This is a genomic window from Methylocystis rosea (genome assembly GCF_003855495.1).
In the GTDB taxonomy this organism is placed as follows: Bacteria; Pseudomonadota; Alphaproteobacteria; order Rhizobiales; family Beijerinckiaceae; genus Methylocystis; species Methylocystis rosea_A.
In genome coordinates this window covers 1,126,422-1,179,792 of record NZ_CP034086.1, presented here as the reverse complement: position 1 = coordinate 1,179,792, position 53,371 = coordinate 1,126,422, and the positions used below count along the sequence as shown (strand labels likewise).

Genomic DNA, 53,371 nt, shown 5'->3' with positions numbered 1-53,371 from the left:
GCCGCTCTCCGGTCCGCTCGCGCTTTACGACGCGATGAACTCGATCGGCCGCAAGGGCCTGACGATCCAGCGCTACAAGGGTCTCGGCGAGATGAACGCCGAACAGCTCTGGGAGACGACTCTCGACCGCGACGCGCGTTCGCTCCTGCAGGTGAAGGTGAAGGAAGCCGTGGAGGCGGACGACATTTTCGTCAAGCTGATGGGCGACGTCGTGGAGCCGAGACGCGAATTCATTCAAGAGAATGCGCTGAACGTCGCCAATTTGGATGTGTAAGGAAATGCGAAGCGTTGACGACGCACCCTGATATGCCTTTCGGTGCCAATTATTCGCCGGGAATCAGTCGCGAAATTCTCACTCCATTTCCGGCTCGTCCAAATCTTGATCTTCGAAAATCGCGCCAAGGTCTCTTCGATTGTGCAAAATGCGGATGATTGTGAACACGTCGTTCCGCACGACATAATAAACGCGAATCTGATCGAATCCTTCAATTCTCCACATGCGTAGGCCGGCGAGCGCAGGATTTGCAAAATGCCTTGGCGAACCTGCAAGTGGAGCGCCAGCGATCTTGTCGACGGCTTGATTCATAGCGACAAGAAAGCGATCTGCGAGATCGGGAGACTCGACTTCGAGAAAATACAAATAGTGCTGGATAATGTCGTCGCGCGCCGACCGCTGAATGAACGCCTTCATGCTTTCTTCTTTTGGATCGCGCGCGCCTTGGCCGAAGCGACGGCATCGTTCCGAAGTCGCGCCCAGAACTCTTTCGACAAAGGGACGCCCTCGCCGCTCGCCAATCCTTCAAGCAACAGCGTCTCAAGCCGCGCGTCGCGTTCCTTTGCCTGCGCCTCGCGCAGCAGGCTGCGAAAATATTCGCTTACGTTTCCATAGCCCTTGTCGGCCAGTTGATCTTCGACGAATTTCTTGAGCGACTCTGGAAGCGAAATCGTCACCGTCGCCATCGCATTCTCCCATCTTTCGGATAAAGTCTTATCTATTAATAATAGATCATAACTAGGCGCGCCGCCAGCGCCGGCCGACTCCCCCACCCCCTCCCTCGGGCGGACCCTGCGACGCGCCCCAACAGGCCCGAATACGGGGTCTAGCGTCGATCGATTTTCCCCCAGCGCGATGATAAGGGAAGGAATCCGTTGGAGATCGAGAGTGCTTTGTCTGCGATTGCGATCCTACACGATCACTATTTTACCGCCGGCCTCTCCGCCGATCCTGAACTCGCCTCGGCGATCGCCGGCGAGTTGCGGCGCCAGCAAGACGGCATCGAACTGATTGCTTCCGAAAACATCGTCTCACGGCTCGTGCTCGAAGCGCAGGGCTCGATCCTCACCAACAAGACCGTCGAGGGCCTGCCCTTTGCGCGCTATTACGGCGGAGCCGAATTCGCCGACGCCATCGAAGCGCTCGCCATCGAACGCGCGAGGAAACTGTTCAACTGTCGCTTCGCCAATGTGCAGCCGCATTCGGGCTCCAACGCCAACGCCGGCGTGTTTCTTGGCCTTCTGAAACTCGGCGATGCGATCCTGTCGATGAATGTCGCCGCCGGCGGCCATATCAGCCACGGCCATCCGGCGACGCTGACCGGGCGCGACTACAAAATCGTCTCCTATGGCGTCAGCCGCGAGTCCGAACGCATCGATCTCGACGAGGTGCGCGATCTCGCGCGGCGCGAAAGGCCGCGCATGATCATCGCCGGCGGCTCCGCCTATGCGCGCGCCATCGATTTCGCGTCGATGCGCGCGATCGCCGATGAGATCGGCGCCTATCTCCTCGTCGACATGGCGCATTTCGCCGGCCTTGTCGCGACCGGCCTCTATCCCGATCCCCTCCCCCATGCGCATGTCGTGACGACGACGACATACAAATCGCTTCGCGGCGCGCGCGGCGGCATGGCGCTGTGGAACGACGATGGCTTAAGCAAGCCGATCAACGGGGGCGTATTTCCTGGCGTGCAAGGTTCGGTGCTACTGCATGGCGTCGCCGGCAAGGCGGCATGCCTTGGCGAAGCCTTGCGGCCGGAATTTACGGCCTACAATCGCGCGGTGATCGACAATGCGCGGGCGCTGGCGCACGCTCTTGCAGACGCCGGCCTGCGCATCGTCACCGGCGGCACGGATATGGGACTGATGCTCGTCGATCTTGCCGCGCGCGAACTCACCGGCGACGTCGCCGCCAAGGCGCTGGAGCGCGCCGGCCTCGCCGTCAACAAGAATATGATCCCCTTCGATCCGCGGCCGCCCGAGGCGCCATCGGGCCTGCGCCTTTCGAGCAACGCCGGAACGACGCGCGGCTTCGGCGTCGCCGAATTCGAAGCGATCGCGGGATGGATTGATCGGGTGCTGAAAAACCCGAGCGATGACGCGCTGATCGAAGCTGTCCGCAAAGACGTCGCGGCGCTCTGCGCGCAACACCCAATCTATCAAGCGCCGTGAACGCTCCCTCCGTTCGTCTCCTGGTCTGCGTCGGCCCCCGCTGCGACGCCGAAGGGAAAGGCCGCAGGCTGCTCGCGTCGGTCGAGACGTCTTTTGCCCAGGCCTTTTCGCAGGAACTGGCTTCCGGCCGTCTCGCCTTTACGACGCGCGACTGTCTGCGGCTCTGCACGCGCGATCACGTCGTGCGGTTCGAACCGTCAGGCGACGCCCTGTCCAGTCCCTCGCTCGACGACCTCTTGCGTCTCGCCCGCGCCGCCCTTGCCGAGCAAATCCCAGCGCCATCGCGAAGTTACGATGAACAAGAAAAGCTTAGTTGAACCCGCTTTGCTTTTCTCAAGAACGGTTCTACGCTTAGGTTTGCGCATTGCAGACGCTTAGGTGTGAAAGGATCAACATGCGTAAGCTCATTTCGTTTTCGTTGCTCTTGGCGTTTCCCTTGGCGTTCGGCGCCGCGACGCCCGCCCACGCTCAGGGCACGTCGCAGGAACGCTCCGACTGCATGGGCGACGCCTTGAGATTCTGCAGCTCCGACATTCCTTTCGTCGAAGAAATCGAATCCTGCCTGAGCCAAAATGTGGCGCGACTGAGCCCCGCCTGCCGCCGCGAGTTCGGCCCGACCCAGAGCACGAAGCTGCGCGAAGACCACTTCCAGTAAGTAACGCGCCAAGCGCGGCCTTTTGCGCCGCGCTCCTTATTGAAGCTTGCGCCGAAGGCCGTCGAGCCACCTCTTGGCTCGGCCCAGATCAATCTTTTTTGCTTCCTGCAAGCCGATTTCCTGCGCGAAAGTCCCCTGCGAGTTTGCAGCCGCCGGCGTGGACTCGCGGGCGCTCGCGGATTGGAAATACCGCGCGAAAATGCGCACGACCACGTAGAAGGTCGGCGTAAACGCGAGGCCGAACAGCGTCACGCCGAGCATGCCGAAAAACACCGCCGTGCCGATCGACTGACGCATTTCGGCGCCTGCGCCCTCGGCCACGGCGAGCGGCAGCACGCCGAGAATGAAAGCCAGCGACGTCATCAGAATGGGCCGAAGACGCGTGCGCGCGGCGGTGACGGCGGCGTCGAATTTCGATTGACCGGCGTCTTCCGCCTGCTTGGCGAATTCGACGATGAGGATGGCGTTCTTCGCCGCGAGGCCGATCAGCACGACGAGCCCGATCTCGACCAATATGTTGCGATCGAGCCCCCTTGAGACGACGCCGAGCATCGCCGCGAGAATGCACATCGGCACGATGAGGATCACCGAAACCGGCAGCAGCAGGCTCTCATAAAGCGCGGCGAGCAGCAGAAAGACGAAAACCACCGCAAGGCCAAACGCGATCGCGGCGGTATTCCCGGCAAGCTTCTCCTGCAGGGCGATTTCGGTCCATTCGAAGCCGAACCCTTGCGGCAACTTCTCCGCCGCCAGCTTCTCGACCGCCGCGATGCCCTGGCCGGAGGAGACGCCGCGCGCGAGATTGAGCTGCACCTCGGCGGCCGGATAGAGATTGTAGCGCGGCACGCGGAACGCGCCCGTCGCGTCGCGGAAAGTGGCGACGGCGCCGATCGGCGCCATCGCGCCCGACGCGCTGCGGGTCTTCAGATTGGCGATATCGCGCAGCGTCAGGCGAAAGGGATCATCCGCCTGCGCCATGACGCGGTAGGTGCGTCCAAGGACATTGAAGTCGTTGACGAAGGTCGAGCCAAGATAGACCGAGAGCGTCTCGAAAACGCGCGAGATCGGCACGCCGATGAGCTCGGCCTTCGTGCGATCGACGTCGGCGAAGATTTGCGGCGTGCGCGTGTTGAACAGCGTGAACGCCTGCGTGAATTCTCCCGACTGCCCAGCGGCGCCGGCGAGCGTCCACGTCGCGTTTTCGAGCGCGGGAAGTCCGCGCCCGGCGCGATCCTGCACATAGCCCTTGAGGCCGCCGCCGGTGCCGATGCCTGGAACCGAAGCCGGCGCCAGCACGAAGACGAAGGCGTCGTTCAGCTTGGACAATTGGCCGTAAAGGTCGGCTTGAATCTGCGCGGAGGACAGCCCCTTCTTTGCACGTTCCTCGAAGGCCTCCAGCGTGACGAAGATCACGCCGGTGTTCGGCGCATTGGTGAATGTCGCGCCATCAAAGCCGGTGAAAACGACAGCGTCCTTGACGCCCGCGCGCTTCAAAATAATGTCGGTCGCCGCACGCATGACCTTGTCAGTGCGATCGAGCGTCGCCCCCGGCGGCAATTGGAAAGCGGCGATCACATAGCCGCGATCGAGCTGCGGAATGAGGCCGGTCGGCGTTCGGCGCAGCAGATCGAAGGCGAAAAAGATGAGGATCGCATAGACGGCGAGCATGACGACGCCAAGCCGCACGAGACGGCCTGTCGCCGCGCCATATGCCGTCGACACCCTGTCGAACGCGGCGTTAAAGGCGTCGAAGAAGCGCCGCAGCGGCGCATGCGCCCAGCTCAGCCGATGCGTCTTCTCTTCCCCCGCGACATCATGCGGCTTCAACAACATCGCCGCCAGCGCCGGCGACAGCGTCAGCGAAACAAAGGCTGAGATCAGCGTGGCGCTCGCGATGGTGATGGCGAATTGCTTATAGAACGCGCCCTGCAAGCCGCTGATGAAGGCGGTGGGGATGAACACGCCGCAGAGCACGAGCGCAATCGCGATCAGCGCCCCGCCGACTTCGTCCATCGTCTTGTGCGCGGCTTCCTTGGGCGAGAGCCCTTGCGCGAGATAGCGCTCGACATTCTCCACGACGACAATCGCGTCGTCGACGACGATGCCGATGGCGAGCACCAGGCCGAAGAGCGAGAGCGTGTTGAAGCTGAGGCCGGCGGCCTTCATCACCGCGAAGCTGCCGATCAGCGACACCGGGATCGCCGCCACCGGAATGATCGCCGCACGCCACGTCTGCAGAAACAGGATGACGACGAGGACGACGAGAACGATCGCCTCGAGCAGCGTATGGACGACTTCGTCCACCGACTGCTGGATGAATTCGGTGGGATTATAGACAACCGTGTAATCGACGCCAGCAGGGAAATTCTTCTTGAGCCGCTCCATCTCCTGCTTGACGGCTTCGGCCGTCTGCAAGGCGTTCGAGCCGGGACGCTGAAAGATGCCGAGCGCTGTCGCTACGTCGTGGTTGAGATAGGCGTTGAGCGTATAATCCTGCGCGCCGAATTCGATGCGCGCGATGTCGCGCAGATAAATCTGGCCGTCGGCGTCGGCGCGGATGACGATGTCGCCGAATTGCTCCGGCGTGCTGAGCCGTCCCAGAGTCTGCACCGAAAGCTGGAAAGCGCCCGCCGAGGCCGCTGGCGGCTGATTGACCGCGCCCGCGGCGACTTGCAGATTGGCGGCGCGCAGCGCGGCGATGACGTCGCCCGCCGTCAGATCGCGCGCCTCGACTTTCGCCGGATCGAGCCAGACGCGCATCGAATAGTCTCTCGCGCCAAACAGGCGCGCGTCGCCGACGCCGTCGATTCGGGCGATGGCGTCCTTCACGTAGAGCGTCGCGTAGTTCGAAATATATTGCTGGTCGCGCGAGCCGTCGGGCGACAGCAGATGGACGACCATCATCAGATCCGGCGAGGCCTTCTTCACCACGACGCCGAAGCGCGTCACCTCCTCCGGCAAGCGCGGGTTGGCGATGGCGACGCGGTTCTGAACGAGCACCTGCGCGAGATCGATGTTGACGCCAGGCTTGAATACGACGTCGATCGACACGCGTCCGTCGCCGGTCGATTGCGACGTGATGTAGAGCATGTCGTCGACGCCATTGACCTCCTGCTCGATGGGCGAGGCCACCGTCTCGGCGATCACGTCCGCCGACGCGCCGGGATAGGTTGCGCTGATATTCACCGTCGGCGGCGCGATTTCCGGATATTCGGAGACGGGAAGCGCGCCTTGCGCAATCGCGCCCGCAAGCGTCAGAAGCACGGAAAGCACGGCCGCAAAGATCGGCCGCTCGATGAAGAAGTGCGAAATGCGCATAGCGTTCCTGATCTCGACGTCTATCGGTCGCTGACCGCGACTGGCGCTTCCTTGATCTCGCCTTCCTTCGGCTGAACGGTCGCGCCGGATCGAACCATGGGATTTGCGAGCCCGCCGATCACGATCCGATCCTTGGCGTCGAGGCCGGACTGGATCACGCGCAGACCATTGTGAATGGGGCCAAGACTCACCGATTTGGCGATGACCTTGTTGTCATTCGACACGACAAGCACGGTTTTGCTCGTCTGATCGGAGACGACGGAAGCGTCGGGAATCAGCAGCGCGGAGACGTCGCCACCGAACAGGCGCAGACGCCCGAAGGTGCCGGGCGTCAGAAAATAGTCCTTATTGTCGAAGACGGCCCGGCCGCGGATCGTGCCGGAGCGCCTATTGAGCTGATTGTCCATGAAGTCCATGACGCCGCTGCGGGTCCACTCGGTCTCGTCAGCAAGCCGCACCGAGACGCGGTTTTTGAACTCGCGCGAGGTCTCTTTCGGACGCTCCGCTGAGCGCGCATAGCGAATGTAGTCGGCCTCGGAGGCGTCGAAGATGAAGTGAATAGGATCGAGCGTCACGATCGTCGTGAGCAACGTCGCATCGGCCTGTCCGCCCTGAACGAGATTGCCCGAATCGACGCGACGGTCCGACACGCGCCCGGCGATCGGCGCGCGGACCTGCGTCCATTCGAGATTGAGCTCGGCGTTGCGAAGCGCGGCTTCGGCGCTCAAAACCTGCGCCCTGGCGATATCATTGCTCGCTTTACGCTGATCGACGTCGCGCGCGGTGATGGTGCGACCCTGCGTCATCTCCTGAGCGCGGGCATAATCGCGGGTCGACACGACGGCTTGCGCCTGCGCTCGAGTGAGTTCCGCACGCGCGCTGTCGACCGCGATCTGATACGGCCGCTGATCGATGACGAAGAGGACGTCGCCGGCTTTGACGAACTGCCCATCGGTGAAATTGATCTTCTCCAGAGCGCCGGAGACGCGGGCGCGCACCTCGACCTGCTTCAAGGCCTCGAAGCGACCCGTATATTCGTCCCAGCGCGGAATCGTCCTGGCGAGCGGGTGGGAGACCACCACTTCGGGGGCAGGACCCTCTGCGCGCGCGCCTGCTGATTGGGCGAGAAACACCAGCGCCGCGAGCGTTTTAAACAATGCGCTTGCGACTCTCCCGTGACCATCGCCGCCGCGCGCCGCCACAAAAGCCAACAGCATCTCACCTCCGATTTTGACGTTCGCATTGAACCGGCCATTCTTGACCGGCGCATAACGCAGGGACGACGTAAGGGCAGCGCTACCGGAAGGCGAATCATGCTCCGCAGCGGCTCGCCCGCTCAGCATTGCCAAGCTTTGCCAAACCGCGCAAACTACCCCCTCCGGACGGAGGAGCTAATAACATGCCCTTGTTCCTGGCGCAGTTTGCCTATTCTCCTGCCGCTTGGGCGACCTTCATCAAGGCGCCCCAGGATCGCGCTGCGGCTTCAGAAGCGCTTCTCAGGCATTTCGGCGGCCGCCTCATCGGATTATATTACACGCCCGGCGCAGAATATGACGGATTTGCACTCTTCGAAGCGCCCGATGAAACCACGGCTGCGGCTATCGAGATCGCGGACGTCGCCGCAGGGCATCTGAGCCGCAATCGGCTCACCAGAGTATTCTCGGCTGACGAGACGAGCGCGATGCTTCTACAGGCGGCCACGGCCCCAAACATGACGCCTAAGAGCGCGGCGTAGTATCCCGGCTGCAGACGCTTTCCGCACGTCAATAGGCGCTGAGCAGGTCGACTTTGGCGTTCGCAAGCACCAGACGCTTCGCCAATAGCCCTGCAAGATTTCGCATGATCAGCTCTCCGCTTGCTGGATGGCTCTTGCGGAAAGAAGCATAAGCGCTCAGCGGCAATTCAAGGCACTGCACCGCGGTGTCGGCCCACACGTCTGCGCTGCGCTCACGTTCGATGAGCGCCATCTCGCCGAACGCCATGCCGGGTGAAATCGACGCCAATCGCGCGCCGCTGCGCAATTTCACGCTGACCATGCCGCTTTGCAGAAAGAACAGCGACGCTGCGGGATCTCCGGCGGCGATGATCCGCTCGCCGGTTTTGAAAGCACGCGCGAGCCCGATCGCGGCGATGTGGTCTATTTCATCCGAACACAGCCCGGCGAGCAGCGCCTGTTCGCTGAGATGGGTCGTCTTGGCCAAGCCTTCAAAGCCGCCATAGCGATAGATCACCTGATCTTCGGCCCATTCGATTGCGTCGTCGAGCAGCGAAAAATGACGCAGCTTTGGCAAAACGTTGCGCTCTGCGTGTATCGCCTGCCAGAGCTGCGACGCCTTTTCAAAGCCGGCGACGATGAGGGTGACGCCTCGGGCGGCGAGGCCAGCGAGCGTCTCCGCCAGGAGTCGCGAAGCGGCGGTCGTCGCGCTCGGAACGCGTCGAAAGTCCAAAATCAGCAGCTCGCCTGGCGGCCCTTCGCCGTCCAGCCTGCGCGAGACGTAGTCCATTGCGGCGAATGAGAGCGCGCCGACGAGTTCGATCACCCGAATGTCGCTTGCGCGCTCTTGAAGAATCGCCAGCTCGAAATTCTGTCGGTTGCGGCGCGAGGAAACGCCGGCTGCGTGGTAATCGCTAATGATGCAGGTGCGCACATCATCGCTGCGATTCAGCACATGCAATCCGAAATGCGCCGATAGCGCCTCGCAGACCTTTAGACCGCGGACGCTGTTGCCATGACTGTCGAGCCGGGGAGAAAAGGTGCCGAGCCCCAGTTGCGCCGGAAGGGCGGCGATGATTCCGCCGCCGACCCCGCTCTTTGCGGGAATTCCCACCCGATAGATCCACTCGCCGGCATAGTCGTACATGCCGGAGCTCGTCATCACCGAGAGCGTGCGCGCTACGACGTAAGAGGAAATGATCTGCTCGCCGGTGAGCGGGTTGCGGCCGCAGTTGGCCAATGTCGCCGCCATGACCGCCAGATCGCGCGCGGTGACGAGCACGGCGCATTGACGAAAATAGACGTCCAGAACGGCGTCGACGTCGTCGCCAAGCACCGAATAATTGCGAAGCAGCCAGGCGATAGCGCGATTCCTGTCGCCGGTCGCACGTTCCGAGGCAAACACCGCTTCGTCGACGTCGAGTTCGCGTCCGGCGAAGCGGCCCAGCGTCCGATGGATGAGGTCAAAAGCGCCGTCGCCTTCTTGCTGATGGATCAAACCGGAACAGGCGATCGCTCCAGCATTGACCATGGGATTGAACGGCTTGTTGTCGCCCGTCAGTCGAATCGAATTGAAAGCGTCGCCGCTAGGCTCGACGCCGATCACCGACTCGACGCGCTCGTGGCCAAGCGTTTCGAGGGCGAGCGCGAATACAAAGGCCTTCGATATCGACTGGATCGTAAAAGGCGTGGAACTGTCGCCGACCTCATAGACATGGCCGTCGATCGTTGCGAGGCTGACGCCAAAATGCGCTGGGTTCGCCCTCGTCAATTCCGGAATGTAATTGGCGACCGCGCCGGAATCGTCGGCGGCGAACTGTTCATGGCAGCGGCGCAAAAAGCCGTGGAGGGGTGGATACACGGCGTCTCCAAATTTTTCTCGACTGCGGAACTGATCCCAAAATCGGATTAATTGTCACAGCAAAGTATATGCCTGTCACTAATCTTCTCCGAACTCAGCTGATCACGCGCGATCTCCAATCGATCAACTCCGCGATACTGCAGAAGTTTTTCACAACGGACTTTTTAAAGATGAAGAGCGGCGCGGGCGCGTCGGTCTCGCCCGAGCGGCCGCAAAAAAGGCCGAAGTCGGGAGCGACGCCCGTTCCTCGAAGGCGCCGCGCTGTAACCTTATTCGTCGCCGCGCCGAATAGCGTCCGAGGTTCCCAAGGAGCCTGGAACGCTCGTCCTGCGAGCTGATTTTCAAGGAGATGGAAATGAACGTCAAAAGTGTTTCGGGCGCCTCAATGGCCGCCGCGGCGATCGCCCTGATTCTAAGCGGCGCGGCGCCGGCGCCGGCGCTCGCCAAAAAAATGAGCAAGTCTGTGCATTGCGCCGGAATCAATTCGTGCAAGGGGACCAGCGCCTGCAAGACCGCGAACAACGCCTGCAAGGGCATGAACTCATGCAAGGGTCAGGGGTGGGCGCCCGAAAAATCAGCAGCAGCTTGCGAGGCGAAGGGCGGCAAGGTCGCCGAGATGTAAGCCGTGCGGCGCGGACGGATGCGCCTTCTTCGTCCGTTCCGCGCCGGCCGGCGGATTTCCTCAGCCGAGAAGAGCCGTCGTCAGCGGCGATGCGCTTGGAAGGAAGCGATCAACTCGTCGCGCATGGTCCAGTGCAGGAGCGCCCGGCCGAACAGCGAGGCGATTCCCGTCAGCAGGACGACGGAACCGAACTGCCAGATGCAGACCGACACCGCCGCGTCCTGTCTGAAGGATAAACGTAGCGCCGCCGCCGCCAAGGCCGTCGATGCGAGCGCGGCAAGTCCAATCGTCACGAATGGCGCAATGGGCGCGCCGCGCTTGACCATCGACAGGATCAACACCGCCGCCGGGATGCTGATGGCGAGAATGGAGGGCAGGCAATAAATGTCCGAATGCGCGAGGAGGCCGGACACGCCGAAGGCGTTAACGTCCCTCCAGCATCCAACGGCGAGCGCGCCTGCCCAAAGCAAGAAGAACAATCCGGCGGCGAGCCGCTCCCAGATCGGGCGCGCCGGACAGCCAGCGCTGAACGCCCCAGCTGCGGCGACGACGCTCGTCAGGAACGCCGCAGCCAATTCCGTCGCAAACTGCGGGTCGGCGATCTTGGCGACAAAGTCGGGCCTCACCCCCATGACCGCCACCACGATCGCGACATAACAAAGCGAAACCGCGAACCAAACGAGCGCGCGCCAGGCAGGATGCGGGAGCGGGCGTATCGGCGCGCAATTGTCCGTCAGGGCTTCGATCAGGTCTTGGTTCAACATTCGCTAGCCAATCCGCTCCAGGGCCTGCCGCATCGCTTTGATGGCTCGATGAATTCCGACTTTCAGCGAACCAACGCTCTTCCCCGTGACCCGAGACGCTTCGTCCAGCGAAAGACCTTGGATCTTGATCAGTTCAATCGCCTCGCGCTGGCCAGCCGGCAGGATCGCCATGGCTTTGCGAAGGACATCACGATCATCCCTCGTCTCTTGTTCGGATTTCGCGCCTTCGCCGTCAAAGGTTTCAGGCAAAACATCGACCGTCGTTTCGTTGGCGCCTCGTGCGTATCGACTTCGCGCGGCGTCGGCGACGCGCCGCGCCGCGATGGTCATCAGCCAGGGCGTAAACGGACGCTCGCGATCATAGGTCTGGCGCACCGTGTGGATGGACACCAGAATTTCCTGAACCACGTCTTCCGTGTCGTGCGCGTTGGGCCATTTTCGCAGGACGAACCGGCGCAAAACGGGAAAGAGATCGGACAAGAGCTCGCCATACGCGGCATGATCGCCGTCCTGCGCCGACGCCATCAGCGCGCGCCAGCGGCTTTCCCGGTCGTTCGACGTATCGCTCAATTCGCTCATGTCCACTGCGAATCTGCGTCGCTTGCTCCGCCGCTTCCGATCGGACTCGGCGCAGCGCGCATCAGGCAGTTCTAATCGATCAAGCGTCCGAGCGCCATCTCACCCGCTCGACCTGTTCGCGGTTTTCGATGAACGCCTTCGGCTGTAACCTTTGACGCCGTCGCGACGAAATTGACCCTTGAGACGGCGAACGGTCGTCTTGAATTGCACGCGGAATACGTCAGATTTCAACCGATCGCCTTTCATGGATGAATCGGACGCAAGCAGAGGGGAGATCAGAATGTCAGACAAGAAGCTTTGCGCCGCCTTTGCGATCGCCGGCGCCTTCGCGACGGCTGTCGCTCTGGCGGAAACGGCTCAGGCCGCGAACGACCAAGAAAAGTGCTTCGGCGTCTCCTTGAAGGGCAAGAATGATTGTGCGGCGGGCCCGGGAACCAGCTGCGCGGGAACGTCAAAGACCAATTATCAAGGCGACGCATGGAAATATGTTCCGAAGGGCACATGCACGTCTATCGTGACGCCCAAGGGCAAGGGCAGCCTCGAGCCGATTTCGCACTGAGGCCCCGGCATGGGCACGCATTCCGCCCCCGAACATCGCCGCGCGCGCGCAGCGTCCTCGCTGCCCGCCCGCGCTGGAGTCGGTTTCAAGAGCGTGCATCTCGCTGACATCGAAGCCTCGGCGCGCGATGTCGGATTTTTTGAAATCCACGCCGAGAATTACATGGGCGCCGGCGGAACTCCGCACGCGCAGCTGATGCGTTTGCGCAAAGATTCGCCGCTCTCGATCCATGGCGTCGGCCTGTCCATCGGCGGCGCTGAACCTCTCGACCGCGAGCATCTTCGGCGCGTGAAGAGTCTTGTCGATCGCTATGACCCGGCCGCGTTTTCCGAACATCTCGCCTGGTCGACGCAGGGAAGGCGCTTTCTCAACGACCTGCTGCCCCTGCCCTATAACGCGACGACATTGGCGCATGTCGTCGCTCATGTGGATGAAATCCAGGAGGCGCTCGGCAGGCCGATCCTCCTCGAAAACCCAGCGGCCTATCTGCGGTTCCGATCCTCCGAGTATTCGGAGATCGAGTTCCTGCGCGAAGTCGTGCGCCGCACGGATTGCCGGCTGCTGCTCGACGTGACCAACGTCTATGTCAGCGCAACGAACCTCGCTTTTTCGGCGGAGGACTATATCGACGCCTTCCCGATGTCCTTTGTCGAAGAGATTCATCTTGCCGGATATGCCGAGGATGTCGACGAGATTGGCGACCCTCTGCTGATCGACGCGCATTGCGCGCCCGTCCCCGACGCGGTTTGGAGCCTCTATGATCGCGCGCTGGCGCGACGCGGACCGGTCGCGACGCTGATCGAATGGGACAATGACGTTCCCTCCTGGTCGACCCTCATGGCGCAAGCCACGCAAGCGGAGATATTTCTTGAATGGCGGCGTGCTGTCGAAGACAGCTTGAGATCGGAAGCGCTTCATGACGACCCCGGCTGACGTCGATCAAGGCGCATTTGTCCGCGCGCTGCTCGATCCCGAGCTGCCGCCGCCGAATGGGATTGAAGCGAGCCACGGCTTTCCGCCAAAGCGACGCTTCGCGGTCTATCGAAACAATGTGTGCGTCGGATTGGTCGACGCGCTGGTCGAGCGCTTTCCAATTTGCTTGCAGTTGGTCGGCGATGAATTTTTTCGCGCTATGGCGCAATGCTATGTGCGCGAGCGCCTTCCACGCACGCCGATGCTTTTCGAATATGGCGACGCGTTTGCGACATTCGTCTCAAATTTCGAGCCGGCGCGCGAACTTCCTTACCTTCCGGACGTCGCGCGGCTCGAATATGCCCTTGGACAAGCCTATCACGCCGCTGACGCGGCGCCGCTACCGTTGGATTTGATCCGCGCCCTGCCGCTCGATCGATTGGAGAGCGCAACGGCTGTTCTGCATCCCTCAACGCATATCGTGGCGTCCGCGTATCCAATCGTTTCGATCTGGCGGCGGCATATGTCGGACGACGAGATGACGCCAGTGGAACTCGATCACGGCGAGGAGGCGCTTGTCGCCCGTCCCGAGCTGGCGATCAAGGTAGCGGCTCTTCCCGCCGGCGGATCGGCCTTCGTCGATGCGCTTAGGAGCGGAGGAACATTCGGCGAGGCCGTGAATGCGGCGACCGCCGTCGCGGCGGATTTCAACCTGACCGACTGCTTGCGCGAGCTTCTCTTGACTGGAGCCTTCGTGGCCCTCAGCGTCGCGCACTGAACTTAAAGAACGCGTTTTAGCGTGGCCGCGGCGATCATTGAGGGAGCTTGAACGCAATGAATTTCATAAGAAAGATCGCACGCTGGTTGGATGCTATCCCCTATTCGCTGATCGCGCTTTTTCTGCGGATCGTCGCCGCGCATCCGTTCTTCGTTTCGGGCCAGACAAAGATCGAAGGACCAACTCTAGGGCGCGAAATTTTCGGCCTTGATCTGTCGTTTCAGATCCCGACAGCGGTGCGCGACGCGACCTTCGCGCTCTTCGCCGACGAATATAAACTGCCGCTCATTTCGCCGACCGCCGCCGCTTATGTGGCGAGCGGTCTCGAATTCGTCCTGCCGCTGCTACTTGTCCTTGGGCTTTTGACGCGCCTCTCGGCGTTCATTCTTCTGGGGATGACAATCGTCATCCAGATCTTCGTCTTTCCCGATGCATGGTGGACGGTCCATGCCTATTGGATGGCGATCCTCGCCGTGTTGATCGCCCGTGGGCCCGGCGCGATCTCCCTCGACCATCTGCTGTTTCGAGCGTGGTCGCCGAGGCGCGCTTAAGGCGCCTCGACATAGACAACAGATCCAGTCTGCTGAGGCGCGGTGTGCGCGTGCGCCAAGCCAACGCCGACTCCGAAGAAGATGACCGACCCGATGATGGCTCCGACAATCGCGCTGGTAAAATTCGACATGACGTCCTCCTGTGTTTTGCTGAGGAGAACGCTACCCGTTTCATAACAGCGCGAATGTGCGCCTCCGCACGCGCCCCTCGTGGAGAGAGGATCGTTGGCTCCTACGCGCCTTCCGTAGGAATCGCCTTAGCGGCGGTTGACCCACACGCCGAGGACCGCTCCGCCGATCGCGCCGGCGATGGCGCACATGAATGCAACGGAAAGTCCTGCCGCGGCGACGCCCAAACCCGCGGCCAGTGCGGAGCCGATTCCGGCAAAGGCGAGTGGAGCCGTCGCGCCGCTGATGTCGTCAGAGGTCGTTGCGTCTGACTTGGCGTAGGTCTTGGCGTATGGCTTGGCCATCTTCGGTGTCTTGGCCATTGTTCTGATCCTCGCTTACGCTCAGGCCTTCCGCCTGATCGCGCTTGCAAGGACAGATAGGGCGCCACGCTTCGAAGGGACGAGGCGTGCGAACGCTTAAGCAGCTTGAGGAGGGACCCGACTGCTACTGCGTGCTTGGTGCGACGCCGCGCTCTAGCAAGTTTTTCAATCCGACTTCAGGCGCGGCCGTCTAGGCGCGATACTCGCGGCTCTACATCACCGGCGGCGTAACGGGTAATCTTCGCTGTCGTAAAGCGGCCGAATCTCGCGGCCGAAAAAGTGCTCTTCATCCACTTCCAGGGAACAGCCAGCGAGCGCCTTTGGCGTAAGCTCCTCTACGGCGAAGCGAATAGCCTCCGAGGCGTGCTCGAAGCGCCGAAAATTGAGGGACTTCGAGTGCGAATTGGCCGCCTTGGAAAAATAGAGGGCGGCTTCCGTTGTATATTGCTTCGCGTCCATCGATTGCCTCCAGAAACTATTGCATGAAGTCTTCCCGCCCGACGAGTTCAAGCGCGGATTCTACGGCGACCCTTTCCTGCCCGTCGCGTTCCCTCTTCATCCGATACTGCAGGCCGGCGCCGGCATCCGGCAGATGGCGCGTGACGCTGAACGAATCCGTCCCCGTCGCGGCGCCGAATTTTTGGATCACGCGAACCCCGATCGCAAATTTATGCGATGGGATAGCGGCAAGCCTTTGCGCCGGACGCCGAAAGCTTCGGATCGTATCGTTGTCATTGGTCATGAGGCGCTCCTCGAGTTATCGTCATGAGCGCATTCAGGCGCCGAAGCCTGCCATGCGCTCGACTTACCGCCGTCGCTTCGCTTCGGCTTCGCGCGCCTGGAGCTTTTCAACGGTCTGCCAGGACGAATCCTTGACAACCGCGGCGCCCCCGTCGCGGGGTTTATCTTTCTTGGGCTTTTTCGCTTCGCGATTACTGCGCCGTTGGCCTTTAGCCATGTCCGCCCCTCGTATGAATGGGCCTCGCGCTCAACGTCCACTGCTGCGCTATCTTGCGCGGACGTTAAATAGAATCTCGTTCCTCCTGAAAGGAACTCGCCGGCCCCCGGCGATCGGCCGCATTGCGGCCGGACCCCAGGGGCCGGGAAGATGATTAGGCTGCGACCTGCAGCTGATCGGCCGAAGACTTTCCGCTACGACGATCGATGGCGATTTCGTAGCTGAGCTTCTGGCCTTCCGCGAGACCCATAAGTCCCGCGCGCTCAACCGCGCTGATGTGGACGAAAACGTCCGGGCCGCCGGATTCCGGCTGGATGAAGCCAAAGCCTTTTTGGGCGTTGAACCATTTTACGATACCGGTCTGCATGACATGTCCTTTCGAGAACAGCTGTCTGCGCCATGCAAGATTGCGTGGCGCTTGGGGATCGAAGTTCTGGAGAGGAAGTCAGAAGCCGACGCGCCAAGGGAGCGGAAGCAAGATCATTCGGCCGAAACTCGATGTTCAATATTTAGCGCATATGGGCGAAAATACAAGCTGTAACGCGGGAAGAACTGAGCGAATATGAGCGCTCGGCCGGCGGTCGAGGGAAAAACATTTCGGCCCCTTTCGGGAGTCAAGAATACCTTGGGCTTCAACTTCGAGACGATATAAGTCCAAATTGAAATTGCTTTCATCGGCAGCAGCGCCCATTTCCTAAACACCCTCCGGCTTCGCGGCAGTGAGCACAAGGCGAAGGAGCAAGGGCGATGAGCGAAAAAGTGATCCTCCCCTTTGCATCGTCAGCGTGGTGGGCTGAACACCCCCGCGCCCATCTGGTCGTCGTGCATGCGATTCTGTCGCTCTCCACGGATGATCGGACCGCAGAGGAGATCTGGCTCTCTCCGACCACCGACGAGTGGCGGAAAGTTGCTGAACTTGCCGCAGACTGCTGCGATGACGGCGACTTCGCTCTGACCGGCGACAGGATGGCTTGGCGCATTCTATCGAGAACATTCTGAGCGGCGCGCCGCCCTTCTCGATCTAAAGGCGTTGCATCAGTAGCGAAGCCGCGAAAAATTGGCGCGCCCGAGAGGATTCGAACCTCTGACCTCTGCCTTCGGAGGGCAACGCTCTATCCAGCTGAGCTACGGGCGCAGGCGCGCTGCTTTTCTACAGGAAGCGCGCGTGCGCCGCAACGGCGGCGTCTGCCCCGAGACGAGGTTCTGGCGACATGCTAAGGCGAAGACCTGAATCCTGAGGGCAAGACCTTAATCTGAGAGACTGTTTTGGCATTACTCGATCCATGGCTCGAGCGACTGCGCAACGCACGCGACGAGCTTGTCGCCAATCCGCGATTCCAGCGCTGGGCATTGAGAAATCCTCTCACGCGGCCCTTGGCGCGGCGCGGCGCGCGCGCCGGCCTCGACCTCGCCGCCGGCTTCGTCTACTCTCAGGTTCTCGTCGCCTGCGCCCAACTGAACCTCTTCGACGTTTTGCGCGACGGTCCGCTCAGCCTCGGCGCGCTGGCGACGAAACTCGCGCTTTCTGAGCCCGCCACGCGACGCCTGCTCGAGGCGGCCGCTTCGCTGGGCCTTGTCGAGCGGCGCGGCGGCGCATACGGCCTCGGATTGCTCGGCGCCGCCTTCGCCGGCAATCGCGCGGCGCTCGCGATCGTCGAACACCAGCCGCTGCTTTACGCAGATCTCGCCGATCCCGTGGCGCTGCTGCGCCAGGAAAAGCGCGGGCGGCTCGCCGATTATTGGCCCTATTCGGATGGGGATGCGCCCGAATCGCTCTCGGCGCAACAAGTCGGCCCTTACAGCGCCTTCATGGCGGCGACGCAGCCGATGGTCGCGCAGGAAGCGCTCGACTCTTATGATATTTCGCGTCACCGGCGCCTCTTGGACATCGGCGGCGGCGAAGGCGTGTTTCTCGCGGCCGCCGCGGCCCGCGCGCCGCAATTGCAGCTTGCTCTCTTCGACCTTCCCGCCGTGGCGGCGCGCGCCAAAGCGCGGCTCGAAGAGTCAGGCCTCCTCTCGCGCGCCGAAATTCATGGCGGCGACTTCCTCAACGATCCTTTGCCTGAGGGCGCCGACGTCGCGACTCTCATCCGCATCGTGCATGACCACGACGACGCGTCGGCGCTAAAGCTCCTGTGCAATGTGCGCAAGGCGCTGACGCCCGGCGCGAAGCTGCTGATCATCGAAGGCATGTCCGGGATCAAAGGCGCCGAGCCGCTCGACGCCTATTACGGCTTCTACACGCTCGCCATGGGCCGCGGCGAGCCGCGCCGCGTCGAAGAGATCGAGGCGCTGTTGCGCGAAGCGGGGTTTGGCAAATTTCGGCTCTTGCGGAATGCATTGCCAGCGCTCGCGAGCATACTGGTCGCCGAGGCGGTTTGAGGTTTTGCCCTGGATTCCCGATCGCACGCTTCGCGCGCGTCGGGAATGACAACCCCGTATGTTCAGCAACGCGATGTCATTCCCGACAGGCCGAAGGCCTGATCGGGAATCCAGAGCAAAGGCGCGCGAAAAGGCTCGCATCACACTCGACTCAATGCGACCTTCGCCACGCGATCAGACCCGCCGTCGATCCGTCCAGCCCTTGCGTAGATTCATCCTTATTCTCGATGATTGGCGCCAAACGGTTGGCGAGTTCCTTGCCAAGCTCGACGCCCCATTGGTCGAAGGGATTGATGTCCCAAATCACCGACTGAACGAAGACCTTGTGTTCGTAAAGCGCAACGAGTCGCCCGAGCGTGCGCGGATCGAGCTGGCGGTAAAGCAGAACGCTTGACGGGCGATCGCCCGGAAACGTCTTATGCGGCGCGAGGCGTTCGACCTCCTCTTCGCTCAGCCCCTGCCCGCGCAATTGCACTTTCGCGTCCTCAACCGTTCGACCGCGCATAAAAGCTTCTGCTTGCGCCAGGCAGTTGGCGAAAAGCAATTCATGATGACGTTCGTCGGCGGCCGTGGGCTCGGCCGCGACCAGGAAGTCGATCGGAACAACGTCCGTTCCCTGATGCAGCAGCTGAAAGAATGCGTGCTGGCCATTCGTGCCGGGCTCGCCGAAAATCACTGGGCCTGTTTTATACCTGACACGGGCGCCCTCGCGCGTCACCGACTTGCCGTTCGATTCCATGTCGAGCTGTTGCAGATAGGCCGGAAACCGCGCGAGTCGCTGATCATAGGGGATGACCGCATGCGCGCCGCATCCCATCACGTTTCTGTGCCAGACGCCGAGAAGTCCCATCAGCACGGGAATGTTTTGCTCAAGCGGCGCTTCGAGGAAGTGCGTGTCGATATCGTGCCCGCCCTGCAGAAACTGAAGGAAGTGTTCCGGGCCCACGGCGATGGCGAGCGCAAGGCCGATCGACGACCACAGCGAATAGCGCCCGCCAACCCAATCCCAGAAGCCGAAGACGCGCGCGGAATCGATTCCGAATTCGGCGACTTTGTCGAGCCGCGTCGAGACGGCGGCGAAATGCGATTTCACCGCAGCTTCGCCGAGCGCGGCGACGATGCGTGCGCGCGCGCTTCTCGCATTCGCCATCGTCTCCTGCGTCGTAAACGTCTTCGACGAGATGATGAACAGCGTGCGCGCCAAGTCGAGGTTGTGCAGCGTGTCGGCGAGATCGGCGCCATCGACATTGGCGACGAAATGTATGCGCGGACCCTCGCCGCGATAGGGCGAGAGCGCGCGCGACGCCATCGCCGGACCAAGGTCCGAACCGCCGATGCCGATATTGATCACATCGCTGAACGGCGCGCCTGTCGCGCCGCGGATATCGCCAGAGCGCACCGCGCGCGCGAAAGTGAAAACCTTGTCGCGTTCGGCGTCGATCAGCGGCCGCATGTTTTCGCCGCCGACGAGGAGCGGCCGCGCCGAGAGATCGCGCAGCGCCATATGCATGGCGGCGCGCCTTTCGGTGTTGTTGATGAGTTCGCCCGAGAACAATGCTTCGCGCCGCGCGTCGAGATCCCGCGTCTTCGCCAGCGAGGTCAGCAGCGCGATCGTCTCGCGCGTCACTCGGTGCTTGGAGAAGTCGAAGAGAAAATCGTCGAGCTTGACGCTGAAATTTTTGAAACGCGCGGAGTCCTCGCCAAATAGATCGAGCGTTCGCGTCCGCTCCAATGCTGCGGCGTGAAATTTCAGGGCCTCAAAAGCGACGGCGACGGCGTCCGACATTCTTTTCTCGAAAAGCAAGCGTGTTTCCTTCGCGATTTGTAGCCGATTCGAAGGCGGCGGGCGCGCAACGACTTTACGCCGCGAGGCTGGACCCTAAATTTTTACTGTATTGTGACAGAGGGATGTGAAATCCATATCGGCTGGATGACATTTTTCTGACAGCAGGACGACGATGGACGCGATTCATTTCCTCGACGTGCGCAACGGCGGCCCGGTCGCCCATGCGACGGCGCGGATCGACGCGGCGGCCGCGCTTCGCAAGGCCTGTCTTGGCGCGGCAGCGCCGGTCGGCCGCCTGTGCCTGCCGTCGATTGACCGTATCGCCGCGAATTGGCTGAAGCGCTCCACCTCCGCCTACCAGGCGGAACTCGAGCGCATCGTCGCCATTCTCGGCTTTCCCGGCGCGATGACGCTGAACATGTCCTATCTCTTCGCCTGCACCACTCAGGCTTACGAGGACGAGCACGGTCTGCCGCGCCTGCGCCGCACCCTCGACTGGCCATTTCAGGGCCTCGGCAGGGGCGTCGAAATCGCGTTGCAATCCGGCGGGGCCGGCGAATTTTACAACGCCACCTGGCCCGGGGCCGTTGGCGTGCTCAGCGCGATGGCGCCGGGCCGCTTTTGCGCCTCGATCAATCAGGCGCCGATGAAGCGGCGCACGCAGGGCTCCCTCGGCTTCGCCTATGACGCTGTCCTCAATCTGCGCGACGCCTTGGCGAGCGAAGGCGGTTGGCCGCCGGACCATGTGCTGCGCTATGCTTTCGAACATTGCGCAAATTTCGAGGCGGCCGTCGAGTTTATCGCCAGCGCGCCGATTGCGCGTCCGACTCTCTTCACCCTGGCGGGGGTCAGGCGCGGCGAAATGGCGCTGATCGAACGCACGGAACATGAGGCGCGCGTGCTGCGCGGACCGGTCATCGTCGTCAACGATTGGCAGGAGCCGCGGGCCGGCTGGCAGGCGCGCATGAGCTATGAGAACAATGTGAGCCGCAAGGCGGCGATGCGAGCGGTTCCGCCCGACGCGCCGCGCTTTTCATGGGTGCGGGAGCCCGTGCTCAACCGCCTGACGCGCCTCGCGGTGGAAATGTGCGCCGTCGGCGTAGGCGATTTCGCTGCGCGCGGCTACGAGTGTCCCTATCTGAAAGGCCAGCCGGCGCCAGTGACGCAGGACTTCTATCTGAACGCGGCGACGCCCACGGCGCTCGCCGCCTAATCCAGTCTCGGCGCGCTGGCGCGTCGCAGCCGATCATTGATCGCCTCGCCCAGTCCCCGCTCGGGAATATGCGCCACGGCGACATCGGCGATTTGGCGCGCGTCGAACTCCCGCAAATGGGCGAAGAGATTGGCCGCCGCGTCGACGAGATCGCCCGAGGGCGACAGATCGAGCACCACGGTCCCGGGTTTGGCGCGCGCGGCGAGCCGGCCGCCAAAATCGAGCGCAGCTTCGCCTTCCTTGAGTGCGTGCGCCTCCAGACGCAGGCGCGCGGCAGGCGCGTAATGGGACGGCGTCATGCCCGGCGCGAGGATCTCAGCCTGCGCCGCTGCCGCAAGCTTTGCGCCAAGGATCTTCTCGACCGCCTCCCGCGCGATCGCGCCGGGACGCAACAAGACGGGGGAGCCCTCACAGAAGGACACAATCGTCGACTCCAGCCCGGCGGCGGTGCGGCCGCCGTCCAGGATCATGTCGAGCCTCCCCGAAAGATCTTCCGCGACATGCGCGGCCGTCACCGGGCTCACATGGCCGGAGCGGTTGGCCGAAGGCGCCGCGATCGGCCTGCCGAGCGCCCCGATCAGCGCTTGCGCGACGGGATGCGCCGGAATCCGAACCGCAACGCTTGGCAGGCCGGCCCGGGCGAGATCGCAGACCGAGCCGCCCGGCAGGACCGGCGCGACGATCGTCAGCGGCCCCGGCCAGAAGGCTGCGGCAAGACGCAGCGCCAGCTCAGGCAGCGCCGCTTCGCGGCGCGCGGCGTCGAGATCGGCGACATGGGCGATCAGCGGATTGAATGAGGGGCGGTCTTTGGCGTCGTAGATCCGGGCGACCGCCCAAGCCTGCGTCGCATCGGCGCCGAGGCCGTAGACGGTTTCGGTCGGGAAGGCGACCAGCCCACCCTCGCGCAGAATCGCCGCGGCGCGAGCAATCGCCGCGCCGTCAGCCGGCGCAACAATCGTCACGCGTCGTGGCCGCTGTAGGGCGGCTTGGGGATCGCCATATGCGCCTCGCGCAGCGCTTTCGACCAGCTCACGCGCAAATCGCGAAAATACGGATCGTTCGCACCGATCCTGGTCGCGACCTCCGTCTGCAGCGCGTCGCGACGCAGCAGCGCGATATCGATTGGCATGCCGACCGAAAGATTCGACCGCATGGTCGAATCCATCGAAATGAGCCCGATCTTCAGCGCGTCATAAATGTCGGTGTCATAGGTGACGGCGCGGTCGAGAATGGGCTTTCCATATTTGTGCTCGCCGATCTGCAGATAATTGGTGTCCGGCGTGCATTCGATGCTGTTGCCGGCGGTATAGATCATGAAAAGCCGGAGCGGCCCCCCGGCGATCTGACCGCCGAGAAGCAGGGACACGTCGAAGCTGACGCCCTGCGCCGCAGGCTCCCCCTCGGCGTTGCCCATCTGGGACCGAGAAAGGCGCACCGCACGCCCAACGAGCTGCGCGGCATGCAGCATGTTTGGCGTGTTCATGACGTTTTCGACGACGCCGCTCTCGGGATGCTCGATCCCGTCGCAAATCAGATTTACGACGCCCTGCGTGACCGAGAGATTGCCGGAGCTCGCAAGCATCAGCACGCGCTCGCCCGGCCGTTCGAAAGAATACAGCTTCCGGAACGTGGAGATGTTGTCGAGCCCGGCATTGGTGCGCGTATCGGCGATCATCACCAGTCCATCGCGCACGAGGATGCCGCAACAATAGGTCATGTGACTCCGCAGCGGTTCGCGCCAAACGCTGCAGGACTTACAAGTTTCAGGCCATGAAGCAAGTGCGGCGGGGCCACAGCGAGGGGGAATCGGGTGAAGGATTGTTTTCCTCACCCTCATCCTGAGGAGCCGCCCGCAAGTCGGATTTACCCGACTTGCGAATTTGAATGTCGATCTCGGGCAAGCCCGAGATCGAAGGCGGCGTCTCGAAGGACGAGGGTGAGGAAAAATACGCGGAAACGGGCTTCCTCGCCCCCCTTCGAGACGCGTGCTGCGCACGCTCCTCAGGAGAGGAAGCCCTTCACCCGATCACCCTGGGCCACAGCGAAGGAAAATCAGTCGCCGTTTTCGCTCTTGTAGGGAAGCTCGGCCGCATGTTCGGCGGCCCATTCCGCCACCGCTGCGCGCTCGCGCGCCAGATAGTCCGAGACCGCCTCGGCGAGGCGTGGGTCGGCCAGGTAATGGGCCGAATGGGTGATCACCGGCCCATAGCCGCGGGAGATTTTATGCTCGCCCTGCGCGCCGGCCTCGACGCGCTTGTAGCCGCGGCGGACTGCGAATTCGATCGCCTGATAGTAGCAGACCTCGAAGTGGAGAAACGGCAGCGCCTCCAGCGCGCCCCAATTGCGGCCGTAGATGGCGTCGTCGCCCAGAAAATTGATGGCCCCGGCGATATGCCGCGCGCCGCGACGCGCCATCACCAGCAGGATGCGATCCGCCATGCGCGCGCCGATCTCGTCAAAGAACGCGCGAGTCAGATAGGGCCGGCCCCATTTGCGCGCGCCCGTGTCCATGTAGAACTCGAAAAACGAATCCCAATGCGCCGGACGAATGTCGCTTCCCGTGAGCAGATCGATTGTGATGCCGTCGCCGAGCGCTTCGCGTCGCTCGCGCTTGATCGCCTTGCGCTTGCGCGCCGTGAGCCGCGCCAGAAAATCCTCGAAGTCCACATAGCCGTCATTGACGAAGTGGAACTGTTCTCCGGCGCGGTAAATGAATCCGGCGCCGCTCAGCGCAACGCATTCCTCCTCCGTGCAGAACGTGACGTGAATGGAGGACGCGCCGCTCGCCTTGCGCAGTCCCTGCAACGCGGCGATCAGCGCCTCGCGCGCGCCGTCGGGCGCATCACGCGCGATCAGCAGCCGACGCCCGGTCACAGGCGTGAAAGGGGCAGCCACCTGAATCTTCGGATAGTAGCGCCCTCCGGCAAGCTCATAGGCCTGCGCCCAGCTTTGATCGAACACATATTCGCCGAGGCTATGCGTTTTGATATAGGCCGGCGCGCAGGCGACAAGACGCCCCAGCGAATCTTCGACGAGCGCATGAGCCGGCGCCCAGCCGGCGCGCGCGCCGACCGACTTCGAGACTTCAAGCGCGCGCAGGAACGCATGCGAAACAAAAGGATTATATCGCTCGCCGACCGCATCCGGCAGGTCGGGCGGATTGGCGCACGCGTCCCAAGCCTCAGCCTCGACGGAGTCGAGCGATTCGGCGTATCGAACCGAAAATTCTTGCGCCGAAAATTCTTGCGCCATGTGTCCAGTGGAGCAGCCGCGTTTCAAAGCTTTCTAGCACAGCGCCGCGGCGCGCTCTAACATGGCGCGAATGGCGACATCATCCAAGCGCGACTTTTGAGCAGGCAAGAACGAACAACATGAGAATTAACAGTCGCGACTACAGAACGATCTGGCTCGATTCGGACGGGCGGCGCGTTCACGTCATCGATCAAACCGTACTCCCGCATCGCTTAGAGACGAAAACGCTCGCGAGTTGCGAAGACGCCGCTGCAGCGATCAGCACGATGACGGTGCGCGGCGCGCCGCTGATCGGCGTGACCGGCGCTTACGGCATGGCGCTCGCCGCCTGGCGCGATCCCAGCGACGCCGCGGTCGCCAGCGCCTATGCCGCCCTCCTCGCCACCCGGCCGACAGCCGTCAATCTGCGCTGGGCGCTCGATCGGCTGCGCGCGCTGCTCCTCGCGGCGCCGGTCTCGGTCCGCGCCGACCTTGCCTACGCGGAGGCCGCCAAGATCGCGGAAGAAGACGTGGCTTTTTGCCAAGCCATCGGCAGCGCCGGCGCCGAACTCATTCATAAAGCGCGCCGCGGCGACAGCCCCGTCAACATCCTCACCCATTGCAACGCCGGCTGGCTCGCCACCGTCGATTGGGGCACCGCTTTGGCGCCGATCTACACGGCGGCGCGGCAAGGCGCGGCGATACATGTGTGGGTCGACGAGACGCGCCCACGCAACCAGGGGGCGAGCCTCACGGCCTTCGAACTGCTGGGCGAAGCGATCCCGCACACCGTCGTCGCCGATAACGCCGGCGGCCATCTGATGCAGCATGGTCTTGTCGATGTCGTCATCGTCGGCAGCGACCGTACGACGCGCGCCGGCGACGTGTGCAACAAGATCGGCACCTATCTCAAGGCGCTCGCGGCGCATGACAATGGCGTGCCGTTCTATGTCGCCCTGCCGTCCTCGACCGTCGACTGGCGCATCGCCGACGGCGTCCGCGACATACCGATCGAAGAGCGCGCCGCGCGCGAAGTCACCCATATCAGCGGCCGAGGCGCCGACGGCGCGACGTTCGAGGTTCAGCTCACGCCCGACGGATCTGCGGCGCGTAATTTCAGCTTCGACGTGACGCCGTCGCGCTTCGTCACGGGCCTGATCACCGAGCGCGGCGTCTGCGCCGCAACGGAGCAAGGGCTAAAGGGATTGTTTCCGGACCTTGGCGGTGAGCTAAGTTCTTTCTAACTCTCGCGCGTTCCGTAAGTTTTGAAGCGTTCGACCGTGCGCATGATCTCATCATCTGAAAGCACGACGGGTTTGCCGGCGAGCGCGCCGAAGTAGAAGACTTGCGCAAGCGCTTCGAGCTCGGCGGCGCGCCACAATGCTCTGCGCATCGTCGCGCCGGTGACGATGGCGCCATGATTGGCGAGGAGCACGCCATCGCGATCCGCTAGCCCCGCCACGACGAGTCGCGACAGTTCAGCGGTGCCGTAGGGCGCGTAATCGACGCAGCGCACGGTCGGGCCGCCGAAGGCCGCGATCATGTAATGGACGGCCGGAATATCGCGCCGCAAGGTCGCGATCGTCGTCGCATAGGGCGAATGCATATGCGCGATGGCGTTGACGTCCGGCCGCGCGCGATAAATGTCGAGGTGAAAGCGCCACTCGCTCGACGGCGGCAGCGGGCCGTCGAAAGCGCCATCGCCGTCAAGCGGCATGCGCGCGATCAGTTCGGGCGAGAGTTCACGGCTGGGAACGCCGCTCGGCGTGACGAGCGCGGCGTCGCCGACGCGCAGGGACAAATTGCCCGCAGAGCCGTGATTGAGACCCAGCCGCTCCATCTCTTGTGCGGCGTCAACAATCTCCGTGCGGGCGTCATGTTCGTCCATACAAGAAGCCTTACAGGCGCGGCGCGGGCCCTGGCAAGACAAGCTGACGCATGCACACGGCCCGCGCCAGCCGAACGCGAGCGCAAGATGAGAGCGCGTGATGCAAGCCCGCGATATTGCGCGCGCCCGGCTTGCGGTATAGGACGGGCCTCCCCGTCTCGGGGCCGGTAGCTCAATGGTTAGAGCCGGCCGCTCATAACGGTCTGGTTGCAGGTTCGAGTCCTGCCCGGCCCACCAGGCGATCGTGATTCCGCCAGATCACCCAGGGCGGTCCACTTCTTCTCACAGGCCGGTCGATGAGGCTTCGCTCTCCACAATTCCGATGCGCGCCGAAACCTCCATTCCCGGTTGAAGCGCCAACTCTCGATTATCGACCTCGACGATGACGTCGACGGACTCGCCCGATTCTGTTCGGCGCGCCTCGGTCACCTTTCCTGAAAACGTCCGGCCAGGGACCGAGTCGCTTGTCACGACCGCCTCTGCGCCCGGCGCAATCGTCAAAGCGCCCTCGCCCTCCGCCTTCACCCGAAGCCGAACGGTCTTGGCGTCGCCAATCATGAATAGCGGCGCGCCCGTTTCAACACGCGCGCCGACAGCAGCCTTTCGCTCTAAGACAAAACCTGCAATCGGCGCGACAATCGCGGCGCCGGCTCGACCCGCCTCCGCCTTCGTCACCGCCTCGCGGCGCAGAGCGACTTCCGCTTCGGCGCGTTCGACTTGCGCTTGCGCGCGCGTTAAGACGCCTCGCGCATTGGCAAGCGCGTTGCGGCCGGCAGCGCGACTTGCAGAACGCGCCTCCAGTCTTTGGAGATTCGCCTGCGCCCTCGCCTGTGCGCTCTGGCGGTGCGCCAGTCTCCGCTCAGCAGCCGCCAGCGCGCTTTGCGCGCGCGCGAACGCTTCATCGAACGAACGCACATCGAGCGTCCCGCATGTCTCGCCCTTCTCCACTTGCGCGCCGACCTCGCAAGAGAGCGTCGCGACGACGCCTGCCGCAGGCGCCTCGATCGGCGTCTGCGTGACCGGGGCGATCACGCCGCTGACGACGACCGTTCGACCAGCTGACGCTTCTTCACGCGTGAGACTGGCACGCGTGTGAAGATAGAACGCGCCGCTCGCGACAATGATGAGCAGCCCCAGTAAACCGGCGACGACCGGTCGGACCCAATCGCCGGGCGCGACGACGGCGACTGCGCCAGTCGCCGTCGTTGCAGGCGCGCGAGGCGCACTAGGGGCCTTGGCGGGCGAACGGAAAATGGCCTTCTCGACCTCGACGAGCAGGAACAGCACGACGCTCGCGCCCGCGATATGCCACCATATCTCCGGGTCGAGCGCAGTGGTGTTGAACAGCGCCTGCATAAAGGGCGCGTAAGTGAACATGGCCTGCAGCACGACGACGATGGCGACGGAAATCAACACTGCGCGGCTGCCAAACAGCGCCTTCAACGAGAAGGACGACTCGGAAAGGAAACGCGCGTTGAAAAGATAAGCGACCTCGCAGGCGACCAACGTATTGACCGCGACCGTCCGAGCGCTGTCGAGCCCCATGCCGCGCGCCTTCTCCAATTCATAGAGGCCGAACGTCGCGAGCAGCATCAGGAAAGAGACGAAGACGATGCGCCAGATGAAGTAGCGGGAGAGGATCGGTTCGCCCGACGGGCGCGGCGGGCGCAGCATGACTCCCTTCGACGGCGGCTCGAACGCGAGCGCAAGACCGAGCGTGACCGCGGTGATCAGATTGATCCACAGGATCTGTACGGGCGTCACCGGCAGGGTCTCGCCCATCGCGATCGCCGCGATCACCGTGAGGCCCTCGCCGCCATTGGTCGGCAAGATGTAGAGGATCGTCTTCTTCAAATTTTCGTATACGACGCGGCCCTCATGCACCGCGTGCACGATCGATGCGAAATTGTCGTCGGCAAGCACCATCTCCGCGGCCTCTTTCGCCGCCTCGGTGCCTTTGACGCCCATGGCGATGCCGATGTCGGCGCGCTTCAATGCAGGCGCGTCGTTGACGCCGTCGCCGGTCATCGCGACGACTTCGCCGCGCTTCTGCAACGCCTGAACGAGTCGCAGCTTATGTTCGGGACTGGTGCGCGCGAACACCGTCGTGACGCTCACCGCCTCGCTGAGCTCCTCGTCGCCTAAGGCGTCGAGGTCGCGGCCGGTGAGCACTGAATCGCACCGCTCCAGGCCGAGCTCGCGGGCGATGGCCATCGCCGTCGCGGCGTGGTCGCCAGTGATCATTTTGACGGACATGCCGGCGGACGCGCATGCGCGGATCGCCTCGACGGCCTCGGGGCGCGGCGGATCGATCAGGCCAATGAGACCGACAAAGACGAGCCCGCTTTCAACGTCGCCGAATGCGAGTTGCTGCTGACCCTCTTCGGCTTTCTTGGAGGCGACCGCCAAAACCCGTTGCCCCCGCGTGGCCATCTCAGTGATGCGGTCGAGCCAGCAGGCGCAGTCGAGCGGACGCTGCTCTCCGCGCACGTCCTGCTCCCAGAAGCACATTTCAAGCAGCCGCTCAGGCGCGCCTTTGACGAAAATATAGCCAGCGCCGTCATGGTCGTGATGCAGCGTCGCCATGAAGCGATGCTGCGACTCAAAAGGAATTTCGTCCGTGCGCGGCAGTTCCAGCGCCAGCTTTTCCAGGTTGACGCCGCCTTTGACGGCGGCGGCGAGCAAGGCGCCTTCGGTGGGATCGCCCTCGACGCTCCAGGCGCCGTCAATTTCGCGCAGCACGGCGTCATTGCAGAGCGCAAGAGGGCGCAAAGCCGCGGTCAGGTGAATGTCCTCGCGGACCACGACATCCTTGCCATTGCGCAAGAAGCCGCCATGCGGATCGTATCCCGATCCGGTCGTGTCGTAGGTCCCGCCGGAGATGACGATCGAGCGCACGATCAACTCGTTGAGCGTCAGCGTGCCGGTCTTGTCAGAGCAGATCGTGCTCACCGCACCGAGCGTCTCGACCGCCGGCAGTTGGCGGATGATCGCCTTGCGCCGCGCCATGCGCTCCACGCCGATCGCCAGCGTAATGGTGATGATCGCCGGCAATCCTTCCGGGATCGCCGAAACGGCGAGCCCGACCGCCGCCATGAACATCTCGCCGGCGTCAAAATTCCAGACCAGCGCGCCAAAAGCGAAAACGGCGGCGGACACGACCAGAATGACGACCGTGAGCCAGCGTGCGAATTCATCCATGCGCTGCAATAAGGGAGTGGTAAGCGTCTCCACCTCGGACAGCATGGCGTTGATGCGCCCGATCTCGGTCGCGGCGCCCGTGGCGACAACGACGCCCGTTCCCTGGCCGTAGGTCACGACGGTTCCCGAATAGGCCATCGGAGCCCGATCTCCGAGCGGCACATCCGCCATGACCGGCGCCGGGTCCTTGTCGACCGGCAGCGACTCGCCGGTGAGCGCCGACTCCTGCACTTTCAGAGATTTGGCCCGGATGAGACGGATGTCCGCCGGAACCTTGTCGCCCGATTGGACATAGACGATGTCGCCAGGCGCGACATCGGCCGCGTCGATGACGACGCGCTGCCCGTCTCGAATGACCGTCGCATGGAGCGACAGCATGTTGCGGACGGCCTCCATGGCCTCTTCGGCCTTGCCCTCCTGAATGAATCCGATGAAGGCGTTGATGACGACGACCGCGACGATGACGGCGGTGTCGATCCAGTGCTGCATGAGAGCCGTCACGACGGAAGCCGCGAGCAGCACATAAATCAACACGTTGTGGAATTGCAGCGCGAAGCGCATGAGCGCGCTGCGCCGCCTGCCGGCCGGAAGGCGATTGGGGCCATGGACGGCGAGCCGCCGTTCCGCCTCAGCCTTGCTCAGGCCCAAACGGGTTACGCCGTGGCGCTGGAGCGCCGCATCGGCTCCGATCGCCCAATATTCGTTCGCTTCGGCCGAAGGCTGCATGCTTGCTGTTCCCTCCTCCGCGGCTTCCCCCACGGCCGCCGCCGGCCCCGCGCATTCAGATGGCTGCGGGACGGCCGAACCGGCGCCATACTACATATTATGGATATCAGGAGAGGTTTAGCAGCGGCAGCGCCGCAGCGAGTCGCAGTTGAGCGGGCTAGAAGGCGTCGTTGGCGATGGAGCGCACGCACACGTCGCTGACCGTTTCATCGGTCCGCTTCAATCCGATCCACGCATCAACCGCGGCCGAGTCGAAACCCGCCTCGCAATGATCGCCGATGCGCATCAGCGGGCGACGGATGAGGACGGGATCGACGATCATCATCACCAGCGCCTGTTGCGGCGTGACTTTGTCTGGGTCGATCTCGCCAGATTTTATGCGCGGGGACGAGGCGTTGAACCATTCAGGCACGGGCTTGGCGCCGAAATAGGGACGCAGGCTGGACATGCTCCAAGGCTCGGTCAAAAGGTTGCGCGCCTCGACTTCATGTCCAGAGGCGACGAGCAGCGCCTTTTGCAGCGCATTGCCGGCGCAGCCCGGCTTTTCGTAAAAGATGACATGAGCCATCCGCGACCCCTCACATTGCGGCCCACCAGTCGCGGACGCGAGCTTAGCGTGAAATTGTGCAGCGCGATATGGCTTCAAGCGAACAAATTGCGAGCAGCGCCGCAGACTTTCGCCGCTTCAGCAGGCAGAGGCGAACTAGCGCGAAAGCCCCCAGACCATATTCACGCGCGCCGAGAGACGCTCCAGGCCTGGACGCAAAGGAATCTCGGAGGCTCCGGGAGTCCCGGCGGCCTTCGCCGCAAAAGCGCGCGGGCGCGCGTCGCTCTCCTCGAGCGGACGGATTTCGATCACGCGGGACAGCCGCAGTCCGGCCGCCTCCGCATAGATCTTCGCCTGCCGCTCGGCGTCCTTGACCGCTTCGCGCCGCAACGCATCAAGCCGCTGCCTGGGATGCGCGATTTCGAAATCGATGCCTTCGAAGCTGTTAACGCCCTTGTCGATCAGACCGCTCGCGATTTGGCCGGCCTGTTCGATTCGAGTCACCCGCACGCGCAAATCGTTTCGTGCGCGGAAAAACTTTTGCGATGTCTTGGGTTTGCCTGTCTTGGGGTCTCGCTCTTCGACGGCGATGGGCGCGAGCGTTACGCCCTGCGTCTGCACTTCAACGTCGGGAACGCCTAATTTTTTGAGCTCGGCGAGAACAGCTTCGACCGCGCGCGCATTTTCCGCCGCAGCGTCGGCGGCCAGCGGCCGTTCGGTGACGACGCCGAACCGCAGGATCGCCAGGTCGGGGACGACGTCCTCGTAAGCCTCGCCAATGACTGAGAGATTTGGAACGCCGTCCTTCAGCGTGTCGGCGTTCCCCGCGGCCGTGAAGAGCATCACGCCGAGCGAAAGTGCGAAGAGCAAACGAATCATGGCATATCCTAGCAAAAGCTGCGCGCTAAAAGCTCATCAAAGCCGTAAAACCGCCGGCTAGCGGCGCTAACCCGAACCAGCATACAGAAGCGGCGCAGCTCGTCGCTTCGCGTCCGCTCGAAAAGGCCTCATGCCCACGCTTTATCATCACCCGCTCTGCCCCCATTCGCGATTTGTCCGGCTCGTCCTGTCCGAATATGGAATAGACGCTACGCTCATCGAGGAGCGCGTGAGCGACCGCCGCCCTGAGTTTCTCGCGCTTGACCCCGCTGGCCGCACGCCGGTCTTCATTGACGATAACGGCCTTGTCGCGCCCGGCGCCAATCTCATCGCCGAATATATCGACGAGACCTATGGCGCCGAACGTGGCGCGCAACGACTCCTGCCGCAAGAAATGGCGGAGCGCATTGAAACGCGTCGGCTCGTCGACTGGTTCAACGTCAAGTTTTTCGACGAGGTCACGAACTGGCTGATCAGGGAGAAAGTTTACAAGCGCTTTGCGCCTCCGGGCGGCGCGCCGGATATGGACGTGGTGCGTGTGGCGCGCGCCAACATTCGCCACCATATGCGCTACATTGGTTATCTCACCAATGCGCGCAACTGGCTCGCGGGCGATCGTTTGACTTATGCTGACTTCGCGGCGGCCGCCCATATCTCCTGCGCCGATTATCTTGGCGATGCGCCGTGGGACGAGGATGAGGCGGCGAAGCACTGGTATCAACGCATCAAATCACGCCCCGCGTTTCGTCCGCTGCTGTCCTATCGGGCGCCAGGACTGACGCCCGGCCGCTACTATGCGGAACTGGATTTCTGAGCGTCGCTGAGCGTCTGAAGGCTCAGGCGGCGCTGTCGCAAGCCGCACTGCGGCCGCGCTTGACAACCATCGGGCGGAGTGCGGCAAGTAGCCCGCAATACGGGACCATTGTATGAGCGCACCCAACGATCGCGAGGGCGAAAAGGTTGAGTCGAAGCCCGGCGACGCCGGCGATCCGTCGCGCGGACTGCGGCAGCGCATTCGGCAGCAGGAGATACTGGCGGAACTCGGCGTCACCGCCCTCCAAGGCGCTTCGTTCGATCAGCTGCTGACCGACACCGTGCGACTGACGGCGCAAGGACTGGATGCGGACTTCTGCAAAGTGCTGGAGCTGCTTCCGTCCGAGAACCAGTTTCTGGTGCGCGCCGGCGTCGGCTGGAGTCGCGGCGTGGTGGGCGTCGCGAAAGTCGGCGCTGATCTCGACTCGCCCGCTGGATACGCCTTACGCAGCGGCCAACCGGTCATCTCTAATCACCTCGAAAAGGAGACGCGGTTCAGGACTCCCGAATTGCTGCGTCAGCATGGCGTTCGCCGGGCGATGAACGTCATCCTGCAGGGCGACGGAAAGCCCTATGGCGTTCTCGAAGTCGACAGCCGCTCGCCGGCCGATTTCAGGGAGCAGGACATCGCTTTTCTGCAGGGCGCGGCGAATCTTCTTGGCATGGCGATCGAACGCGAGCGGGAAGAGCGCAAGCTAAGAGCGGCGCTCGCGCGCAACGAAGCGCTGCTCAAAGAAATGAATCACCGCGTGAAGAACAGCCTTTCCATCGTCAGCAGCATGCTCCGCCTGCAAGCCAACGACGCAGGCGATGAGCAGGTGTCCGAACTTCTCAACGAAGCCTCTCACCGCGTGGAAGCTATCGCAAAGGCGCATGACCAGCTGTCTCGCGGCTCGGACGTCGATTGCATGGACGTTGGCAAATACATTGAAGCGCTGTGTCACGATTTGGATGAAAGCGTCGCGCAATGCGACGTGCGCACCGAGATCGAGGAAGGAATCGTCATCGCAACCGACCGGGCGGTTTCGACCGCGCTGATCGTCAACGAGTTCATCGCCAATGCGGCGAAATACGCTTACGAGAGCCAGTCGGGAATTATTTCGGTGAAGGTCGCGCGCCAGGGCGCTGAGAATTTCACTGTTTCCGTGCGCGACGAAGGCGCTGGAATGCCCGATGACCTCGACCCTCGCAATCAGGGGCTCGGCATGCGGATCATTGCGTCATTTACGCGGCAACTCGGTGCAACGATCGAAATGAAAAAGCACGATCCTGGCGCCGAGTTCGTCGTCGCAATCCCTCTGCAAGCGCCCGCCTGACATGTACGCGCCTGTCCCGAATGCGACGATGGGTTCGCCGACAGGTTATGATGTTCGATCGCCGACGGCTCGGGCGCTGGAGGAGGAAATTCGCGCCCGCGCACTCGAGCTTGGCTTCGACGTCTGCCGCATCGCGCGGGCGGATGTTGCGCCCGAGCAGGGCGAGCGGCTGTGGGCATGGTTGCGGGACGGCGCGCACGGCGACATGGCCTGGATGCGCGAGACGGCCGAGCGGCGAGTCGCGCCGCGCGCGCTCTGGCCAGAGGCGGCGAGTCTCATCTTGCTCGGCCTGAACTACGGACCGGACGGAGATCCGCGCGCTTCGCTGACGAAACCGGACTGCGCGACGATCTCGGTCTATGCGCGCAACCGCGACTATCACGACATCATCAAGGGCCGGCTGAAACAGCTCGCCGGATTCATCCTCAGCCGCGCCGGCGCCGGCGACGCCAAGGTCTTCGTCGACACCGCGCCCGTCATGGAAAAGCCGCTCGCGCAGACGGCCGGCGTCGGCTGGCAAGGCAAACACACAAACCTCGTCTCGCGAGACTTCGGATCGTGGCTCTTTCTGGGCGCGATTTTCACGACTCTTCGTCTCGACCCCGACCCGCCCGAGCACGATCATTGCGGCTCGTGCAGCAAATGTATCGACATTTGCCCGACGGCGGCCTTCCCAGCGCCTTACCGACTCGATGCGCGGCGCTGCATTTCCTATCTGACGATCGAGCACAAAGGCCCTATTCCGCTCGAATTTCGCGCGAAGATCGGCAATCGCATCTATGGCTGTGACGACTGTCTCGCGGTCTGCCCCTGGAACAAATACGCGAGCGCGGGTCGCGAGGCGAAGCTCGCCGCCCGCCCCGAATTCGACGCCCCGCCGCTTGCCGAATTGGCGCGCCTCGACGATTCGGCGTTCCGAGCGCTTTTTGCGGGCTCCCCAATCAAGCGCGTCGGACGCGACCGCTTCTTGCGCAATGTTCTGATCGCGATCGGCAATTCGGCCCGGCCCGAGCTTGCCGCCGAGGCCGAGCGGCTGATCGAAGACGCCGCCGCCATTGTTCGCGGCGCCGCCGTTTGGGCGCTCGGCAGACTGGCGCCGACGCGATCGGCGGAGCTTGGCGCACAGAGACTGGCGGCCGAACCCGACGCGGCGGTCCGCCAAGAGTGGCGCCAAACAGGCAAAAGCGCCACAGTCGCCTAAAAATCGGGGTCTTTCCCAGGTTTACTGCGTTGCGGCAGGCTACTCGCCGGCGATTTCGTTCTAATCTCTATCGAAGATCCCCTACTCAACCGCACCTTCGCCATGTCTGTCCTTTCGCGCCGCAATGCCGACGAACCCGCAGAGGAGGCTTCCCGCCTTCTGCTGCGGATTGGCGTGTTTTTGCTGTTCGTGATCTCGCTCATCGCGCCCATCCTGGCGCGTCAGACGGTTTATGTGCTGCTGCCGATCGGCGCGGCGCTGCTGCTCGCCGCCGCGACACTGACGCCGGAGGAAGGGTCGGGGCGCTCTATGCGCTCGATCTTGCTCTCGCCGCCCTTTCTCGCCGCTCTTTTGCTCGCCGCCTGGACTGCGCTCTCGCTGCTCTGGACCCCGTTCGAGGGACCGGCGGAACGCTTCGCGAAAATCACGGCGACGCTCGCCCTGGTGGCGCTCGCCACCGGATTTCTGCCGCTGCGCACCAAAACCTCTAATCTCAACCTGTTGCCGATCGGCGTCGCCGCGGCGACGATTGCGCTTGCCGCCGTCACTTTGCTGTTGAAGCCGCAATATACGCTCGACGACATTCTCGATGTCGGACCGCTCGGCCGCGCCGGACTCGGATTGACCCTGCTCGTCTGGCCGGCGATGGGCGCCCTCGCCGTCCGCGGCCGCTGGTATTCGGCGGCCGCCCTCGCTGTCGCGACGGTGATCGCTTGCTATCTTTCCGGCGCCCCGAACGGCGTCCCGGCGCTGGCCGTCGGAGCGGCTGTTTTCGCCGCCGCCTTCGGCCGCGCCCGGCTCATGTCCATTTTCCTTGCGGCGCTCATGACGGCGATCGTGCTGCTCGCGCCGCTGACCGCCTATGCGGCGCATCTGATCTGGCCCGAACATCCGCCCGGCTTCTTCAGACATCTCGCCTTCTGGGGTCAGATGATCGAGGCGGACGGCTGGCGGACATTGATCGGACACGGCTTTGGCGCCGCCACCTGGGGCGTGCTCGGCGGCTATCTGACGCCGGCGACGCCGCGCAGCCTGATCTTCAAGATCTGGTTCGATCTCGGCCTGCTCGGCGCGGCCGCGGCGGCGCTCGTCGCCGCCCGCACCAGCCTGTTCGTCGGCCAATCGCGTCCGGCGCTCGCGCCCTTCCTTCTGGGCGGTCTTGGCGCGGGATTCGCCATTTGCCTGTTCGGTCCCGCGGCCGAGCAGCTGTGGTGGCTGACCCTCGCGGGACTCGACGCCATCGCTTTCGCGCTCGTGATGCGCGGCCAATTCCGGAAACGTCGCCCGCGCCTGCCGATCGGCTGGAGCGCGCCTGCCGAGGAACAAGCATAGTCGTGACGCTGTCTTCCACGCTCGCCGACAAAGTCGAAACCCTTGGGCTTCGTGAGCCTGTCGCAGCCGCGGCGTTCCTCGGCGGCGCGCCGGTCTTCGCGCTCGCCGACGGGACGCTGCATTTCGGCGACGGCGCGGAGGGACGCCGCATTCCGGCCCATCAAGACGCGGCCATCCTCGTCGTCGCGCAGGACGGCGACCGGCTCGTCACCGGCGGCGACGACGGGCGCGTTGTGGCGACCGACGCGAAAGGCGGCGTCGAAGTCATCGGCGACGAAAAGGGCAAATGGATCGACGCCGTCGCCGCGCGTGGCGGCGCGGTGGCGTGGACAGCGGGAAAGGTGGCGCGCGCCCGCTCGGCCAAGGGCGACGCGAAGACGCTGGATCTGCCGTCAACCTCGCGCGGGCTCGCCTTCTTTCCCAAAGGCTACCGGCTGGCGATCGCGCATTACGGCGGCGCGACCCTCTGGTTTCCGAACGCCGGCAAGCCGGAAGCGCTCGACTGGGCCGGCTCGCATCTTGACGCGACGATCTCTCCCGACGGGCGCTTTCTCGTCACCTCGATGCAGGAGAATATGCTGCACGGCTGGCGCCTCGCCGACGGCAAGCACATGCGGATGGCCGGATATCCGGGAAAAACCCGCAGCTTCTCCTGGTCGCATGACGGGAAATGGCTGGCCACCTCCGGCGCCGACGCCTGCATCGTCTGGCCGTTTTCGGGCAAGGATGGACCGATGGGCCAGGCGCCGCGCGAATGCGGCGTGCGTTCGGCGATCGTGACGCGCGTCGCCTTCCATCCCGCCGCTCTGGTCATAGCGATGGGCTATGAAGACGGCCTTGTCATGCTGGCGCGCCTTACCGATGGATCCGAGATTCTGGTGCGCCGTCCGGCGCAGGAGGACGATCGCCCGCGGATCAGCGCGCTCGCCTGGGACGAGAAGGGGGCGCGTCTCGCGTTCGGCGCTGAGAACGGCGACGCCGGCGTGCTGAGCCTGCCGAAGGGGTAAACGAACTCCATACTTTTGCGAGGGCCGCCCTTGCCGCACGCGACCGTGGTATATTGCGTAGCATGACCGGCCAAGAGATTATCGCCATCCTCCGCAAGAACGAAGCCGTTCTTCGCGCGCGTGGCGTCCAACATGCGGCGCTGTTTGGCTCCTACGCGCGCGGCGATGCGCGGCCCGATAGCGACATCGACATTATGATCGAGATTGCCCCAGGAGCCGTGCGAGACATTTATTCGTACGTCGGGCTGAAAGATTTTATCGCGGAGCTCTTCAGCGGTCCTGTCGATGTCGTTAATCGCGAGTTCTTGAAGCCATATGTCCGCCCGGCGGCGGAGACAGACGCCATTCATGCCTTCTAAGGCCTCTGACCCCTATCGGCGGCTTATCGACATTCGCGACAACATTCGCTTCGCTCACAGTTTCGTTGAAGGCCTTACCTATGAAGCCTTTTCTGGTAATCTGCTGGTGTTTTATGGGGTGACGCGGCGCCTCGAAATTATTTCGGAAGCTTCGAGAGGCTTGCCTGCGGAACTGAAAGAACGACATTCCCACATTCAGTGGTCCGCCATCGCAGGCGCGGGCAATGTTTATCGTCATGACTATGAGGCGGTTGAGCGACGGCTCATCTGGGGAACCATTCACGAACGCCTTCCGGAATTGCTTGCAGTCGTTGAGCAGGAACTCGCGGGTTCAAGCGAATAGGACATGCCTCAAATATACCGCGTCCTCTCCATCGCCGGCTCCGACCCGTCGGGCGGCGCCGGCGTTCAGGCTGATCTGAAAACCTTCTCGGCCTTCGGCTGCTACGGCATGGCGGCGATCACGGCGCTCACCGCGCAGAACACGCAGGGCGTGACCGCTTGCTATCCCGTCGCGCCAGAGATTGTCGCGGCGCAAATCGAGGCGGTGCTATCGGACATCCGCCCCGACGCGATCAAGATCGGCATGCTGGCCACGCCGGACATCGCCCGGGCGGTCGCCGATACGCTGGCGCGCTACAAGGCGCGTAACATCGTGCTCGATCCGGTGCTGGTGCCGACGCAAGGCGTCAGCCTCGCCTCGGCCGGGCTGGAGGCTGCGCTGGTTGCGGCCCTCCTTCCCCTCGCGCGTCTCGCAACGCCCAACCTCTATGAGGCGAGCGCGCTCACGCAAACGCCCCTCGCCAGTAACGCTGATGAGATGGCGGCGCAGGGACGGCTCCTCTGCGACGCCGGCGCCCACGCCGTGCTGGTCAAGGGCGGCGATCTCGAGGGCGAACCTGTCGACGTTCTTTTCGAGGCCGGAGAGAGAAGGATTTTTCGCGGGCGGCGCATTCCGACGCGCAACACGCATGGGACCGGTTGCGCCCTGTCCTCGGCCATCGCTTGCGAACTCGCCAAAGGCGCGCCGCTGATCGACGCCATCGCCGCCGCCAAAGCTTGGCTCGAAGGCGCGCTGGAGGCCGCGGACCAGCTGCGATTGAGCGAAGGCCGCGGTCCGCCGCACCATTTCTATGCGCTGTGGCGCTGAGCCCCTCCCCGACCCTCCCCCGCTTCGCGGGAGAGGGGGCCGGTTGCGCACTTCACATGACCATTCGCGAGATTTGACGAAAGCGCAGCGGGTTCGCTCCCTTCTCCCGCTTTAGCGGGGGAAGGCAGCGCGAAGCGCCGGAAGGGCCGATTCGAGCCGTTGGCCCCTACCCCGACAGCGCCGCCTTCACCGCGGCGCTGGCTTTGCCGAAATCCATCCGCCCCGTATATTTCGCCTTGAGCGCGGCGACGACCTTGCCCATGTCCTTGATCGAGGCCGCGCCGGTCTCGGCGATTGCCGCCTTCACGGCCTGCGCCGCTTCCGCCTCGGAGAGCTGCTGCGGCAAATAGTGGGAAATCACCGCGATTTCGCCGCGCTCCTTGCCAGCGAGATCCTCGCGCCCGGCTTTTTCATAGATTTCCAGCGACTCCTGCCGGCTCTTGATCATTTTCTGGAGCAGCGCGAGCTCGTCGTCCCCGCTGAGCGTCTTGCCTGCGCCGCGCGCTTCGATGTCCTTGTCCTTCAGCGCCGCGTTGATGAGCCGCAGCGCGTCGACCTTGGCGCGCTCGCCCGCCTTCATCGCCGTCTTGAGGTCCGCCGCAATCTTCTCGCGCATGTTATGTCCTTGGGGTTTCCAATTCCGGGGCGGATGCATTACATCCACAGCCAATTGCGTCATGCCCGCGCTTGTCGCGGGCGTCCACGTGGCACCGCAGCCGTGGATGGCCGGATCAAGTCCGGCCATGACGCGCGGCGAGAGCGCTGTCAAGCCAGCGACGCGCCGGAGAGTTGAGACCTATATGACCTTCGATCAAGATAACGGCTGGAAGAAACCCCTCCACACCGGCATGCTGGTTCTCGCCGGCGGCGAAGTGATCGAGGGCTATGGGCTCGGCGCCGTTGGCGAAGCGGTCGGCGAAGTCTGCTTCAACACCGCCATGACCGGTTATCAGGAAATCCTCACGGACCCGTCCTACGCCGCGCAGATCGTCACCTTCACTTTTCCCCACATCGGCAATGTCGGGACCAACGACGAAGACGTCGAAACCGTCGATCTCGACAAGAGCGCCGGCGCGGTCGGCGCCATCTTCGGCGCGCCCTGCACCGACCCCTCGAATTTCCGCGCCCAGAAGCCGCTCGCCGACTGGCTCGCCTCGCGCGGCGTTGTCGGCATGAGCGGCATCGACACGCGCGCGCTGACGACGCTCATTCGCGAGCGCGGCATGCAGAACGCCGTCATCGCCTATGCGCCGGATGGCTGCTTCGACATTGCGGCGCTGAAAGCGAGGGCCGCCGCCTGGCCGGGCATCGACGGCATGGACCTGGTGCCGAGCGTCGGTTCAAAGGAGCGTTACGACTGGCGCGAGACGATTTGGCGACTTGGCGGCGGCTATGGCGCGCGCAGCGGGGCGCCCAAATATCGCGTGGTCGCGATCGACTATGGCGTGAAGCGCAACATCCTGCGGCTTCTCGCCGAACAGGATTGCGAAGTGGTGGTCGCGCCCGCCAGCGCGACGTGCCAGGAGATCTTGGCGCTCAACCCTGACGGCGTCTTTCTCTCGAACGGCCCCGGCGATCCGGCTGAAACCGGCAAATACGCCGCGCCGGTGATCCGCGACCTGCTCGAAGCAAAAATTCCGACCTTCGGCATTTGTCTTGGCCATCAGATGATGGCGCTCGCCGTCGGCGCGAAGACGAAGAAAATGCCGCAGGGCCATCACGGCGCCAATCATCCGGTCAAGGATTTCACCACCGGCAAGGTCGAGATCGTCTCGATGAATCACGGCTTCGCGGTCGATCGCGACAGCCTGCCGGCAAACGCCGTCGAGACGCATCGCTCGCTGTTTGATGGCTCGAACTGCGGCATCGCGCTGACGGATCGTCCGGCGTTCTCGGTACAGCATCATCCCGAGGCGTCGCCCGGGCCGCAGGACAGCCATTATCTTTTCCGCCGCTTCGTCGAGATGATGGAAAAGGCGAAGGCGACCTAACGGTTAACGGCCATCGGCGTCTCCGCTTTGTTCGCGAATTTCTCGCAAGGCGGCACGAGCTGATCGAGCGGCTTTTCCTTCGTCGCCGCTTCGCGCATGTCGAGATTCTTGAGCACCGTGAGATATGGGCTAGAGAGCTGCGTGCGCAAATAAGTCGTCGTTAGCAGCGGACCTTCCGGGAAGTCGCCGCGCCGGCAGGCGTCTGCGCCGACGCCGAAGGAACCATGCGTCTTGCCGGGATCGCGCGCCTTCTCTTCCAGAAATTCCTTCTGCCGGGCGCGGATCGCCGCATAATCGGCCGGGTCGACGCGATAGGCGTAAATGCGCGTTCCGGCCTTCCGCTCGCCGGCGAGCGGCGCGACGTCTTCCGGCGCGGTCGTTTCCCTAAGCGCGAAAACCATCTCATGCTTCGCGTTTTCTTGGCCGTCGCGCCACCAGCCAATTTTCAGAGTCACGCCGCCCTTCTGCGGCTCGAAAGTTTCGGGCAGGCGCACCGCCGCGCGCAGCACGGCTGGATCGACGGAAGCGGCGTCGAAATTGCGCAGCGCCCACATGGTTGAGACCGGCACATGGCTGCAGGCGGCAAGCATGGCGGCGGCGAGCGCCAGGCTAGACAGGCGACGAATAATGCACGACATAGAGTGCCTCATGTTTTTGGATTAATTTTTAATGTTTGACATTAATTTTTTCTCGTGTCAACGTAAGCGACATAAGGAGACCGCCATGACCGACTTCGCTGCCCTTTCTTCCTTCGATGACCGTCGCCTCGACTCGCTGCGCCGCCGCATCGGCTGGCTCTGCCAAACGCTGCGCTTTGCGCTCGTCGGCTATTGCCTCTGGATTCTCGTCACGATCGTGATGTTCTGGAGCGACGAGTCGCTGGTCGTTTCGCGATTTGCGTCGCTGAAGGTCGATGTCGAAGGCCTGTCCGCCGATCAGCGGCTTGCGGCCTTCGGCGTCAGCTTCGTGATCTGGGCGCTACTCGTCGTCGCCTGCTACGCCGGCTGGAGACTGTTCTCGGGCTATCTTGAAGGGCGCATCTTCACGCCCGATGCGGCCGGATGGCTGCGCTGCCTTGCACTCGCAGGCCTCATCGCGGCGCTCGTCGATATCGCCGCGCGACCGCTAACGTCGCTCATCCTCACGGCGCACAAGCCGGCGGGCGCGCATATGGTGTCGATCTATCTGCGACCTGAGGATCTTTCGACAATCATGCTGCTCGCGACGCTCCTCGCGCTCGCCCATATCCAGAAGACCGCGGCCGACATCGCCGATGAAAACGCGCAGATCGTCTGATGCCGATCATCGTCAATCTCGACGTGATGCTGGCGAAGCGCAAGATGCGCTCGCGCGATCTCGCCGCGCAAATCGGCATCGCCGAACAGAATGTGAGCCTGTTGAAGTCGGGCAAGGTGAAGGGCGTGCGCTTCGACACGCTCGAAAAAATCTGCGAAATTCTGCAATGTCAGCCGGGCGACATTCTCGAATATCGGCCGGACGACACGACGACGCCGTAACTTTTGCGCAAGGAGCGCGCGGACATGCCGCGCACGGTCACCCGTGCACTTGGGTTCGGGCTCGCCTGCGCCGCTGCGCTCGCTATCGCGATGATGCTGCGGCCAGAGCTTCGCCTCGCCGCACGCGCCGCGTGGAATGATCCGCGATTGCTCGCCGCCTTCGCCGACGATGCGCGCATTCGCTACGAACCAGAGGCGCGCGCTTGCGCCGCCGAGACGGCCGCGCTACTTCCCGCCGCCATTGCGCAGATCGAGGCCGCACACGGGCGTCCCTTCGCGCAGCCGCCGACGGTCGGCGTCTACGCGTCCTATGAGAATTACGGAAGCGCCAACGGCATGGGCGATCCCGGCATCGCCGCCGTGACGCGGGCCGGCGTGGCGCTTTTGTCGCCGACGCTCTGCGGCAACGAGCGCGATCGCCTCGAAGGCGTTCTCACGCATGAGCTGTCGCATGTGCATCTTTCGGGCTGGCGGCCGCTCGGTGCGCCGCGCCCGCCGCAATGGTTCACGGAAGGGCTCGCGGTGATGGCCTCAAACGGCGGCGGCGCCGAGGGCGTCAGCATTGAAGACGCGGCGCAGGCGATCCGCGACGGCTATCGCGTCGTGCTCGACGAGCGTCGATGGATCGACTTCGCGGCGCTCGGTTTTGAGCGCGAACCGCCGCGCGACCCAACGAAGGACGCGCTCACCCATCGCCAGCGGCTCGCCTATCGGCAGGCCGGCATGTTCGTCGGCTGGCTGCGCATGCGCGACGAGACGGCGTTCCTGCAACTCCTTCGCGCGCTCGAAGCGGGCGAAGCCTTCGGGCCGTCATTTGCGGCCGCCTTTGGCGACGATGCGCAGCAGCTCTGGCGCCGCTTCGTTTCGGATCTCTCTCAACAGTCTAGCGCCGGCTAATCTTCAAAGACCTCACGAAGGCCAGCGAGAATTGACGCGAGCGTAGATTCGGAGGCTTTGCCCAAGCGCTTGACGAGCCGCTGCTTGTCGATTGCGCGAATTTGATCAAGCAGCACGAGCCCGCGCTTGCCCTTGAAAGTCAGCGCGACGCGAAAGCCGGCGGGGCGGCTTCCCGTCGTCAGTGGCGCGACGATCGCAGTGCGCAAGTGGTCATGCATTTCCGGCGGCGAAACGATCAGGCATGGCCGCGTCTTCTGAATTTCGCTCCCGACCGTCGGATCGAGCGCTGCGAGCCAGATTTCGCCGCGCTTCACCACGTCAGTTTTTCGTCGCCTTCATTGCCAAACTCCGGCCATAGAAGCGCGTCATCGCCATGCTCGGCGATGCGGCGGGCGTCATCGCCCCAACCCTCGCGCACGCGCTTTTTGACTGGCGTGACCACAAGGCGGCCTTTCTCGACGGTCAATTCGACGTCGTCCCCGACATCCGCCCCAATTTCGGCAAGGAACGGCTTGGGGATGATCAAGCCGGAAGAGTTTCCCATTTTTCGGAGCGCGCTGCGCATGACAGACCCATCAATGTTATAACTTAGTTATAACACTGATGTTTGGATTCGCAAACCGCTCACTTCAAAAACACATAAATATCGACGTCGACGCTCGCGTCGTCGCCCTTAAAGTCGGTGAGATATTCCTCGAGAATGAGATCCTTCGTATCGAGCCCCTTCTCGTCGAGATAGGCGGCGATGGCCTCATAGGTGGCCTCGATCTCGTCATAGGCGCCGCGATGCTGGAATTTAAGCGCCTTTCCGGCGGGCGACGCGCCGATGCTGACGCCCTCAGGCAGCTTGGGCTTGCCTTCCGGCGCCGCCGCAAGCGGAACCATCGCCTCGAAAGCGAAGCCCGTGTCGTCGGTTTTGGTAAAGACGGCGAAAGGCCGACCGTTGACCGCAAGCCCCGCCTTTCCGACCGCCTCGCTGAGCCTGGCGAGAGCCTCGCCGACGGTCTTGCCGGCATCCTCCCACTTGCCCTGCCCCTTAGTCACAGCGGCAGGGCGCGCGTCGACGGTCACGGTCTGACTCATCACGGCCTGCGCCGCATCGTCAGCGACGCCCGGAGGCGGGCTGGCGTCGCCTGGCTTGACGTCAGTCGGACCGGACTCGGGAGGACGGGCCTCGCTCGGCTTCGACTCGCTCGGCTTGGCGTCGCTCGTCCCGCCGGATGTCGTATCTGGCGCCGCGTTTGGCGGTGTAGGCTTTTGCGGCGTGGCGGATTTGTCCGCCTCCTGAACGCCGCCGACGGGAACCAGCGCGCGTTCGGAATAGATCGCGGCGCCCGCGACCAGAACGATGAAGATCGCCAGCGCACGCCAATGGCGTCGCAGGCTGTCCAGCAAGCCCGGTTCTTCTTCCATCTTCGAGCTTTCCTAAACGGCCATCATGGCCTTTTCGCGCGCGCATGCGACGCGCGTTCGGCGGAGCCGCAGTGGCGCTTCGGCGCAGCCTTCTCTATATACGAGCGCGTCTCCAGGAGAATAGGCGAAAAGCTGCCCCATGGCGCATCCACTCGACCATCTTCCGATTCTGCGCATGAACGGCGCCGGAAACGAGATTCTCATTCTCGATTTGCGCGGGAGCGAGCATGAGCTCGCGCCGCAGGAAGCGCGCGCCATCGCCAAGGCGCCCGGCCTGCGCTTCGATCAGCTGATGGCGCTCCATACGCCGCGCAAGCCTGGCGACGACGCGTATATGCGCATCTACAATATCGACGGTTCTCTCTCCGCCGCCTGCGGCAACGGCACGCGCTGCGTCGCCTATGCGCTGGCGCGCGAAGGCAAGGACGCGTTGCGTCTGGAGACGGACGCCGGCCTCATCGAGACGCGGCAGCAGGCCGATGCGGTCTTCACCGTCGACATGGGTCGCCCGCGGTTGGGCTGGCAGGAGATTCCGCTCGCCCGCGCCGTCGAAGATACCCGCGAGGTCGCGCTCGATCCGCCCGTCGCCGGGGCGCCGTCGCGTTTCTCCGCGGTCAGCATGGGCAATCCTCATGCGGTGTTCTTTGTCGACGACGCGACGCAGCTTGATCTCGAGACGCTTGGCCCGCGCATCGAACGCCATCCGCTCTTTCCCGAACGCGTCAATGTCTCCTTCGCACAGATGCTTTCGCGCGACGATATTCTGCTGCGCGTCTGGGAGCGTGGAACCGGCGCGACCAAGGCGTGCGGCTCCGCCGCCTGCGCGACGCTCGTCGCCGCCGCGCGCGTGGGGCTCAGCGAACGCGCGGCGCGTCTGCGCCTGCCCGGCGGCGATCTCCAAATCGAATGGCGCGCCGACGATCATGTGCTGATGACGGGGGCGGTCGAGTTCGAATTCGAAACCAGGCTCGATCCCCAGATTTTTGAAGGCGTAGCCGCGTGAACGCGCCGCTGCGCAACGCCGAGGTCGTGACCTTCGGCTGCCGGCTTAACGCCGTCGAGTCGCAGGAGCTCGCCAAAGCGCACGCCAGCGCGCGCGAGACGGTGATCGTCAACACCTGCGCCGTCACGGGCGAGGCCACGCGGCAAGCGCGTCAGGCGATCCGCCGCCTGCATCGCGAACGGCCCGAGGCCGAGATCGTCGTCGCCGGATGCGCGGCGCGGCTCGACCCTCCAGGCTTCGCCAAGATTGAAGGGGTGACGCGGGTTCTCGCCGAACATGCGCCAAATCGCGCGCTTGCGGGCAATGAGGGCACGCGCGGGCTGCTTGCCGTGCAGAACGGCTGCGATCATCGCTGCACCTTCTGCATCATTCCGTTCGGCCGCGGCGCGGCGCGCTCGGCGCCGCCCAGTGAGGTCGTCGCGCAGGCCGGCGCGCTTGTGGCGAGCGGCAAAAAGGAGATCGTGCTGACGGGGGTCGATCTCACGAGCTACGGCGTCGACCTTGGCGAAGATTGGACGCTCGGACGCCTCGTGCGTCTAATGCTGACCGAACTACCTCAGCTTCAACGCCTGCGGCTGTCTTCCGTCGATTGCATTGAGGTCGACGAAGATCTCGTCGAGGCTTTTGCGGAAGATCCGCGGCTTTGCCCGCATCTTCATCTGTCGCTGCAGTCCGGCGACGATCTGATCTTGAAGCGCATGAAGCGCCGCCATTCGCGCCAGGACGCGATCAGCCTCTGCCACACGCTGCGCGAGGCGCGGCCCGACATCATCTTTGGTGCCGACTTCATCGTCGGCTTTCCGACCGAGACGAAAGCAATGTTCGACGCCACGCTCGACATTGTCGACGCCTGCGGTCTCACGCATCTCCATGTCTTTCCCTTCTCGCCACGGCCGGGAACGCCGGCCGCGCGCATGCCGCAACTCGCGCCGCAGATCGCCAAAGAGCGCGCGGCGCTATTGCGACAAAAGGGCGACGCCGCGCTACGCCGACATTTCGACGCGCAAAGCGGCAGAACCTTGCGGCTACTGACCGAGCGCGGCGGCACGGCGCGCGCCGCCGATTTTACCCTCGCGCACACGCCGGGCGTCGAAGCGGGTCTGATGATCGAGGCGCTCTGCACCGGCCACGACGGGCGCGCGCTGACGACGCAGCTTACGGCGCTTGATAGGTGATCCGGTAGATCGCGCCATTCTGATCGTCGGTGACGAGAAGCGAGCCATCCGCAAGCTCTGCGACGTCGACGGGGCGGCCAAGATAGGATCCGGAACCGTCGTTCCAGCCCTCTGCAAATGGCGTGCTCGCGGTTGTTCCAGCGAGAGTCACCATCACCCGCGCGCCGATCGGGACGCTGCGGTCCCAGGAACCATGCTGCGCGTAGAACAGCGCGCCTTTATATTCCTTCGGAAACATGTCGCCGCGGTAAAACATGACGCCAAGATCGGCCGCGTGCGGCGCGGTCTCGACGACAGGAAAGACGACGTCTTTCGGCGGCTCAGCCCGCGCATATTCGTTGGTGCGCACATGGCCGCCGCCATACCAAGGGAAGCCGAAATTCAATCCCGCCCTGTCGGCGCGATTGATTTCGCCAGGCGGCCGATCGTCGCCCATCGAGTCGACCTGATTGTCGGTGAACCAGAGCGACCCGTCCGTGTCGAACGCCATGCCGACGGAATTGCGAATGCCGGTCGCGAAGACTTCGCGCTGCGATCCGTCGAGATTCATCCGAATGACGCCGCCGATTCCCGTCTTCTCGTAAAGCGCAAGCTTGTCTCGCGGCGCGACATTATTCGGTTGGCCGAGCGAGATGTAGAGCTTGTCGTCAGGCCCGATGCGGCACACGCGCGATGAGTGGCCGCGACTCTCCTCGCTGCGCGGAATGAGATCGCCGGCCTTTACCACGACCGTGGCGTTCGCGGCCGCGTCGCGCCATGTTTTCTCAGCGTCGTCGAAGCGGGTAACCCGATTGCGCTCGACGAGAAAGAGCGCGCCGTCCTTTGAAAAACACAGGCCGTGAGGCATCGTGAATTTCATCGATGGCGCAAATGGCTCGACGGAGCCAGCCTTGGTCTCGCCGGGCGTGATCACAGAAGCGCGCTTCTCCGCCGTGCCGACAAAGATTGCGCGTCCTTCTCTCCCGACGGCGAGCGTGCGCGCATCGGGGACCATGGCATAAAGCGCAATCGAAAAGCCCGGAGGAAGCTTGATGCGCTTGAGAGTGGATTCGATCTCCGCCCCGCGACGGTCTTGAGCAATCGACTGAGGCGCGGCGACGCCAACGCCCAGAGTCCAGAAAACCAAAAGTGCGGCGGCTCCCACGCGCATTTCAACGGCCTTTCGGATAATCCTTTCGACGCCATATAGGCGCGAAAAGGGCGGAGCCAGTTACGGCTCCGCCCTACCGCGGGTTCCCACTTCGGTCAAAGACGCTCAGACGTCACCGGTCTCTCGACATCGTTGACGTCGTCGTGTCTTCCCAATAGGGGGAAGACCCGTAGTTCCTGTGCAGCCGGCTTTCCCAGTCGCGATCGCTCCAGCTTTCGTCGCCTGTGAATTCAGGAGCGTTCTGCAGCTGCTCTTCCGTCACATCCGCGATGTATCCGCCGAGATTGGTGTCGTAACGGAACGCCTTCCAGGGCAAGGGGTGCTCGCCTTCGCCGATGCCGAGAAAGCCGCCGAAGGTCATAATCGCGTATCGAACCGAACCAGAGACGCGATCGATCATCAGGTGATCGATCTCGCCAATCTTGTTGCCGGCCGCGTCGTACACGTCGGTGCCTTCGACCTTATCGCTGGAAATGAGGTTGGCGTTTGGCTGTGCCATGCCCATAGTGACCTCCTGCAGCGCGCACTTAGCCGACGCCATTGTCGGACTGGCCGCGCCTTTCCCAAAAGAACACAGGGTGAAGCCCCCTTGTTCCTCGCGAAAACGAAAAAACGGCGGTTACATAAGCTTAGCGACGCCTTTCTTCTTCGGTAAAATGTCGCTATTGCAAGTGCGTGATGCGCGGCGCCTGCAGATGAAAAGCTTCAGCGGTCAGATGCACGGTCGCCCATCGCCAATGCATCAGGCGGATTGCGGCGAGGCGGAACGTAGCGACTCCGTTCGTCGGCAACCGCAGCAATGGGCTTCGCCCGGCAGGTAAGAAGCGCGCATGTCTCCGGAATTCAGCCTTGGCTGGGAAGTCTTCGAGATCATCTGGATCAACCTGCTGCTCTCGGGCGACAACGCAATTTTGATTGCGCTTGCGTGTCGGCAACTGCCCGTGCGTCAGCGACGCTGGGGCGTATTTCTGGGCGCCCTAGGCGGCGTCATTCTGCGCATCGCTTTCACGCTCGTCGTCGTCGAGCTTATGGCGGTTCCCTATCTGAAAATTGTCGGCGCGATTCTGCTGCTCATCGTCGCGGTGAAACTGCTGATCGACGAAGCCGAGCACTCGGACGTCAAGGCCAAACCGAACCTCTGGAGCGCGGTCGGGGCCATCATCATGGCGGACGCGGTGATGTCGCTCGACAATGTGATCGCCATCGCGGCGGCGGCGCATGGCTCGACCAATCTCATCGTCTTCGGGCTTCTCGTTTCGGTGCCGATCGTGATGTTCGGCGCGGGCGCGCTGCTGAAAGTGCTGGAGAGGTTTCCGGCGCTGGTCTGGGCGGGCGCCGGCCTTCTCGGCTGGGTCGCGGGCGACATGGCGGCCGCTGATCCGGCCCTGCCCGCATTCGTGCATGTCGCGAACCACAAAGCGCTCGAACTTGGGCTTTCGATTGCCGGCTGCGTCCTGGTGCTGGCCGTCGCCTTCGCGATTGCGATTTACCGGCAGTGGCGCGAGGACCAGCGCGTCTCGCGAGACTAGAGCGCTTAATCGAAATGGTGGAGCAGGTTCTCAGCGAAAAAGTCTGTCAACTTCTTCGGAACCTGCGCTAACCGCGCCCCATGCCCTGTTTGGCGAGAGGCTGCTGCGGATCGAGCGTGAGCGCGCGCTGATAGGATTCCTGCGCCTTGGAGCGGTTGCCGCTCTTGTCGTAAGCGACGCCGAGCCAGGCCCACGCCAGCGCGCTCTTGCTGTCGACGTTGAGCGCGGCGTTGAAGTCTTCGACCGCCTTGTCGAATTTGCCGAGTTTAACCAGGCTTTCGCCGCGCGCCAGATAGGGCGCCGCCGCAAAGGGATCGCGGTCGATCGCGTTGTCGAAATCCGTCACGGCGCGCGCATCATCGCCGCGCTTCTGATGGATCAGCCCGCGCGCATGAAACGCCTGCGCGCTTTCGGGATTGAGCCGGATGGCCTGGTCGAGATCGGCAAGCGCCTGATCAAGATTGCCCTGGGTGCGCAGCAGGTTGGCGCGACCGACATAAGCCGGCGCATGTTTGGGATTGACTTCGATCGCTCTGTCGAAGTCGGCGCGGGCGGCGTCGCTCTGGCCCATCTGGCGGAGCGCGAGCGCGCGATTGGTGTAGGCCGCCGAATTATTCGGCTCGAGCTTGATGGCCTGCGTGAAGTCGGCGACCGCCTCCTGGAACCGCCCGACCCGAGCGTAAGCGACGCCGCGGGTGTTGTAAGCCTCGGCGCTCGACGGATTGCGCCGAATCACTTCGCTGAGCGAATCAATATTGACGGAGGCGGAGTTGGCGTCGGTGTCGGCGATCTCGGCGATGCCGCGTCCCGGCGGACGGATGCCGCTCGCGGTTTCGCAGCCCGCCAGAGCGATGATGGCGAGCGCCGCCGCGCCGCGCGTTAGGGCCTGACCAGAGAGGAGCGAAGCTTGGCGACGCGACGTCGCCGCACGGCAAAAGCCCACGCCTTCAGATTCTCCCAGCCGCAATACGACTTCCCCGTCTATCTTCTATGCGCGATTTTTTTAAAAAGCGCTTGCAATCGGGCGAGAATTCGACGGCTCCAGCCGGATCAGCGTGCGCCGACCGGCTTCGCCTTGACCGGCAGCAGGCCTTCGCGCTGGAGCTTCTTGCGGGCCAGCTTGCGGGCGCGACGGACCGCTTCGGCCTTCTCGCGCGCGCGCTTCTCGGAAGGCTTTTCATAGTGACCGCGCAGTTTCATTTCGCGGAAGATGCCCTCACGTTGCATCTTCTTTTTCAGAGCCTTGAGCGCCTGATCGACATTGTTGTCGCGAACGAGAACTTGCACGTATCCATCCTGTGTTTGGGACCCGCCGCGACGGCTCCGTCGTTGAGCGGCCATAATAGGGAATAGGTATCCGGGCGCTGACGGAGCGCCTGACCCGTGCGGCACGGGATAACAGAATCGCCCTCCCCTGTCCACGGCCGATTGGCGTGAACGCGCCTCAACCTATACTTAATGCGGCGCTCCACGGCGTCTATCCGCGCGGCCGATGACTGCTTGTTCGATCTCGGCGTTATAATATAACATTGGCTATGTTCGACATGACGACCCAACATCGCGCCCTGGCCCAGCCGTTGCCCGCCAGCGCAGCCACTGGCGTTCGAGAGGCGCGGCTCTCAGCTCTCGGAGCCTCCGCCGGCGCCCGCGTCATCGTCGCCGCGCTGCTTCTTGCGGCCTTGTGGGCCGGCGCCTACTGGGCGCTGCATTGAGCGCGGCGGCCAATGCGCCGGCGATCCGGCTCGTCAATCTCACCCTCGGTTATGATCGTCGCCCTGCGGTTCATCACCTTGAAGGCGCAATCGCCCCTGGAGAAGGACTCGCCGTCTGCGGCCCGAACGGCGCGGGCAAGTCGACGCTGCTCAAGGCGCTCGCCGGGCTGCTGGCGCCGCTCGGCGGCGATATCAATTTCGGCGGTCTGTCGCCGCGCGCCGTCGCCTATCTGCCGCAGGTCGTCGACATTGACCGCGCTTTCCCGATCAATGTGCGCGATTTCGTGGCCATGGGCGCTCTGGCGCGCGTCGGTCTTTTCCGGGCGCTGAACGCGGGCGAGCAGGTTCGGGTGGGCGCGGCGATCGAAACGGTCGGACTCGTCGGCTTCGAATCGCGGACGCTCGAAACCCTGTCCGGCGGACAGATGCAACGGGCGCTGTTCGCGCGTCTGATCGTCCAGGATCAGCCGGTCATTCTTCTCGACGAGCCTTTCGGCGCGATCGACGCAGCGACGATCGACGATCTTTTGGCCTTGATCGCGCGATGGCGCGCCGAAGGGCGCACCGTCGTCGCCGTTCTGCACGAATTGGACATTGTCCGCCGCGCCTTCCCGCGCACGCTGCTGCTTGCCCGCGAGTGCATATTCTGGGGCGACACGCGCGACGCCCTTTGCGAAAAGAATCTCGTCCGCGCGCGCGCCATGTCGGAAGCCTTCGATGAGCGCGCGCGCGAATGTCTTCGCGATGAGTTTGACGCCGAAGATCGCCTGCATGTTCACTGACGTCTTCGTCACGCCATTCGCCGATTATGAATTCATGCGACGGGCGCTTGTCGGCTCCCTGGCGCTCGCGCTTTCAGGCGCGCCGCTCGGCGTCTTTTTGATCCTTCGGCGCATGTCGCTTGCCGGCGACGCGTTGTCACATGCGATCCTGCCTGGGGCCGCCGTCGGCTATCTCGTCGCCGGCCTTTCTTTGCCGGCGATGACCTTCGGCGGCCTCTTCGCCGGACTCGTCGTCGCGCTCGCCGCCGGCGCAGCCTCGCGATTTACGACGCTGCGCGAAGATGCGTCGCTCGCGGCCTTTTATCTCGTCTCGCTGGCGCTGGGCGTGACGCTTGTATCGCTGCGCGGCTCAAACGTCGATCTGCTCCACGTGCTCTTCGGCTCGGTCGTCGGACTTGATGACGCGGCGCTCCTGCTGCTTGTCGGCGTCTCGACCCTCACGCTCATTCTGCTGGCGGTTTTCTACCGAGCGCTGGTGCTGGATACGCTCGATCCTCTGTTCTTGCGGCAGACGAGCGCATTCGGCGAATTCACGCCCTTCCTCTTCCTCGCCCTGGTGGTGCTCAATCTCGTCGCGGGCTTTCATGCGCTCGGCACGCTGATGGCCGTCGGCGTGATGATGCTTCCCGCCGCCGCCGCGCGGTTGTGGACGCGCGATCTCGCCATCGCGCTGCCGCTCGCCGCGGCGATCGGCGCCCTCTGCTGTTACGGCGGTCTCGTCTTCTCCAACGAGACCAGCGCGCCGACAGGACCCGCCATAATTCTCGCCGCGGGCGTCGTCTATTTTTTCTCGATGATTTTTGGCCGCGCCGGCGGCGTGCTGAGGTTGAAACGGCCGCGCCGGCATCTTGAAGGATAGAGCGATGCTTACACGCCGTAGCGCGCTAGCGCTTTCATTCGCCGCATTGGCCGCGCCAGCGATGGCGGAGGCGCAGAAAATACCCGTCGTCGCCAGCTTTTCGAT

60 protein-coding genes, 2 tRNA genes and 2 pseudogenes (2 of these 64 only partly in view) are annotated in these 53,371 nt (G+C 63.5%); 34 read left to right on the top strand and 30 right to left on the bottom strand.

Annotation, left to right across the window (positions count from 1 at the left end; all coding sequences use genetic code 11):
- On the top strand, window positions 1-274 hold the final stretch of the coding sequence (gene gyrB / locus EHO51_RS05645; protein WP_124738073.1) for a DNA topoisomerase (ATP-hydrolyzing) subunit B. Its footprint begins 2,174 nt before the window's first position; the window shows 274 of its 2,448 coding nt (coding positions 2,175-2,448); the start codon falls outside the window, past its left edge; it ends in the stop codon at window positions 272-274.
- Between the two features lie 78 nt (window positions 275-352).
- Here the strand turns inward: gyrB and EHO51_RS05640 are convergent, their stop codons facing one another.
- Both EHO51_RS05640 and EHO51_RS05635 read right to left on the bottom strand, forming a co-directional pair.
- Window positions 353-691 carry a type II toxin-antitoxin system RelE/ParE family toxin gene (locus EHO51_RS05640; RefSeq protein WP_124738072.1) on the bottom strand — a complete coding sequence of 113 codons (339 nt, stop codon included), beginning with the start codon at window positions 689-691 and terminating at the stop codon, window positions 353-355.
- Window positions 688-1,047: a ribbon-helix-helix domain-containing protein gene (locus EHO51_RS05635; RefSeq protein WP_245434762.1), complete on the bottom strand. Its 360-nt coding sequence runs from the start codon at window positions 1,045-1,047 to the stop codon at window positions 688-690. Before EHO51_RS05635 ends, EHO51_RS05640 begins: the two co-directional genes overlap by 4 nt.
- Window positions 1,048-1,176: 129 nt before the next feature.
- Between EHO51_RS05635 and glyA the strand changes: the two genes are divergently transcribed.
- The 3 genes from glyA (at window position 1,177) to EHO51_RS05620 (ending at window position 3,100) form a co-directional block, all read left to right on the top strand.
- Complete coding sequence (glyA, locus tag EHO51_RS05630; RefSeq protein WP_124740058.1) at window positions 1,177-2,445, top strand: serine hydroxymethyltransferase; 1,269 nt, start codon at window positions 1,177-1,179, stop codon at window positions 2,443-2,445.
- Window positions 2,442-2,762, top strand: a complete 321-nt coding sequence (locus EHO51_RS05625) for a (2Fe-2S) ferredoxin domain-containing protein (RefSeq protein WP_245434761.1) — start codon at window positions 2,442-2,444, stop codon at window positions 2,760-2,762. The genes glyA and EHO51_RS05625 overlap by 4 nt, the downstream gene beginning before the upstream one ends.
- Before the next feature lie 77 nt (window positions 2,763-2,839).
- Window positions 2,840-3,100, top strand: a complete 261-nt coding sequence (locus EHO51_RS05620) for a hypothetical protein (protein ID WP_124738070.1) — start codon at window positions 2,840-2,842, stop codon at window positions 3,098-3,100.
- Between the two features lie 36 nt (window positions 3,101-3,136).
- On the opposite strand, the gene EHO51_RS05615 is transcribed toward EHO51_RS05620, so the two are convergent.
- Both EHO51_RS05615 and EHO51_RS05610 read right to left on the bottom strand, forming a co-directional pair.
- Window positions 3,137-6,418: an efflux RND transporter permease subunit gene (locus EHO51_RS05615; protein ID WP_124738069.1), complete on the bottom strand. Its 3,282-nt coding sequence runs from the start codon at window positions 6,416-6,418 to the stop codon at window positions 3,137-3,139.
- A 20-nt stretch (window positions 6,419-6,438) separates the two neighbouring features.
- Complete coding sequence (locus tag EHO51_RS05610; RefSeq protein WP_124738068.1) at window positions 6,439-7,635, bottom strand: efflux RND transporter periplasmic adaptor subunit; 1,197 nt, start codon at window positions 7,633-7,635, stop codon at window positions 6,439-6,441.
- Window positions 7,636-7,817: 182 nt separating this feature from the next.
- Between EHO51_RS05610 and EHO51_RS05605 the strand changes: the two genes are divergently transcribed.
- Window positions 7,818-8,153, top strand: coding sequence for a GYD domain-containing protein (locus EHO51_RS05605; RefSeq protein ID WP_124738067.1), 336 nt, complete (start codon window positions 7,818-7,820; stop codon window positions 8,151-8,153).
- A gap of 28 nt (window positions 8,154-8,181) precedes the next feature.
- Here EHO51_RS05605 and glsA read toward each other — a convergent pair whose 3' ends face one another.
- Window positions 8,182-9,993 (bottom strand): glutaminase A, encoded by a 1,812-nt coding sequence (gene glsA / locus EHO51_RS05600; RefSeq protein ID WP_124738066.1) that lies wholly within the window; start codon window positions 9,991-9,993, stop codon window positions 8,182-8,184.
- Window positions 9,994-10,348: 355 nt separating this feature from the next.
- Here glsA and bufA2 point away from each other — a divergent pair, with 355 nt between their 5' ends.
- Window positions 10,349-10,615: a BufA2 family periplasmic bufferin-type metallophore gene (gene bufA2, locus EHO51_RS05595; protein ID WP_124738065.1), complete on the top strand. Its 267-nt coding sequence runs from the start codon at window positions 10,349-10,351 to the stop codon at window positions 10,613-10,615.
- A gap of 80 nt (window positions 10,616-10,695) precedes the next feature.
- Here the strand turns inward: bufA2 and EHO51_RS05590 are convergent, their stop codons facing one another.
- Window positions 10,696-11,379, bottom strand: a complete 684-nt coding sequence (locus EHO51_RS05590) for an NrsF family protein (protein WP_124738064.1) — start codon at window positions 11,377-11,379, stop codon at window positions 10,696-10,698.
- Window positions 11,380-11,382: 3 nt separating this feature from the next.
- A complete protein-coding gene (locus EHO51_RS05585; protein ID WP_124738063.1) occupies window positions 11,383-11,958 on the bottom strand; it encodes a sigma-70 family RNA polymerase sigma factor in 576 nt (191 codons plus the stop codon).
- 280 nt (window positions 11,959-12,238) lie between these two features.
- On the opposite strand from EHO51_RS05585, the gene EHO51_RS05580 reads away from it, so the two are divergent.
- The 4 genes from EHO51_RS05580 to EHO51_RS05565 are packed head-to-tail and all read left to right on the top strand — an operon-like array spanning window position 12,239 to window position 14,758.
- A complete protein-coding gene (locus EHO51_RS05580; protein ID WP_124738062.1) occupies window positions 12,239-12,517 on the top strand; it encodes a BufA1 family periplasmic bufferin-type metallophore in 279 nt (92 codons plus the stop codon).
- 9 nt (window positions 12,518-12,526) lie between these two features.
- Entirely contained in the window at window positions 12,527-13,450 is a 924-nt protein-coding gene (bufB, locus tag EHO51_RS05575; protein ID WP_124738061.1) for an MNIO family bufferin maturase, read from the top strand.
- A complete protein-coding gene (locus EHO51_RS05570) occupies window positions 13,434-14,207 on the top strand; it encodes an HvfC/BufC N-terminal domain-containing protein (protein WP_124738060.1) in 774 nt (257 codons plus the stop codon). The genes bufB and EHO51_RS05570 overlap by 17 nt, the downstream gene beginning before the upstream one ends.
- A gap of 56 nt (window positions 14,208-14,263) precedes the next feature.
- Window positions 14,264-14,758 carry a DoxX family protein gene (locus EHO51_RS05565; protein ID WP_124738059.1) on the top strand — a complete coding sequence of 165 codons (495 nt, stop codon included), beginning with the start codon at window positions 14,264-14,266 and terminating at the stop codon, window positions 14,756-14,758.
- Here EHO51_RS05565 and EHO51_RS21200 read toward each other — a convergent pair.
- From EHO51_RS21200 to EHO51_RS05545, 5 genes are all read right to left on the bottom strand, one after another.
- Complete coding sequence (locus tag EHO51_RS21200; protein ID WP_255722864.1) at window positions 14,755-14,889, bottom strand: hypothetical protein; 135 nt, start codon at window positions 14,887-14,889, stop codon at window positions 14,755-14,757. The genes EHO51_RS05565 and EHO51_RS21200 overlap by 4 nt on opposite strands.
- Before the next feature lie 126 nt (window positions 14,890-15,015).
- Window positions 15,016-15,249 (bottom strand): hypothetical protein, encoded by a 234-nt coding sequence (locus EHO51_RS05560; RefSeq protein WP_124738058.1) that lies wholly within the window; start codon window positions 15,247-15,249, stop codon window positions 15,016-15,018.
- 216 nt (window positions 15,250-15,465) lie between these two features.
- Complete coding sequence (locus EHO51_RS05555) at window positions 15,466-15,708, bottom strand: hypothetical protein (RefSeq protein ID WP_124738057.1); 243 nt, start codon at window positions 15,706-15,708, stop codon at window positions 15,466-15,468.
- Between the two features lie 16 nt (window positions 15,709-15,724).
- Entirely contained in the window at window positions 15,725-15,991 is a 267-nt protein-coding gene (locus EHO51_RS05550) for a hypothetical protein (RefSeq protein WP_124738056.1), read from the bottom strand.
- A gap of 370 nt (window positions 15,992-16,361) precedes the next feature.
- Window positions 16,362-16,574, bottom strand: coding sequence for a cold-shock protein (locus tag EHO51_RS05545; protein ID WP_018408066.1), 213 nt, complete (start codon window positions 16,572-16,574; stop codon window positions 16,362-16,364).
- A gap of 380 nt (window positions 16,575-16,954) precedes the next feature.
- Between EHO51_RS05545 and EHO51_RS05540 the strand changes: the two genes are divergently transcribed.
- On the top strand, window positions 16,955-17,206 hold the full coding sequence (locus EHO51_RS05540) for a hypothetical protein (protein ID WP_124738055.1): 252 nt from the start codon (window positions 16,955-16,957) through the stop codon (window positions 17,204-17,206).
- Between the two features lie 59 nt (window positions 17,207-17,265).
- On the opposite strand, the gene EHO51_RS05535 is transcribed toward EHO51_RS05540, so the two are convergent.
- Window positions 17,266-17,342, bottom strand: a tRNA-Arg gene (locus tag EHO51_RS05535).
- Window positions 17,343-17,473: 131 nt separating this feature from the next.
- Between EHO51_RS05535 and EHO51_RS05530 the strand changes: the two genes are divergently transcribed.
- Window positions 17,474-18,589, top strand: coding sequence for a methyltransferase (locus tag EHO51_RS05530; protein WP_124738054.1), 1,116 nt, complete (start codon window positions 17,474-17,476; stop codon window positions 18,587-18,589).
- Between the two features lie 151 nt (window positions 18,590-18,740).
- Here EHO51_RS05530 and pgi read toward each other — a convergent pair whose 3' ends face one another.
- Window positions 18,741-20,375 carry a glucose-6-phosphate isomerase gene (gene pgi, locus EHO51_RS05525; RefSeq protein ID WP_124738053.1) on the bottom strand — a complete coding sequence of 545 codons (1,635 nt, stop codon included), beginning with the start codon at window positions 20,373-20,375 and terminating at the stop codon, window positions 18,741-18,743.
- A gap of 172 nt (window positions 20,376-20,547) precedes the next feature.
- Here pgi and EHO51_RS05520 point away from each other — a divergent pair, with 172 nt between their 5' ends.
- A complete protein-coding gene (locus tag EHO51_RS05520) occupies window positions 20,548-21,588 on the top strand; it encodes a hypothetical protein (RefSeq protein WP_124738052.1) in 1,041 nt (346 codons plus the stop codon).
- Here the strand turns inward: EHO51_RS05520 and EHO51_RS05515 are convergent.
- The 3 genes from EHO51_RS05515 to EHO51_RS05505 all read right to left on the bottom strand — a co-directional run bounded on the left by EHO51_RS05515 (window position 21,585) and on the right by EHO51_RS05505 (window position 24,840).
- Window positions 21,585-22,550, bottom strand: a complete 966-nt coding sequence (locus EHO51_RS05515) for an L-threonylcarbamoyladenylate synthase (RefSeq protein ID WP_124738051.1) — start codon at window positions 22,548-22,550, stop codon at window positions 21,585-21,587. The genes EHO51_RS05520 and EHO51_RS05515 overlap by 4 nt on opposite strands.
- The gene (locus EHO51_RS05510) at window positions 22,547-23,305 is read right to left on the bottom strand and encodes a peptidase (RefSeq protein WP_124738050.1); all 759 of its coding nucleotides are present in this window, start codon (window positions 23,303-23,305) and stop codon (window positions 22,547-22,549) included. Before EHO51_RS05510 ends, EHO51_RS05515 begins: the two co-directional genes overlap by 4 nt.
- A gap of 335 nt (window positions 23,306-23,640) precedes the next feature.
- Window positions 23,641-24,840, bottom strand: coding sequence for a GNAT family N-acetyltransferase (locus EHO51_RS05505; protein ID WP_124738049.1), 1,200 nt, complete (start codon window positions 24,838-24,840; stop codon window positions 23,641-23,643).
- Window positions 24,841-24,959: 119 nt separating this feature from the next.
- Between EHO51_RS05505 and mtnA the strand changes: the two genes are divergently transcribed.
- Window positions 24,960-26,063: an S-methyl-5-thioribose-1-phosphate isomerase gene (mtnA, locus tag EHO51_RS05500; RefSeq protein ID WP_124738048.1), complete on the top strand. Its 1,104-nt coding sequence runs from the start codon at window positions 24,960-24,962 to the stop codon at window positions 26,061-26,063.
- Here mtnA and EHO51_RS05495 read toward each other — a convergent pair.
- Window positions 26,060-26,707, bottom strand: a complete 648-nt coding sequence (locus EHO51_RS05495) for a class II aldolase/adducin family protein (protein ID WP_124738047.1) — start codon at window positions 26,705-26,707, stop codon at window positions 26,060-26,062. The genes mtnA and EHO51_RS05495 overlap by 4 nt on opposite strands.
- Window positions 26,708-26,868: 161 nt before the next feature.
- On the opposite strand from EHO51_RS05495, the gene EHO51_RS05490 reads away from it, so the two are divergent.
- A tRNA-Ile gene (locus EHO51_RS05490) sits at window positions 26,869-26,944 on the top strand.
- A gap of 45 nt (window positions 26,945-26,989) precedes the next feature.
- Here the strand turns inward: EHO51_RS05490 and EHO51_RS05485 are convergent.
- The 3 genes from EHO51_RS05485 to EHO51_RS05475 all read right to left on the bottom strand — a co-directional run bounded on the left by EHO51_RS05485 (window position 26,990) and on the right by EHO51_RS05475 (window position 32,060).
- Complete coding sequence (locus EHO51_RS05485) at window positions 26,990-30,634, bottom strand: HAD-IC family P-type ATPase (protein WP_124738046.1); 3,645 nt, start codon at window positions 30,632-30,634, stop codon at window positions 26,990-26,992.
- A 157-nt stretch (window positions 30,635-30,791) separates the two neighbouring features.
- Entirely contained in the window at window positions 30,792-31,202 is a 411-nt protein-coding gene (locus tag EHO51_RS05480) for an ArsC/Spx/MgsR family protein (RefSeq protein WP_124738045.1), read from the bottom strand.
- A gap of 135 nt (window positions 31,203-31,337) precedes the next feature.
- Window positions 31,338-32,060, bottom strand: coding sequence for an SIMPL domain-containing protein (locus EHO51_RS05475; protein WP_124738044.1), 723 nt, complete (start codon window positions 32,058-32,060; stop codon window positions 31,338-31,340).
- Between the two features lie 130 nt (window positions 32,061-32,190).
- Here EHO51_RS05475 and EHO51_RS05470 point away from each other — a divergent pair, with 130 nt between their 5' ends.
- From EHO51_RS05470 to thiD, 8 genes are all read left to right on the top strand, one after another.
- A complete protein-coding gene (locus EHO51_RS05470) occupies window positions 32,191-32,874 on the top strand; it encodes a glutathione S-transferase family protein (protein ID WP_124738043.1) in 684 nt (227 codons plus the stop codon).
- Window positions 32,875-32,986: 112 nt separating this feature from the next.
- Window positions 32,987-34,189 carry a sensor histidine kinase gene (locus EHO51_RS05465; RefSeq protein WP_124738042.1) on the top strand — a complete coding sequence of 401 codons (1,203 nt, stop codon included), beginning with the start codon at window positions 32,987-32,989 and terminating at the stop codon, window positions 34,187-34,189.
- Between the two features lie 28 nt (window positions 34,190-34,217).
- Window positions 34,218-35,390, top strand: coding sequence for a tRNA epoxyqueuosine(34) reductase QueG (queG, locus tag EHO51_RS05460; protein ID WP_124740057.1), 1,173 nt, complete (start codon window positions 34,218-34,220; stop codon window positions 35,388-35,390).
- A 102-nt stretch (window positions 35,391-35,492) separates the two neighbouring features.
- The gene (locus EHO51_RS05455; RefSeq protein WP_124738041.1) at window positions 35,493-36,722 is read left to right on the top strand and encodes a hypothetical protein; all 1,230 of its coding nucleotides are present in this window, start codon (window positions 35,493-35,495) and stop codon (window positions 36,720-36,722) included.
- 2 nt (window positions 36,723-36,724) lie between these two features.
- Entirely contained in the window at window positions 36,725-37,729 is a 1,005-nt protein-coding gene (locus EHO51_RS05450) for a WD40 repeat domain-containing protein (RefSeq protein ID WP_124738040.1), read from the top strand.
- A gap of 62 nt (window positions 37,730-37,791) precedes the next feature.
- A complete protein-coding gene (locus EHO51_RS05445) occupies window positions 37,792-38,088 on the top strand; it encodes a nucleotidyltransferase family protein (protein WP_124738039.1) in 297 nt (98 codons plus the stop codon).
- Entirely contained in the window at window positions 38,078-38,431 is a 354-nt protein-coding gene (locus tag EHO51_RS05440) for a HepT-like ribonuclease domain-containing protein (RefSeq protein WP_124738038.1), read from the top strand. The genes EHO51_RS05445 and EHO51_RS05440 overlap by 11 nt, the downstream gene beginning before the upstream one ends.
- Before the next feature lie 3 nt (window positions 38,432-38,434).
- Window positions 38,435-39,238: a bifunctional hydroxymethylpyrimidine kinase/phosphomethylpyrimidine kinase gene (thiD, locus tag EHO51_RS05435; protein ID WP_124738037.1), complete on the top strand. Its 804-nt coding sequence runs from the start codon at window positions 38,435-38,437 to the stop codon at window positions 39,236-39,238.
- 166 nt (window positions 39,239-39,404) lie between these two features.
- Here thiD and EHO51_RS05430 read toward each other — a convergent pair whose 3' ends face one another.
- A complete protein-coding gene (locus EHO51_RS05430) occupies window positions 39,405-39,854 on the bottom strand; it encodes a GatB/YqeY domain-containing protein (RefSeq protein WP_124738036.1) in 450 nt (149 codons plus the stop codon).
- A gap of 184 nt (window positions 39,855-40,038) precedes the next feature.
- Between EHO51_RS05430 and carA the strand changes: the two genes are divergently transcribed.
- A complete protein-coding gene (gene carA / locus EHO51_RS05425; protein WP_124738035.1) occupies window positions 40,039-41,229 on the top strand; it encodes a glutamine-hydrolyzing carbamoyl-phosphate synthase small subunit in 1,191 nt (396 codons plus the stop codon).
- On the opposite strand, the gene EHO51_RS05420 is transcribed toward carA, so the two are convergent.
- Complete coding sequence (locus EHO51_RS05420) at window positions 41,226-41,867, bottom strand: hypothetical protein (RefSeq protein ID WP_245434757.1); 642 nt, start codon at window positions 41,865-41,867, stop codon at window positions 41,226-41,228. The genes carA and EHO51_RS05420 overlap by 4 nt on opposite strands.
- Window positions 41,868-41,952: 85 nt before the next feature.
- Here EHO51_RS05420 and EHO51_RS05415 point away from each other — a divergent pair, with 85 nt between their 5' ends.
- From EHO51_RS05415 to EHO51_RS05405, 3 genes are read left to right on the top strand one after another with little or no spacing between them, the layout of a single operon-like run.
- Window positions 41,953-42,525 (top strand): DUF2975 domain-containing protein, encoded by a 573-nt coding sequence (locus EHO51_RS05415; protein ID WP_124738034.1) that lies wholly within the window; start codon window positions 41,953-41,955, stop codon window positions 42,523-42,525.
- Complete coding sequence (locus tag EHO51_RS05410; protein WP_018408025.1) at window positions 42,525-42,746, top strand: helix-turn-helix domain-containing protein; 222 nt, start codon at window positions 42,525-42,527, stop codon at window positions 42,744-42,746. The genes EHO51_RS05415 and EHO51_RS05410 overlap by 1 nt, the downstream gene beginning before the upstream one ends.
- A 24-nt stretch (window positions 42,747-42,770) precedes the next feature.
- Complete coding sequence (locus EHO51_RS05405) at window positions 42,771-43,643, top strand: hypothetical protein (protein ID WP_124738033.1); 873 nt, start codon at window positions 42,771-42,773, stop codon at window positions 43,641-43,643.
- On the opposite strand, the gene EHO51_RS05400 is transcribed toward EHO51_RS05405, so the two are convergent.
- From EHO51_RS05400 to EHO51_RS05390, 3 genes are all read right to left on the bottom strand, one after another.
- Window positions 43,640-43,960: a type II toxin-antitoxin system PemK/MazF family toxin gene (locus EHO51_RS05400; protein ID WP_124738032.1), complete on the bottom strand. Its 321-nt coding sequence runs from the start codon at window positions 43,958-43,960 to the stop codon at window positions 43,640-43,642. The genes EHO51_RS05405 and EHO51_RS05400 overlap by 4 nt on opposite strands.
- The gene (locus EHO51_RS05395; RefSeq protein WP_051381652.1) at window positions 43,954-44,187 is read right to left on the bottom strand and encodes an AbrB/MazE/SpoVT family DNA-binding domain-containing protein; all 234 of its coding nucleotides are present in this window, start codon (window positions 44,185-44,187) and stop codon (window positions 43,954-43,956) included. Before EHO51_RS05395 ends, EHO51_RS05400 begins: the two co-directional genes overlap by 7 nt.
- 80 nt (window positions 44,188-44,267) lie before the next feature.
- On the bottom strand, window positions 44,268-45,056 hold the full coding sequence (locus EHO51_RS05390) for a GyrI-like domain-containing protein (RefSeq protein ID WP_124738031.1): 789 nt from the start codon (window positions 45,054-45,056) through the stop codon (window positions 44,268-44,270).
- A 139-nt stretch (window positions 45,057-45,195) separates the two neighbouring features.
- Between EHO51_RS05390 and dapF the strand changes: the two genes are divergently transcribed.
- Window positions 45,196-46,059, top strand: a complete 864-nt coding sequence (gene dapF, locus EHO51_RS05385; RefSeq protein ID WP_124738030.1) for a diaminopimelate epimerase — start codon at window positions 45,196-45,198, stop codon at window positions 46,057-46,059.
- Window positions 46,056-47,234 (top strand): MiaB/RimO family radical SAM methylthiotransferase, encoded by a 1,179-nt coding sequence (locus tag EHO51_RS05380; protein ID WP_124738029.1) that lies wholly within the window; start codon window positions 46,056-46,058, stop codon window positions 47,232-47,234. The genes dapF and EHO51_RS05380 overlap by 4 nt, the downstream gene beginning before the upstream one ends.
- Here the strand turns inward: EHO51_RS05380 and EHO51_RS05375 are convergent.
- Complete coding sequence (locus tag EHO51_RS05375; protein WP_124738028.1) at window positions 47,215-48,384, bottom strand: PQQ-dependent sugar dehydrogenase; 1,170 nt, start codon at window positions 48,382-48,384, stop codon at window positions 47,215-47,217. The two genes, EHO51_RS05380 and EHO51_RS05375, sit on opposite strands and share 20 nt — an antisense overlap.
- A gap of 112 nt (window positions 48,385-48,496) precedes the next feature.
- Window positions 48,497-48,889, bottom strand: a complete 393-nt coding sequence (locus tag EHO51_RS05370) for a PRC-barrel domain-containing protein (protein ID WP_124738027.1) — start codon at window positions 48,887-48,889, stop codon at window positions 48,497-48,499.
- A gap of 325 nt (window positions 48,890-49,214) precedes the next feature.
- Here EHO51_RS05370 and EHO51_RS05365 point away from each other — a divergent pair, with 325 nt between their 5' ends.
- Entirely contained in the window at window positions 49,215-49,913 is a 699-nt protein-coding gene (locus EHO51_RS05365; RefSeq protein ID WP_124738026.1) for a TerC family protein, read from the top strand.
- A gap of 67 nt (window positions 49,914-49,980) precedes the next feature.
- Here EHO51_RS05365 and EHO51_RS05360 read toward each other — a convergent pair whose 3' ends face one another.
- Both EHO51_RS05360 and rpsU read right to left on the bottom strand, forming a co-directional pair.
- On the bottom strand, window positions 49,981-50,856 hold the full coding sequence (locus EHO51_RS05360; RefSeq protein WP_124738025.1) for a tetratricopeptide repeat protein: 876 nt from the start codon (window positions 50,854-50,856) through the stop codon (window positions 49,981-49,983).
- 119 nt (window positions 50,857-50,975) lie between these two features.
- Window positions 50,976-51,200 (bottom strand): annotated as a pseudogene (rpsU, locus tag EHO51_RS05355) (30S ribosomal protein S21); the annotation flags it as partial.
- Between the two features lie 257 nt (window positions 51,201-51,457).
- On the opposite strand from rpsU, the gene EHO51_RS20475 reads away from it, so the two are divergent.
- The 4 genes and pseudogenes from EHO51_RS20475 to EHO51_RS05340 form a co-directional block, all read left to right on the top strand.
- Window positions 51,458-51,625 carry a hypothetical protein gene (locus tag EHO51_RS20475; protein WP_164479350.1) on the top strand — a complete coding sequence of 56 codons (168 nt, stop codon included), beginning with the start codon at window positions 51,458-51,460 and terminating at the stop codon, window positions 51,623-51,625.
- Window positions 51,626-51,714: 89 nt separating this feature from the next.
- Window positions 51,715-52,407, top strand: a pseudogene (locus EHO51_RS05350) (metal ABC transporter ATP-binding protein); the annotation flags it as partial.
- Window positions 52,397-53,266 carry a metal ABC transporter permease gene (locus EHO51_RS05345; RefSeq protein ID WP_124740055.1) on the top strand — a complete coding sequence of 290 codons (870 nt, stop codon included), beginning with the start codon at window positions 52,397-52,399 and terminating at the stop codon, window positions 53,264-53,266. The pseudogene EHO51_RS05350 and the gene EHO51_RS05345, both read left to right, overlap by 11 nt.
- A 4-nt stretch (window positions 53,267-53,270) precedes the next feature.
- Window positions 53,271-53,371, top strand: partial view of a metal ABC transporter substrate-binding protein gene (locus tag EHO51_RS05340; RefSeq protein WP_124738023.1) — the start only. It continues 775 nt past the right edge of the window; only the first 101 of its 876 coding nucleotides appear in the window; it begins with the start codon at window positions 53,271-53,273; the stop codon falls past the right edge of the window.

What these genes read in the sequence shown, in the direction of transcription:
- EHO51_RS05640 (WP_124738072.1), bottom strand. Translation starts at nt 691, where the DNA reads ATGAAGGCGTTCATTCAGCGGTCGGCGCGCGACGACATTATCCAGCAC.
- EHO51_RS05620 (WP_124738070.1), top strand. Translation starts at nt 2,840, where the DNA reads ATGCGTAAGCTCATTTCGTTTTCGTTGCTCTTGGCGTTTCCCTTGGCG.
- EHO51_RS05615 (WP_124738069.1), bottom strand. Translation starts at nt 6,418, where the DNA reads ATGCGCATTTCGCACTTCTTCATCGAGCGGCCGATCTTTGCGGCCGTG.
- EHO51_RS05610 (WP_124738068.1), bottom strand. Translation starts at nt 7,635, where the DNA reads ATGCTGTTGGCTTTTGTGGCGGCGCGCGGCGGCGATGGTCACGGGAGA.
- EHO51_RS05605 (WP_124738067.1), top strand. Translation starts at nt 7,818, where the DNA reads ATGCCCTTGTTCCTGGCGCAGTTTGCCTATTCTCCTGCCGCTTGGGCG.
- bufA2 (WP_124738065.1), top strand. Translation starts at nt 10,349, where the DNA reads ATGAACGTCAAAAGTGTTTCGGGCGCCTCAATGGCCGCCGCGGCGATC.
- EHO51_RS05590 (WP_124738064.1), bottom strand. Translation starts at nt 11,379, where the DNA reads ATGTTGAACCAAGACCTGATCGAAGCCCTGACGGACAATTGCGCGCCG.
- EHO51_RS05585 (WP_124738063.1), bottom strand. Translation starts at nt 11,958, where the DNA reads ATGAGCGAATTGAGCGATACGTCGAACGACCGGGAAAGCCGCTGGCGC.
- EHO51_RS05580 (WP_124738062.1), top strand. Translation starts at nt 12,239, where the DNA reads ATGTCAGACAAGAAGCTTTGCGCCGCCTTTGCGATCGCCGGCGCCTTC.
- bufB (WP_124738061.1), top strand. Translation starts at nt 12,527, where the DNA reads ATGGGCACGCATTCCGCCCCCGAACATCGCCGCGCGCGCGCAGCGTCC.
- EHO51_RS05570 (WP_124738060.1), top strand. Translation starts at nt 13,434, where the DNA reads ATGACGACCCCGGCTGACGTCGATCAAGGCGCATTTGTCCGCGCGCTG.
- EHO51_RS05565 (WP_124738059.1), top strand. Translation starts at nt 14,264, where the DNA reads ATGAATTTCATAAGAAAGATCGCACGCTGGTTGGATGCTATCCCCTAT.
- EHO51_RS21200 (WP_255722864.1), bottom strand. Translation starts at nt 14,889, where the DNA reads ATGTCGAATTTTACCAGCGCGATTGTCGGAGCCATCATCGGGTCGGTC.
- EHO51_RS05560 (WP_124738058.1), bottom strand. Translation starts at nt 15,249, where the DNA reads ATGGCCAAGACACCGAAGATGGCCAAGCCATACGCCAAGACCTACGCC.
- EHO51_RS05555 (WP_124738057.1), bottom strand. Translation starts at nt 15,708, where the DNA reads ATGGACGCGAAGCAATATACAACGGAAGCCGCCCTCTATTTTTCCAAG.
- EHO51_RS05550 (WP_124738056.1), bottom strand. Translation starts at nt 15,991, where the DNA reads ATGACCAATGACAACGATACGATCCGAAGCTTTCGGCGTCCGGCGCAA.
- EHO51_RS05545 (WP_018408066.1), bottom strand. Translation starts at nt 16,574, where the DNA reads ATGCAGACCGGTATCGTAAAATGGTTCAACGCCCAAAAAGGCTTTGGC.
- EHO51_RS05540 (WP_124738055.1), top strand. Translation starts at nt 16,955, where the DNA reads ATGAGCGAAAAAGTGATCCTCCCCTTTGCATCGTCAGCGTGGTGGGCT.
- pgi (WP_124738053.1), bottom strand. Translation starts at nt 20,375, where the DNA reads ATGTCGGACGCCGTCGCCGTCGCTTTTGAGGCCCTGAAATTTCACGCC.
- EHO51_RS05520 (WP_124738052.1), top strand. Translation starts at nt 20,548, where the DNA reads ATGGACGCGATTCATTTCCTCGACGTGCGCAACGGCGGCCCGGTCGCC.
- EHO51_RS05510 (WP_124738050.1), bottom strand. Translation starts at nt 23,305, where the DNA reads ATGACCTATTGTTGCGGCATCCTCGTGCGCGATGGACTGGTGATGATC.
- EHO51_RS05505 (WP_124738049.1), bottom strand. Translation starts at nt 24,840, where the DNA reads ATGGCGCAAGAATTTTCGGCGCAAGAATTTTCGGTTCGATACGCCGAA.
- mtnA (WP_124738048.1), top strand. Translation starts at nt 24,960, where the DNA reads ATGAGAATTAACAGTCGCGACTACAGAACGATCTGGCTCGATTCGGAC.
- EHO51_RS05495 (WP_124738047.1), bottom strand. Translation starts at nt 26,707, where the DNA reads ATGGACGAACATGACGCCCGCACGGAGATTGTTGACGCCGCACAAGAG.
- EHO51_RS05485 (WP_124738046.1), bottom strand. Translation starts at nt 30,634, where the DNA reads ATGCAGCCTTCGGCCGAAGCGAACGAATATTGGGCGATCGGAGCCGAT.
- EHO51_RS05480 (WP_124738045.1), bottom strand. Translation starts at nt 31,202, where the DNA reads ATGGCTCATGTCATCTTTTACGAAAAGCCGGGCTGCGCCGGCAATGCG.
- EHO51_RS05475 (WP_124738044.1), bottom strand. Translation starts at nt 32,060, where the DNA reads ATGATTCGTTTGCTCTTCGCACTTTCGCTCGGCGTGATGCTCTTCACG.
- EHO51_RS05470 (WP_124738043.1), top strand. Translation starts at nt 32,191, where the DNA reads ATGCCCACGCTTTATCATCACCCGCTCTGCCCCCATTCGCGATTTGTC.
- EHO51_RS05465 (WP_124738042.1), top strand. Translation starts at nt 32,987, where the DNA reads ATGAGCGCACCCAACGATCGCGAGGGCGAAAAGGTTGAGTCGAAGCCC.
- queG (WP_124740057.1), top strand. Translation starts at nt 34,218, where the DNA reads ATGGGTTCGCCGACAGGTTATGATGTTCGATCGCCGACGGCTCGGGCG.
- EHO51_RS05455 (WP_124738041.1), top strand. Translation starts at nt 35,493, where the DNA reads ATGTCTGTCCTTTCGCGCCGCAATGCCGACGAACCCGCAGAGGAGGCT.
- EHO51_RS05445 (WP_124738039.1), top strand. Translation starts at nt 37,792, where the DNA reads ATGACCGGCCAAGAGATTATCGCCATCCTCCGCAAGAACGAAGCCGTT.
- EHO51_RS05440 (WP_124738038.1), top strand. Translation starts at nt 38,078, where the DNA reads ATGCCTTCTAAGGCCTCTGACCCCTATCGGCGGCTTATCGACATTCGC.
- thiD (WP_124738037.1), top strand. Translation starts at nt 38,435, where the DNA reads ATGCCTCAAATATACCGCGTCCTCTCCATCGCCGGCTCCGACCCGTCG.
- EHO51_RS05430 (WP_124738036.1), bottom strand. Translation starts at nt 39,854, where the DNA reads ATGCGCGAGAAGATTGCGGCGGACCTCAAGACGGCGATGAAGGCGGGC.
- carA (WP_124738035.1), top strand. Translation starts at nt 40,039, where the DNA reads ATGACCTTCGATCAAGATAACGGCTGGAAGAAACCCCTCCACACCGGC.
- EHO51_RS05420 (WP_245434757.1), bottom strand. Translation starts at nt 41,867, where the DNA reads ATGTCGTGCATTATTCGTCGCCTGTCTAGCCTGGCGCTCGCCGCCGCC.
- EHO51_RS05415 (WP_124738034.1), top strand. Translation starts at nt 41,953, where the DNA reads ATGACCGACTTCGCTGCCCTTTCTTCCTTCGATGACCGTCGCCTCGAC.
- EHO51_RS05410 (WP_018408025.1), top strand. Translation starts at nt 42,525, where the DNA reads ATGCCGATCATCGTCAATCTCGACGTGATGCTGGCGAAGCGCAAGATG.
- EHO51_RS05405 (WP_124738033.1), top strand. Translation starts at nt 42,771, where the DNA reads ATGCCGCGCACGGTCACCCGTGCACTTGGGTTCGGGCTCGCCTGCGCC.
- EHO51_RS05395 (WP_051381652.1), bottom strand. Translation starts at nt 44,187, where the DNA reads ATGGGAAACTCTTCCGGCTTGATCATCCCCAAGCCGTTCCTTGCCGAA.
- EHO51_RS05390 (WP_124738031.1), bottom strand. Translation starts at nt 45,056, where the DNA reads ATGGAAGAAGAACCGGGCTTGCTGGACAGCCTGCGACGCCATTGGCGT.
- dapF (WP_124738030.1), top strand. Translation starts at nt 45,196, where the DNA reads ATGGCGCATCCACTCGACCATCTTCCGATTCTGCGCATGAACGGCGCC.
- EHO51_RS05375 (WP_124738028.1), bottom strand. Translation starts at nt 48,384, where the DNA reads ATGCGCGTGGGAGCCGCCGCACTTTTGGTTTTCTGGACTCTGGGCGTT.
- EHO51_RS05370 (WP_124738027.1), bottom strand. Translation starts at nt 48,889, where the DNA reads ATGGGCATGGCACAGCCAAACGCCAACCTCATTTCCAGCGATAAGGTC.
- EHO51_RS05365 (WP_124738026.1), top strand. Translation starts at nt 49,215, where the DNA reads ATGTCTCCGGAATTCAGCCTTGGCTGGGAAGTCTTCGAGATCATCTGG.
- EHO51_RS20475 (WP_164479350.1), top strand. Translation starts at nt 51,458, where the DNA reads ATGACGACCCAACATCGCGCCCTGGCCCAGCCGTTGCCCGCCAGCGCA.
- EHO51_RS05345 (WP_124740055.1), top strand. Translation starts at nt 52,397, where the DNA reads ATGTTCACTGACGTCTTCGTCACGCCATTCGCCGATTATGAATTCATG.